The following is a 56908-nucleotide window of genomic DNA, read 5'->3' on the forward strand; positions in this document are numbered from 1 at the left end:
GCTTCAAGGGCAAGGTGTGTGACCGCTGCGGCGTGGAGGTCACCCGTGCCAAGGTGCGCCGTGAGCGCATGGGCCACATTGAGCTGGCCGCCCCCGTGTCCCACATCTGGTACTTTAAGGGCATCCCCTCCCGCATGGGTCTGCTGCTGGACATCAGCCCCCGCATCCTGGAGAAGGTGCTGTACTTCGCCTCTTATATCGTCACCGATCCCGGCCCCGACTACACCCATCTGACCAAGAATCAGATCCTGTCCGACGCCGAGTACCGCAAGCTGCGGGAGTACTACGAGGACGATTTCCAGGCCGGCATGGGCGCTGAGGCTGTGAAGAAGCTGCTGCAAGACCTGGATCTGGAGCAGCTGTCCGAGAGCCTGCGCGCCCAGCTCAAGGACGCCACCGGCCAGAAGAAGGCCAAGATCGTCAAGCGTCTGGAAGTGGTGGATGCCTTCCGTCTCTCCGGCAACAAGCCCGAGTGGATGATCATCGACGTGCTGCCCGTCATCCCCCCTGAGCTGCGCCCCATGGTGCAGCTGGACGGCGGCCGCTTCGCCACCTCCGATTTGAACGACCTCTACCGTCGTGTCATCAACCGTAACAACCGTCTCAAGCGCCTGATCCAGCTCAACGCCCCCGACATCATCGTGCGCAACGAAAAGCGCATGCTCCAGGAGGCTGTGGACGCCCTGATCGACAACGGCCGCCGCGGTCGTGCCGTCACCGGCGCCAACAACCGGGCTCTGAAGTCCCTGTCCGACCTGCTCAAGGGTAAGCAGGGCCGCTTCCGTCAGAACCTGCTGGGTAAGCGCGTGGACTACTCCGGCCGTTCCGTTATCGTGGTCGGCCCTGAGCTGAAGATCTATCAGTGCGGCGTGCCCAAGGAGATGGCCATTGAGCTGTTCCGCCCCTTTGTCATGAAGAAGCTGGTGGAGGACGGCCACGCCAATAACATCAAGTCCGCCAAGAAGATGGTGGATAAGGCCTCTCCCGCTGTGTGGGACGCTTTGGAGTTTGTCATCAAGGAGCACCCCGTCATGCTCAACCGTGCTCCTACCCTCCACCGTCTGGGCATCCAGGCCTTCGAGCCGGTGCTGGTGGAAGGCCGCGCCATGAAGCTCCACCCCCTGGTGTGTACCGCCTTTAACGCCGACTTCGACGGCGACCAGATGGCTATCCACGTGCCCCTGTCCGCCGAGGCTCAGGCTGAGGCCCGCATCCTGATGCTGGCTGCCAACAACCTGTTGAAGCCCTCCGACGGCGGCGCCGTGGCCGTGCCCACCCAGGATATGGTGTTGGGCTCCTACTACCTGACCTACGAGCGTGACCCCGAGCACGATCCCGACTGCGCTTACGAGACTACCGCCGACGCCGCTGCCGCTCTGGAGCGGGGCGAGGTGTCTCTCAACGACCGCATCTGGGTGCGGGACGAGGAGGCTAACCGCTGGTACCGCACCACTCCCGCTCTGTGCGCTGAGGCTGTGGACGGCAAGGCCCGTGAGGTCTACCAGAGCTTTGAGAGCGATCAGGCTGCCAAGCTGGCTTACGATGAGGGCGAGCTGGACCTGCACGAGCCCATTCTGGTGCGCCGCTCTGCCGAGCTGGACGGCGTGACCCAGGAGAAGATGGTGCTCACCACCGTGGGCCGCCTGATTTTCAACGAGGGCATTCCCCAGGACCTGGGCTTTGTGGATCGCACCGATCCCGATAAGGCATTTGATCCTGAGATCAACTTCGTCTGCGGCAAGAAACAGCTGGGCAAGATTGTGGACAAGTGCATTGAAAAGCACGGCTTCACTGTGTCCGCCACCGTGCTGGACACCATCAAGGCCCGTGGCTATAAGTTCTCCACCCGCGGCTCTCTGACCGTGGCCATCGCTGACATGACCGTGCCTCCCCAGAAGGCCGAACTGATCGCCAACACCGAGAAGGAAGTTGTGAAGATCGAGAACCAGTACAAGCGCGGCTTCCTCACCAACGAGGAGCGGTACCGCTTGGTGGTGTCCGCCTGGGAGAAGACCACTGCCGACGTGTCCGATGCTCTGCAAAAGGGCATGGACCGCTACAACCCCATCTTCATGATGGCCGACTCCGGCGCCCGTGGTTCTGCCGCTCAGATTCGTCAGCTGGCTGGTATGCGTGGTCTGATGGCCGATACCTCCGGTCGTACCATCGAGATCCCCATTAAGGCCAACTTCCGTGAAGGTCTGTCCGTGTTGGAATACTTCATCTCCTCCAGAGGCGCTCGAAAGGGCATGGCCGATACCGCTCTGCGTACCGCCGACTCTGGTTACCTGACCCGCCGTCTGGTGGACGTCTCCCAGGAGGTTATCATCCGGGAGGAGGACTGTGGTACCCACGACGGTATCACCGTGTTCGAGATCAGCGAGAACGGCCAGGTCATCGAGCCCCTGCACGAGCGTCTGCGTGGCCGCTATCTGTGCGAGGACTTCAAGGACTTCCGCACCGGCGAGGTTCTGGTGGGCCACCACGAGATGGTCAGTGCCGACCAGGCCAACCTCATCGAGGCCAAGCTGCGTGAGCAGGCTGAGGCCGAGGGCGATCCCGACCGCAAGGTGTCCATCAAGGTGCGCTCCGTGCTCACCTGTGAGGCCCGCAACGGCGTGTGCGCCAAGTGCTACGGCATGAACATGGCCTTCGGTGAACCCGTGGGTCAGGGCGAGGCCGTTGGTATCATTGCCGCTCAGTCCATCGGCGAGCCCGGTACTCAGCTGACCATGCGTACCTTCCACACCGGCGGCGTGGCCGGCGGCGATATCACTCAGGGTCTTCCCCGTGTTGAAGAGCTGTTCGAGGCCCGCAAGCCCAAGAAGATGGCCCAGCTGGCTGAAATCAGCGGTACCGTCTCCATGGAGGAGGCCAAGCGCGCCACCCTGTGCAATGTCACCATCACCGCCGATGACGGCGAGGTGGTCACCTACGCCATTCCATACAGCGCCGGTATCCGGGTCAAGGCCGGAGACAAGGTGGTCAAGGGTCAGGAGCTCACCGACGGTGCTCTGTCCCCCCACGACGTGCTGCGGGTACGTGGTGTGGACGCCGTTCACAACTACCTCATTCAGGAAGTTCAGAAGCCCTACCGTCAGCAGGGCGTAGATATCAACGACAAGCACATCGAGGTCATCGCCCGTCAGATGATGCGCAAGGTGCGTGTGGAGGACGCCGGGGATTCCACCCTGCTGTCTGGCTCCACCGTGGATATCATCGAGTACAAGGACGCCTACAAGGCTGTGGAAGCCCGCATTGCTGCTGGCGAGAAGCAGGAGACCGGCGAGGAGCTGCGTCTGCCCACCTGCACCCGTCTGCTGCTGGGTATCACCAAGGCCTCTCTGGCCACCGAGTCCTTCCTGTCTGCCGCCTCCTTCCAGGAGACCACCAAGGTGCTCACCGAAGCCGCCATCAAGGGTAAGGTGGACCACCTGCTGGGTCTGAAGGAGAACGTCATCATCGGTAAGCTGATCCCCGCCGGTTCCGGCCTGGCTGCCTACCGCAAGTATGACCAGATCGAGGACGAGATGCCCCAGGAGGGCCGCTTCGATGCCGTCAATGCCGCCGCTGAGGCCGCCCGTGAGGCCGAAGAGCCCCAGGTGGACGACGTGGAGGATACCCAGGAGGGTGTGGAGGAGGACGAGATCCTCTCCATCTCCATCGACGAGTAATTGGTCTTTTCCAAGAGATTCAAAACCCCAACCACCCAAATCGGGTGGTTGGGGTTTGTTAGTTTTGGCTAACCTTTCCGTTGACAGGGGAAAAGCCGGCGGATATAATGATACTCAATGTTTCTCAGATAGGAGGTGCAACCCATGAATCGAAATAAGCGCACACTGTCCGCCCTGATTTGCCTGGGCTTTGTGTTGCTGCTGGCCCTGACCCAAGTGTGGTCCATCCATGTGCTGCACCACCATCCGGTGGGGGAGAGCTGTGCGGTGTGCCATCAGGTGCAGGAAAACCAAAACCGCCTGAACCATACCGCCGCCCAAGGGGGCAGCGGCGTGGAGCAGCTACGGCCTTTCATGGAGCAGCTGACCGCCCACACCGGTGGGGAACAGGGGGAAGCCCAGGCTACCCTCATCTCGCTCAAGGTGAAACTCTCCAATTAAATAGAGGTAAAAACCAGACAGAAGGGGTGGTCTGCCACAAAATGTGGCAGGCTTATTTGGCGTGGCCTCCCTTCTGTATTTTTGCGCCCACAGATATGAAAAATTGGAGGTTATACCTGTGAAACGAATGATTGTACTGTGTTTGTCCCTGCTGCTTCTGGCAGGGTGTGCTCCCGTTGCCAGCCAGGACAAGGGGGAGGAGAAGAAGCTGTCGGTGGTTACCACTGTATTCCCCGCCTACGACTGGGTGCGGGAGATTGTGAGAGAGAACAGCGAGAACGTGGACATCACCTGGCTGATGAAAAGCGGAGTGGATGTCCACAGCTACCAGCCCACGGTGGATGATCTGGTGACCATCTCCAACTGCGACGTGCTGGTGTATGTGGGTGGCGAGTCGGAGAGCTGGATGGAGGAGGCCCTGGCCCAGGGCGGCAAGGAGGGCCGGGTGGTAGTCAACCTCATGGAAGAATTGGGGGATCGGGTAAAAGAGGAGGAGCCTCTGCCCGGGGTGGAGGAGGACCACGACCATGACCACGAGGAGGAACACGAACACGAGGCGGACGAGCACATTTGGCTGTCTTTGAAAAATGCCGTCACTCTCACCCAGACCCTGGCCCAGAAGCTGGGGCAGGTGGACCCGAATCATGCCCAGAGCTATTTGGAGGCCCAAAAGAGCTACCAGACCAAGCTGGAGCAGCTGGACCAGGATTACCAGACCATGGTCCAGGGGGCCAAGTACGATACCGTGCTGTTCTGTGATCGGTTCCCCTTCCGCTATCTGATGGACGACTACGGCATCCAGTATTACGCCGCTTTCGCCGGCTGCTCGGCGGAGACCGAGGCCAGCTTTGAGACGGTGGCCTTCCTGGCCACCACCCTGGAGGGGCTGAATCTGCCCTGTGTGCTCACCATCGAGGGCAGTGACGGCAGTTTGGCCCGGACAGTGTGGGAGAACACCAGCCAGAACAAGCAGACCATGGCTCAGCTCAACTCCCTCCAGGCGGTGACCCAGCAGCAGGTCCAGGAGGGGCTGACCTACCTCTCGGCCATGGAGGACAATTTGCAGGCTCTGGCCCAGGCGTTGCAAAGTGAGGGCTGAGACATGGCATTGGTGACCTGTAAAGATGTGGCCCTGGGCTACCAGAAAACCGTGCTGGTTCAGGGGTTGAACCTGGAGGTGAACCGGGGGGACTATTGGTGCATCATCGGGGACAACGGAGTGGGCAAGAGCACCTTTGTGCGCACCCTGTTGGGGTTGCAGCCCACGCTGGCGGGACGCATCACTCTGGGAGAGGGGCTCAGCAGCTGTGACTTGGGCTACCTGCCTCAGCAAACCCTGGTGCAGCGGGACTTTCCCGCCACAGTGGAGGAGATCGTGCGCTCGGGGTGTGTGTCCTCCATGGGGTGGCGGCCCCGGCTGTCCCGGAAGGAGTTGGCCCGGGTGGAAGAGAACCTGGAGCGCATGGGCATTGCCCATTTGGCTGGCCGCAGCTACCGCACTCTGTCCGGAGGCCAGCAGCAGCGGGTGCGGCTGGCCCGGGCTCTGTGCGGGGCCGACACCCTGCTTCTACTGGACGAGCCGGTGGCGGGGCTGGACCCGGAGGGCACCGCAGAGATGTATGCCCTGGTGGATCGGCTCAACCGGGATGGGATGACCATTCTGATGGTGTCCCACGACTTGGAGGGGGTGCAGGCCCATGCCACTCATGTGCTGCGCATGGCCCGGGAACCCAAAGTGTATTCCTTACGGGAAGGAGGGGCGCTGTCATGGAGAAACTGATCTTGTATTTGAACTACCCCTTTGTGCGCTACGCCCTCATTGTGGGGGTGCTCATTGCCCTGTGTTCCGCCCTGCTGGGGGTCACCCTGGTGTTGCGGCGCATGTCCTTTTTGGGGGATGGCCTGTCCCACGCCGCCTTCGGGGCCATGTCCCTGGCGGCGGTACTCAACCTGAGCAACGATATGCTGCTGGTGCTGCCCCTGACGGTGGTGTGCGCCGTGGTGCTGTTGTGCGGGGGAGAGAAGTGGAAGCTCCAGGGAGATGCCGCCATTGCAATGGTGTCGGTGAGCTCCCTGGCCATTGGCTATCTGCTGATGAATCTATTCTCCTCCTCGGTGAACCTGTCCGGGGATGTGTGCACCACCTTGTTTGGCTCCACCTCCATCCTCACCCTGCGCCCCTGGGAGGTATGGCTGTGCGTGGGACTTTCCGTGGCGGTGGTGGCCCTGTTTGTTCTGTGCTACCACAAGATATTCGCCGTCACCTTTGACGAGACCTTTGCCCAGGCCACGGGGGTAAATGTGAAGGGATACCGGCTGGTGCTGGCGGTGGTCATCGGCGTGGTCATTGTGCTGGCCATGCATCTGGTGGGCTCGCTGCTCATTTCCGCCCTCATTGTTTTTCCCGCCCTGTCCGCCATGCGGGTGATTCGCAGCTTCCGGGGCGTGGTGGTGGGCGCCGGAGTGATCTCTGTGGTGTGCGCCCTGGTGGGAATTTTGGTCTCGGTGATGGCGGGCACCCCCGTGGGCTCCACGGTGGTGGTGGCCAACCTGGTGGTGTTTGCTGGGATGAGCCTTGTGGGAGGTGTGAAGGGATGAAGAAATGGATCACGTTACTGCTGGCCCTATGTCTGGCCTTGACCATGGCCGCTTGTGGTGGGGATGACGCCCCCCAAGAGGGCCAGGGGGTGGCCGTGGATGTGGACTTGACCCAGCTCAGCTCCACCCTGGTCTACGCCGAGGTGTACAACATGGCCACCAACCCCCAGGACTATGTGGGCAAGACGGTGCGCATGCAGGGCAATCTGGTCTACCAGGTGGTAAACGGACAGCCCAACCCCGACTACTTGGCCTGCATGATTTCCGATGCCACCGCCTGCTGCGCCCAGGGCATTGAGTTTGTGCTGGCCCAGCCGCTGGAGGAATACCCCGCATTGGGGAGCATGGTGACGGTGACCGGGGTGCTCACCAGCTATGAATCCAGTGGAAATACCTTTCTCCGGCTGAAAGAGGCCACTTTGGAACAAACTGCATGAAAAAAGTGCCAGCGTTTCACGCTGGCACTTTTTTATCTGTCCCCCTTGACAAAATGGTTAGCGTATGCTAACCTATGTGCAGTTAGCAAGAACTAACCAGAAGGAGGCACACCATGCAGCATACCTTAGATCAACTCTTTGCCACCCACTGTGCCCCTGCGCTGGCGGGGGTGGCCCCCGCCAACCTCATCTCTCTCCGGCGTGGAGATTTTCCACATCTGGAGGAGGAGTTGCGGAAGTATCACCAGGCTTTTGCCCGCCGGGGTGTGTGTTTCCACACCCTGTGCTCCTGTCCCCGCCATGAACTCATTTTGGTCTATCGGCCCCAGATGATGGCCCAGGCCTTACAGCGGGAAGGAGTAGAGGAGATGCTCACCTCCTGTGGCTATAACCTGACCCAGTCGATGGAGGAGATTTTGGCCCACCTGGGCGAGAGGGTCCGGCAAGGCGGCTCCTTCCCCCATGAGATTGGTATCTTTCTGGGTTACCCCGTGGAGGACGTGGTGGGCTTTATGGAACACAAGGGCCAAAACTTCAAGCTGTGCGGACCGTGGAAGGTGTACGGCGATGTGGAGGCGGCCAAGGTGTGTTTTGCCCGGATCCAGAAGGTAAGCCAGAAGATACGGGAACGCATTGACCAGGGCAACACCTTGTTCCAGGTGTTTGCCGTAGCATAAAACATAAGCGTATTAGGAGGTACAAGACATGAGCAAAGTAGCTGTGATTTATTGGAGCCAGACGGGTAACACCCAGCAGATGGCCCAGGCCATCGCCGACGGCGTCACCCAGGCCGGGGCGGAATGCGACCTGATGGAGGTCTCCGCCGTCACCCCCCAGCAGGCCTTGGAGTATGAGAAGCTGGCCCTGGGTTGCCCCGCCATGGGGGCCGAGGTGCTGGAGGAATCCGAGTTTGAGCCCTTCTTCACCCAGCTGGAGGGACAGCTGGGTGGACGTAAAGTGGCTCTGTTCGGCTCCTACGGCTGGGGCGACGGCCAGTGGATGCGAGACTGGGTGGAGCGCACCCAGAACGCCGGGGCCAACCTGGTGGAGGAGGAGGGGCTGATGGTCAACGAAGCTCCTGACGCCGACGATTTGGAGGCCTGCAAGAAGCTGGGCGCAGCTCTGGCTACCTACTAAGACAAAAAGATGCCGCAGAAGGGTTTCTTCTGCGGCATCTTTTTTATTTCAGTTGGTACAGGCGGCAGGGGCGGCCTCCGGTGTCGTAGTTGACGGTGGAGCAGGCCTCCCCACGCTCCACCAGATAGTTGGCGTAGCGGCGCACGGTGACCACGGAGAGGTTGGTCTGCTTGGAGATGGCCTCGCTGGGCAGCCCCTGGGCGGGGGCGGCGTGGAGGCAGTCCCGAATGAGCTTCAACGTGCTCTCCTGCAGTCCCTTGGGAGCGGAGCGGTCTCCACTGTCTGGGGGTGCAAACAGCTTGTCCAGTTCCCCCTGGGTCACCGCTTCTCCGTTTACCGCCTCCCGGTGCCGGCAGAAGGTGTCCAGAGCCTGCTGGAACCGCTCATAGGTGAAAGGCTTGACCAGATAGTCCACCACCCCCATTTTCAGAAGGGTGTCCACCGAAGCGGCGTCGTTGGCGGCGGTGACCATGATGGCGTCAATGGGGATGGCCTGCTGCCGCAGGGCGCGCAGCAGCTCTACGCCGGTGAACAGGGGCATATACACGTCCAAAATTACCAGATCTGCCGGGTTTTGGCACAGCCAGTCTAGGGCAGAGCGGCCATCGGAAAAGGTCTGCACCACCCGGAAGCGGGAATCCTTCTCGGTGAAGGTGCGGTTTAACAGGGAGACCATGGGGTCATCTTCCACGATCACGACTCGATACATAGGCGTTACTCCTTGTCTGCGGGAAGCTCTTCCCGGCAAAAGCTGATGAAAAATGAGGTACCCACGCCGCTTTCCGACTCCACGCGGATCTCGCCGTGGTAGGCATCCACCACCCCTTGCACCAGGGACAGTCCGGTGCCCCGGTTGCGGCCCTTGGTGGAGGTCCCCCGCTGGAACATGGTGCGGCGCAGCACAGCGGGGATGCCAGGACCCGTGTCCTCCACGCACAAAAGCAGACTGTCCGCATTCTCTCGGATGCTGACAAAAATCTCTTTGTTGGTGCTGCGGGACTGGTTGAGCACCTCAATGGCGTTTTCGATGAGGTTGCCCAAAATGGTGACATAGGCATCTGGGGGCAGCCAGTCGCTGTCCTCCTGCAGGGAACTCTCCCGGTCCAGGGTCAGGCGAATGCCCAACTCGTTGGCCCGGCTGGTCTTACCCACCAGCAGAGCGGCCACCGACGGCTCATGGAGCTGGTTCATGATGCGATTGACCGCCTCCCGGTGGATTTGGGTGGTGTCCATGATGTACTGCTGAGCCTTTTCCGGCTCGCCGATTTGCAATAGGCCCAAAATGACGTGGAGTTTGTTCAAAAACTCGTGGGTGTAGGCCCGCATGGCGTCCACCATGTGGCGCACGCCGGTGAGGTCGTCGGCCATGCGGGTTAGCTCCGTGCGGTTACGAAAAATGCTAACCGCGCCGTTGAGCTTTCCGTCTTCGTACAAGGGCAGCCGGTCGGCCAGCACCCGCACATGTTTCAGTGAAGTGATGCTCACGTTGTACTCCGGCTTTCCGGTGCGCAGGATGCGGTCCAGGGTGGAGCGGGGGTAGAACTGGGACAAGGGCTGGCCCAGCACTTCCTCCCGGTTCAGGGAGAACATCTCTGCGGCCGCGGTGTTGAGAAAGATGAGCTTTTTGTCCCGGTCAATGGCCATGATGCCCTCTTCCAGGGCGTCCATGATGTCCTCCCGCTGATGAAAGCGGTGAACAAAGGCATCCGGCTCATAGCCCATTAGGGAGTGCTTGATGCGCCGGGACAGGCGCAGGGCCAGGGTGGAGCCCACCACCACCGCAGCCAGACCCACCACTGAGAGGGTCAGTACCGTGTGCAGGGTCAGCTTGGCCATGCTGCGGAAGTACACCCCCACAATGAGAAATCCGATGACTTCCCCCTGGTCGTTGCGGATGGGGGCATAGGCGGAGTGTTCCGAGCCCATGGGGCCAGTTTCATCCGAGGTATAGGGAGCCGCTCCCGCCAGAGCATCGTCCTGGGCATTTCCGGAATAGGCGGTGCCAACCAAGTCGTGACTGGGGGCGTAAAGCAGGTTGGATTGGAGATCTCCCACCAGGATGAGGTCAATGTCCCGGGTTTGATGGGTGGCAGCGTCCAAAAACTCCGCCAGCTCTTGGGTGGAAGCGGTACCCTCCAAGGTCTCCTGGAGCAGATCCATCCGGGAGAGAAGGGCGGCGGAATTGAGCAGGGTGTTGTCCAGAGATTCCTGGCTGCTTTTTAAGGTGAAATACAACGTCCCCGCCGTGGACAGGACAATGGAGACGATGACAACGATGAGATTCATGCGGGTGAGCTGAGAGCGAATGGAAGCTCCCGACGGTGTAGGCATGGATGCTCCCTCCTTTGTATTTTAGTATAGTAAAAAGGACAAGGACTGTCAAACCAAACCATACTCCAGTGCGGTAGAGAGAAAAAGAACGAAACCCAGGAGAAAACCGTCGTTTTTCTTACTTTTTTTACTTTCGTAAGGCTTACGGGAAGGAAAGCGGGGGAGTACAATGGCAGTCGCGAAAACGAGGTGATGTGTTTGGATGCATTCAAGGAAATGCTGCTGGAAGAGCTGGGAACCCCAACGGCATTCACCATCCCGCTGCTGGGCGGCATAGACGTGTCGCAATCGGTGGTGGTGTCGTGGATCGTCATGGCGGTGCTGATTGTGGCAGCCCTGTGCCTGACCCGAAATCTAAAAGTGGAACACCCGGGCAAGGTACAGATGGGGTTGGAGAGCGCGGTGCAGTTCCTCAACGGCTTTGTGGAGGCCAACATCGGGGAACACTGGAGGGCCTTTGCCCCCTGGCTGGGTACCGTGGCGCTGTACATCGGCTTTGCCAACATCATCGGCATATTCGGGTTTGCGCCCCCCACCAAGGACGTGAGCGTCACGGCGGGCTTGGCCATCCTCAGTATGCTGCTCATTTACGGCTCGCAGTTTCGGTACAATGGCCTGTTGGGCGGCCTGAAACGATTTGCCGAGCCTATGCCCCTGCTGCTGCCCATCAACCTGATGGAGGTGGCCATCCGGCCCCTGGCTCTTTGTATGCGACTGTTTGGTAACGTACTGGGCGCCTTCATCATCATGGAAATGCTGAAGTTTGTGGCCCCGATTTTGTTCCCGGCGGTGTTCAGCATCTACTTCGACCTGTTTGACGGGTTGATCCAAACCGTTGTCTTTGTGTTCCTGACCACCCAGTTTGTGGGTGAGGGCATCAAAGAGGAAGAGTAAGACCATCAACGAAACACATTGAAATTACAGGAGGAACTTAATTATGTCTATCGCTATCATTGCTGCGGCTCTGGCCGTGTTCACCGGAATTGGCGCTGGTATCGGCATCGGTGTTGCCACTGGCAAGGCCAGCGAGGCCATTGCCCGTCAGCCCGAGGCTTCCGGCAAGATCAACAGCGCTCTGCTGCTGGGCTGCGCCATGGCAGAAGGTACCGCCATCTTCGGCTTCATCACCGCTCTGCTGATTATCTTCATGGGTTAAGGGGGGAGCCTCCCATGCTGGAGTTCCATCTTTCCACCATTGTTTTTACCATCATCAACCTGCTGGTGTTGTACGCCATCCTGCGCAAGGTGCTCTTTGGTCGCGTCAACGACATCCTGGAGCAGCGTGCCAACCTGGTCCAGCAGGAGATTGAATCTGCCCAGCAGGGCAACCGCCAGGCCCAGGAGCTGAAGGCGGAGTATGAGGGCAAGCTCACCGATGCCCGGCAGGAGGCGGCCAAGATCGTCTCCGATGCCCAGATCCGCGCCCAGCGGGTGTACGAGGGCAAGGTGGCTGAGGCTCAGGGCGAAGCCCAGCGTCTGCGCCAGGAGGCTCAGGCTCAAATTGCCACCGAGCGGGAGACCATGCTGCAAGGGGCCCGCAAAGAGGTGGCCTCTCTGGCCCTGCTGGCTGCCGCCAAGGTAGCCGGGCGTTCCATGGACGCCGACGACAAGTCCTTTGTGGATGAATTTCTTTCGGAAGTGGGTGAACAGGGATGACGGAGTTAGCACGCCGCTATGCCCACGCCCTGTATGGCATTTTCCCCGATGAGGGCACCCTGGAGCGTACCGCCCGGGAACTGATGGGGGATCACGCACTGTGGGAGAGCCTGTGCTCCCCTGCGGTGCAGGCTCAGGAAAAAGAGCGTATTCTGGCCCGCCTGCCTGTGCTGGACGGGCACCGGATATTGCTCAGCTTTTACTCCCTGCTGGCAGACAAGGGCCGCATGGCCCTGTTGCCGGAGGTGGTAAAGGCCTTTCACGAGAAGGCTCTGGCGGAGCGGGGGGCGGCATGCTGCCGCATGACCTGCGTGCGTGAGCCGGAGGCGGAGGAGTTGGAGAAGCTCCGCAAGGTGCTCTGCCACCTTCACCGCAAGCAAGACGTGGTCTTTGATATCCAGATTCAGCCCGACCTCATTGGCGGATTTATGCTGGAAATCGAAGGTGTAACCTATGACAAGAGCGTCCGCGGGACGCTGTCCGGCATGTACCGGCAACTGGAAGAGAGGCGAATGGCATGAAAACCAATCCCGAAGAGATCGTCTCCATCCTGCGGGAGGAGATTCAAGGCTATGACACCCGCGTGCGCCGGGACGAGACCGGAACGGTCCTGGAAGTGGGCGACGGCATTGCCACCGTCTACGGCCTGGACAAGGCCGTGTACGGTGAGCTGGTCGAGCTGGACACCGGTGTCCAGGGCATGGTGATGAACCTGGCCCGGGACAGCGTGGGCGTGGTGCTGCTGGGCAGTGACGCCGGGGTCAAGGAAGGCACGGTGGTGCGCCGCACTGGCCGTGCTGCCGACGTGCCCGTGGGCGATAGCCTCATTGGCCGCGTGGTCAACGTGCTGGGTCAGCCCATTGACGGCCTGGGTCCTATTGAGACCACAGAGACACGGCCCATGGAGCATGAGGCCAGCGGCGTGGTCACCCGTGAGCCCGTCAACGTGCCTATGCAGACGGGCATTCTGGCCATTGACGCCATGGTACCCATCGGCCGTGGCCAGCGTGAGTTGATCATTGGCGACCGCCAGACCGGTAAGACGGCCATCGCCGTGGACACCATTCTGAACCAGAAGGGCCAGGATGTGATCTGCATTTACGTGGCCATCGGCCAGAAGGCCTCCACCGTGGCCCGCATTCAGGACACCTTGAAAAAGCACGGCGCCATGGACTACTCCATCATCGTCTCCTCCACCGCCAGCGAGTCCGCTCCCTTGCAGTACATCGCCCCCTACGCCGGTGCGGCCATGGGTGAGTACTTTATGAGCAAGGGCAAGGATGTGCTCATCGTCTACGATGACCTGTCCAAGCACGCGGTGGCCTACCGTACCCTGTCTCTGCTGCTCAAGCGGTCTCCTGGCCGTGAGGCTTACCCCGGCGACGTGTTCTATCTCCACTCCCGTCTGCTGGAGCGGGCCTGCCGCCTGACCAAGGAGTGCGGCGGCGGCTCCATGACCGCTCTGCCCATCATTGAGACCCAGGCCGGCGACGTGTCCGCCTACATCCCCACCAACGTCATCTCCATCACCGACGGCCAGATCTACCTGGAAAACGACCTGTTCTTTGCCGGTCAGCGTCCCGCCGTCAACGTGGGCTTGTCCGTGTCCCGTGTGGGCGGTTCCGCCCAGACCCGGGCCATCAAGAAGACCGCCGGTACCTTGCGTATCGACCTGGCTCGCTTCCGTGAGTTGGAAGTGTTTACCCAGTTCGCCTCGGACCTGGACCCTGCCACTCAGCAGGCTCTGGATCACGGTCGCCGCCTGCTGGAGCTGCTCAAGCAGCCTTTATACCAGCCTCTGCCGGTGAGCCGTCAGGCCGTCATCCTCTACGTGGCTACCAACGGTCTGGTGGACGACGTGCCTCTGGACAAGGTGCGCAGCTTCGTGCTGGACTTTGTCCAGGAGATGGAGCAGGATCACGCCGACGTGATGGATGAGATCCAGTCCACTGGAAACCTCAGCGGTCCCGCCATTGAGACCATCCGTGGGGCTATGGAGGAGTACAAAAAGCGGGTGAGCGCCACATGGCAAGCATAAAGGAAATCCGTACCCACATCAAAAGCGTGGAGCAGACACTGAAGATTACCAACGCGATGTTTCTCATCTCTTCTTCCAATCTTCAGAAGGCCCGCAAGCAGCTGACCGATGTGGAGCCCTACTTTCAGAAAATCGGCACCACCATTTCCGACATTCTCCACCACTCCCCGGAGATTAACCACGTTTTCTTTGATAAGCGTCCCCACATCCCGGCGGAGAAACGGAAAATTGGCTATATTGTCATCACCGGTGACAAGGGTCTGGCCGGTGCCTACAACCACAACATTCTCAAACTGGCCGAAGAGAAACTCAGCCAGTCCGCCCACACCAGCCTGTATGTGGTGGGCCAGGTGGGACGCTCCTACTTTATGGAGCACGGCATCCCCATTGATATGGAGTTTCTCTACACCGCCCAGAACCCCAACGTGGGCCGAGCCCGGGACATGTCTGAGACCATGCTGGAGCTGTTCCGCACTGAGCAGCTGGATGAGGTGTATGTGATCTTCACCCGCATGGTCAACTCCTTCCAGATGGAGCCCACCATTCACAAGCTCCTTCCCCTGGACCCGGACGCCTTCCCCGAGGAGGAGGAGGTCTCCTCTTACAACCGGGACGTGGACTATGTGCCTTCGGTGAAGGCGGTTATGGACCGCCTGGTCCCCGGCTATGTGAAGGGAGACCTGTTCGGCGCACTGGTGCAGTCCTACTGCTCGGAGCAAAACGCCCGCATGACTGCCATGAAGTCCTCCAGCGACAACGCCCGGGCCATGCTGCAAACCCTGAACCTGTCTTACAACCGGGCCCGTCAGACCGCCATCACCCAGGAGATCACCGAGGTGGTGGGCGGCGCTCAGGCGGCCCTGTAACCCCATGAAATCATGACACCCGAAAGGTGATACGATATGAAGGAACATAAAGGAACAATTGTACAGGTCATGGGACCTGTGGTAGACGTGGCCTTTGAAAGCGGCGTCCTGCCCGAGATCAAGGAAGCCCTTGAGGTGGAGCTGGACGGGAAGCGTCAGGTCATGGAGGTGGCCCAGCACATGGGCGGCGACACCGTGCGGTGCATCATGCTCTCCCCCAGCGAAGGTCTGGGCCGGGGCATGGAAGTGACCGCCACCGGCGCCCCCATTTCGGTGCCTGTGGGCAAGGGTGTGCTGGGACGTATGTTCAACGTCCTGGGCGATACCATCGACGAGAAGGGCCCTGTGGATACCCAGGAGACCTGGTCCATCCACCGTCAGCCCCCCGCCTTTGAGCAGCAGCGCCCCGTGGTGGAAGTGTTTGAGACCGGCATCAAGGTCATCGACCTGCTGGCCCCCTACGCCAAGGGCGGTAAGATCGGCCTGTTCGGCGGCGCCGGCGTGGGCAAGACCGTTCTGATCCAGGAGCTCATTCACAACATCGCCACCGAGCACGGCGGCTACTCCATCTTCACCGGTGTGGGTGAGCGTACCCGTGAGGGCAACGACCTGTGGCGGGACATGACCGACTCCGGCGTCATCGAGAAGACTGCCCTGGTCTTCGGTCAGATGAACGAGCCCCCCGGAGCCCGTATGCGCGTGGCCCTCACCGGCCTGACCATGGCCGAGTACTTCCGCGACCAGGAGAAGCAGAACGTGCTGCTGTTCATCGACAACATCTTCCGCTACATCCAGGCCGGTTCTGAGGTGTCCGCTCTGATGGGCCGTATGCCCTCCGCCGTGGGCTATCAGCCCACCCTGGCTAACGAACTGGGCGCCCTGCAAGAGCGCATTACTTCCACCAAAAACGGCTCCATCACCTCTGTACAGGCCGTCTACGTCCCCGCCGACGACCTCACAGACCCCGCCCCCGCCACCACCTTCGCCCACCTGGACGCCACCACCGTGCTGTCCCGTAAGATCGTGGAGCAGGGCATTTATCCCGCTGTGGATCCTCTGGAGTCCACCTCCCGCATCCTGGAGCCCGACGTGGTGGGCGAGCGCCACTACAAGATCGCCCGTGGCACCCAGGAGCTGCTGCAGCGCTACCGGGAGCTGCAGGACATCATCGCCATTCTGGGTATGGAAGAGCTCAGCGAGGACGACCGCCGCACCGTGGAGCGTGCCCGCCGCATTCAGCAGTTCTTCTCCCAGCCCTTCTCCGTGGCCGAGCAGTTCACCGGCCTGGAGGGCCGCTATGTGAAGCTGGAGGACACCCTGCGTTCCTTCGAGGTGATTTTGGGCGGCGAGCTGGATAAGTACCCCGAGGTTGCCTTCAGCAACGTGGGCAACGTGGATGAGGTTGTGGCCAAGGCCAAGAAGATGGGGGCGGTATAATGGCAGACGCCAATACCTTTTACCTGGAGATCATCACCCCCGAGCGGCAGTTTTACATTGGCCCCGCTCAGGCCCTGATCTTCCCCGCCGTGGACGGCCAGATGGGTGTGTATGCCGGTCACGCCCCCACCGTGACCGCCATTGAGCCGGGTGAACTGCGCTACAAGGTGGACGACGTGTGGGAGCCTGCCGCTGTGGGCGCAGGCTTTGCGGAGATTAAGCCCGACTACGTCATTTTGCTGGTGGGCTTTGCCGAGCACCCCGAGGAAATTGACCGCAAGCGTGCCGAGGCCGCCAAGTTGCGCGCCGAGGAGCGTCTGCGCCAGAAGCAGAGCATCCAGGAGTACTATCACTCCAAGGCCGCTCTGGCCCGCGCCATGGCCCGGTTGAAAACCCGGCGATAACGAAAGATACAAAAAAGCGCATGTCTCACTCTGAGACATGCGCTTTTTTGCGCGCTCAATGGCTTTCATAAGCTTGGCGCAGCTTTTCCAGGGCTTTTTTTTCGATGCGGGAGACGTAAGAGCGGCTGATGCCACACAAGGTGGCAATCTCCCGCTGGGTGAGAGGAGCTTTTTGGTTGAGACCATAGCGCAGCTTGATGATGTGGGCCTCCCGGGGGGTGAGGCAGGTGTCCACGCACTCCCGTACCCGCAGGCAGGAGTCCCGCAAGTCCAGATCGTCCAGCATGGTGTCGTCTACGCACACCACGTCCATGAGGGACAGGGAATTGCCCTCCGGGTCTCCGTCCAGGCTCTCGGACAGGGACAGCTCCCCCTGGGTTTTCCGCTGGGAGCGGAAGTACATGAGAATTTCGTTTTCGATGCACCGGCTGGCATAGGTGGCCAGGCGCACATTTTTGTCCCCCTTGAAGGTGGACACCCCTTTGATGAGGCCGATGGTGCCGATGGAGATCAAATCGTCCTGGTCGCCCGACTGTGTGTAGTATTTTTTTAACATGTACTCCAAAGGACAAAGCACTTTTCTCAGGAAATATCCGTTCTGACTCGTATAATCGACATTTAGACATCATTTATAATGCCAATTTTATGGTGCCCGCATAATGCCTAGAGACTTTTAAAGTTTCTGGGCATTTTTTATGCTAAAAATGTAACGAGGTGATTTAATGAACACAGAAGTCATAGCAGTGGTCAATCAGAAGGGCGGTGTGGGAAAGACAACGACCTGCGCCAACCTGGGGATTGGATTGGCACAGGCCGGGAAAGAGGTGCTCCTGGTGGACTGCGATCCGCAGGGGAGCCTGTCTGTCAGCTTGGGATATCACCAGCCGGACAAGCTGTCCTTTACGTTGACCGACGCCATGAGCCGAATCCTCATGGACGAACCACTGGGAGGCAGAGAAGGGGTATTAACCCATCCGGAGGGCGTAGATTTGATGCCCGCCGATATCAGATTATCCGGCATGGAGGTGTCTCTTGTCAACGCCATGAGCCGAGAGACCATATTGCGGCAGTACCTGGATACCATGAGGGGGAAGTATTCCCACATTCTCATAGATTGCCAGCCCTCCCTGGGGATGCTTACCATCAACGCTCTGGCCGCAGCGGACCGCATCATCATTCCGGTTCAGCCCGAGTACTTACCGGCCAAGGGTCTAGAGGAACTGCTCAAGACAGTGAATAAGGTCAAGCGGCAGATCAACCCAAAGTTGGGCATAGACGGTATTTTGCTCACCATGGTGGACAGCCGTACGAATTTAGCAAAGGAAGTATCGTCTCTGATCCGTGAGACATACGGGAGCAAGATAAAGGTTTTTGACAGTGTGATTCCATATTCAGTCCGTGCAAAGGAAAGCAGTAAAAAGGGCAAAAGCATATTTGCCCATGAGCCGGAGGGAAAGGTAGCTGAAGGGTATCGTAATCTGACTAAGGAGGTGTCTCGGCTTGAAAGACAACGAGAAAAAATTCGTTCTGGCCTCGTTCGATGAAATCTTCTCTACCCAGGAGAGCCGGGATGATGCCAAACGCGAAAAGGTGATGGAGATTCCACTCTCTGACCTTCACACCTTTAAGGGACATCCGTTCAAGGTACTGGATGACGAGAAAATGGCGGAGACAGTGGAGAGCGTCAAGCAGTATGGTGTCTTGGTTCCGGCGATTGCCCGACCGGACCCGGAGGGCGGCTATGAAATTGTGTCTGGACACCGACGGCACCGGGCCAGCCAGTTGGCTGGGATGGAGACCTTGCCAGTTATTGTCCGTGACCTGGATGATGATGAGGCTACCATTATCATGGTGGACTCCAATCTCCAGCGGGAGACGCTGTTGCCCAGTGAGAGAGCGTTTGCGTATAAGATGAAGCTGGAGGCTGTAAAGCATCAAGGGCAGAGAACGGACTTAACTTCCCGACGAGTTGTCGGGAAGTTGGAGATGGCTGATGTGGTAGGTGAACAAGCTGGTGATAGTGGTAGGCAGGTTCAACGCTATATCCGCTTGACCGAGCTAATCCCCCAGCTATTGGACATGGTGGACGAGAAGAAAATCGCCTTTAACCCGGCCTATGAGTTGTCCTTCCTCAAAACAGAGGAGCAGGAGCAGCTCCTGGACGCTATGACCAGCGAACAAGCTACCCCTTCCCTTTCCCAAGCACAGCGGTTGAAGAAGTTCAGCCAGGATGGACGCTGTACCCCGGAGGTCATGTGTGCCATTCTCAGTGAGGAGAAGAAAAGCGATATGGAAAAGGTGACGCTGGGCGCTGACACGCTGCGCAAGTATTTTCCCAAAAATTACACGCCAGCCAGAATTGAGGCAACCATCATTTCGCTGCTGGAGCAATGGCAGCGGAAACAACGAGACAAACAACAGCGGGACCAGGGGAGATAGGAGGTACAAATATGTCATTTGAGGTTTCGGAAAGAACAGTGGGCATCCAGATGAGTGATGAAGATGCCGAAAAATTATCGGCGATTGCAGCGAACCATGGGAAGACAGTAAGTGAACTATTGTCCGGTTTTGTCGGCGACTTGATTTGTGGCTCCCAAACCAATGGGTCGGACGAACGAGAATTCGCAGAGTTGTGGCTGAACCGCCGTTATGGATATTGGGAGGATGATAGCCTACTTGCTCATCTCGCAAACTCTGATCCTGATGTGAATGCGGCAGTAGGTGAATTCCTTACCCAATACGATGACTGGAAGCTGAGCTTGGAACATCCAGAAGAATTTGCGGATGAAATCGCAGATTGTCCCGGCGAGAAGCTGTACTGTCAAATGGTAGTGGAGGATTATCTGAGAGGCTGGAGTCATGCTGATGATATTCCTGAAGAGGAAATCAAAAGGTGTCGGAAATGGCTCACAGAGGCCAATCAGTTGAATGGTACGCTTCCGCCCACCACTGATGTGGAACCGTATAAGCAGTATTTTCCCCAAACCTATTCGGTAAGCCGGATGCGGGCGACCATCATCCACCTCCTGGAACAGTGGCAGCGTAAGCAACAGCATAAGCAGCAACGAGGCCCAGAGAAATAGGAGTGATAGGTAATGAGGGATCAAAGAGGGACACGAAGTGCAGAGATAGGAGCAATCATCCGGCAAGTGCGCCAAAGCAAGAAGATCTCCCTGGTCCAGGTAGCCGAAGCCCTTGGAAAGACCGTACGAACTTTGCAAAAATATGAGTTGGGCGAAATTGATTTGACGGTCTCCAGCCTGGAGCAAATTGCAGCTGTGCTTGATGTAAGGCCATGGGAGCTGCTGGGCTACCAAGTAGGGGAAAACCTACCCAATACTTTTGAGATATGGACCACAGGATTTGCGGAAGGGTTCAAAGGTGGTGTAGCCTTTGCCGAAAATCGCAAGGATGGGAATTGCTCTTGACGTATCCTTGACAGAGGAGGAGAGGTTATGGCTGTTTTTCGCATTGAGCGTACCAAAGATTATACCGTGATGAGTAATTATCACCTGAAGGACAAGCGATTGTCCCTAAAGGCCAAGGGGCTGCTGTCTCAGATGCTATCCCTGCCTGACAACTGGGACTATACCTTGGCGGGTCTATGCCACATCAACCGAGAGAGCAAAGATGCCATTCGCACGGCGCTCCAGGAGCTGGAGAAGTATGGCTATCTGCACCGCCGACAAACGACGGATGCCAGCGGCAGATTTAGCTCCAACGAGTACATCATCCGTGAGACGCCCACAGACTTTCCAGTGGGGCCGTCGTCGGGGTGTCCGTTGTCGGAAAATCCGACAACGGAAAAGACGTTGACGGGAAATCCAACGCAATTAAATACTAATATATTAAATACTAATCTATCAAATACTTACTCTAATCCTTCTCTTCCTTCTCCTCCTCCACCTGGCGGTAGGATGGAAACGAAGGGAAGCGAAGGGATGAGCCAGATGGACATAGAGAATGCTCGTGCGTTGATCCAAGATCGCATCGGATATTCGGTGCTACCGGATTACGGCTTTTCCCAGGACCTGCTGGATGAAATCGTGGAGCTATTGGCCGAGGTGGTGGCCATCCCACGAGCTACGGTGCGAATCTCCGGCACAGACTTTCCCTACCGTATGGTGCGGGATCGTCTGCTGGGCCTGAACATGTCTCATATCCAGTATGTGCTGGATTGCATGAGCCAGAACACAACCCAGGTGCGAAATGCCAAGCAGTACTTGCTGACAGTCTTGTTTAATGCTCCCACAACGATGGAGGCCCATCTGATGAGCCAAGTACAGCACGATAGATGCAGTTGACCATAATCTGGTCAGTTGATATAATTTCGACAAAGAAAAACGAGAGGTGAGATGAATGAAAAAAACAGTATTGGTAGCCGCTCTGACGTTGGCCATGCTGCTTACGGCATGTAGCGCAGGGCATGTGGCAGACACCCCTGACCCCTCCTCCAGTGTTGGAGTCGTGGACGCAGACGGCAAGCCATCCTCCAACGTAAAAGAGTCCGAAAAACCGGACAAGGATGCAGATCCAACCAGCAGCGTCTCCGGCAGCAACTCTTCCAGCAAGCCCTCCTCGGGTAGCAACGGTAGCTCTTCCAGCAAGCCCTCCACCGGCAGTAGCGGCAGCTCATCCAGTAAGCCCTCCACGGGCAGCAGCGGCAGCAGCTCCTCCAGCAAGCCCTCCACGGGCAGTAGCGGCGGCAGCTCCTCCAGCAAGCCCTCCACGGGCAGCAGCGGCAGCAGCTCCTCCAGCAAGCCCTCCACGGGTGGTAGCTCTTCTGGTGGTAGTAGTGGTTCTTCGGGCGGCAGCTCTTCCAAGCCGGTGGCAACTCCAAAGCCCACTACAAAGCCAAAACCTACTCCCAAGCCCACTCCGGTCCCCACGCCAAAACCTACTCCCAAGCCCACTCCGGCTCCTACGCCCAAGCCCACGCCCACCCCGCAAAAATCCATTTGGCAGTGGCCCATCAGTAAGTCGGATCGAGATGCCATCTATGCCGAGCTGGTGGCATACGGGCAGAGTTTGGGACTGCGCCACTTGGCGGTGGATGATGGTGTTGTCAAAACGCCCGACAATTCTTCCTGGGCTACCCCAACAACGATTACGTCCTCCAGTAATCCGAATTTTCTGGAAATTGGACTGAAAAACCAAATCTCTTATTTGCCCCAATACGTTGAAGATACTGGAGGTGGGAAGATTGATTATTTCATCATCTATATCCAAGACCTCGGCGGTGGAAACTGTAAGGTTTACATCATGTACTGACAACTTAATAGCTTTTACAAAGCTCTCTGTTTCACGACAGAGAGCTTTTTTATATATAAAAATCTTAAGAAAGGAATTGAGACGAGATGAAATTCATCAAACGAGTGCTAGCTGCGCTACTGAGCGGATGTCTATGCCTGGTGGTTTTGCTGGGGGCAGCTGTTCCCAACAGCTCGGCTGCTGAAGATGAAACAGTTGCCGAAATCAGTGGGCTTTCCGATGCGGCGGTCCTGGCAGACTTTTCTCCTGGGCAAACAGTGAATACCAAAGAGGGAGGCCCATACACCTCGGTAACCGGTCACAAATATGCCATGATGCAGTATCGCTTCATGCGGTATTACAGTGACGGTACCAAGAAGATCATCAACAACATCAAACCCGAAGGCCGTACAGAAGTGAAATACTATGTGGGGAATATGTTTGCCTACTGTATAGAGTCTGGACAGGCATTTAATGGCGGGAATTATGTGTCAAGTCTCCCGGGAGTGTCAGATTATATTGCTTTGCTTCAAATGCATGTTCCGGCTGCCCCGAACAACATTATGTTGGCGATGCTGTATGGATATAACCAATCTGCTGCGCTTCCAACCACATCGCAAATAGGTTGTAATTTCAATGCGGATGATTTTGCGTTTGCAACACAGATAATCATTTGGGAGTTTCAAAGTGGAATCCGCACAAGTCCCACTAAAATTCAGAATCTCAGCTATGGTGGGCAGACCATCTATGCGGACAACTATGTCAAGTGGATCAACGGATATCCTGCCAAGAACTGCTATAACTGGATTTTGAGTCAGATGCAAAAGCACAATACCAGACCTAGCTTTTCTGGGGGCACCACTAGCGCTGCTCCTGTGCAGACCATGAAATACAACCCGCAAACAGGAAAGTATTCCGTCACACTCACAGACACCAACAACACCGGATGCGATCTGAAATTTCCGGCTACCAGCGGTATCACAGTCAGCCGCAATGGCAATCAGTACACGTTTTCTACCAGTCAAGTCATTACTAATCCGGTAACACTGACAGTGCAGAAACAAGTGCCGAGAGGAACGGGTAACTTCCTGATCTGGTCTAACGGTAAGGATCAGACTCTGGCCACGGGCGTAGAAGACCCTGTGAAATTTTTTGTGAAACTTAAAACGGAACCTATGGGTGAGGTAAAGGTGGTCAAACAGACTACAGATCACACCGGAAAGGTGGTCAAGCTGTCCGGCGCTGTCTTTGACCTTATGGTGAAGGACGGAAACAGCTGGACCAAGGCCACCACCCTGGTTGAGAGCAAAACGGGCGAATACACCTTGCCCACCAACGACCAGGGCTACTACTCCTACACGTTGCAAGTGGGGAAAACCTACAAGGTGGTGGAGACAGCTGCGCCCAGTGGTGTCGTCAACACAGGTTGGGAGTCGCAGGAGTTCACTTATGCATCTGGTGGCAAGTATTCCTACACCTGCAGCAATGAAATTCCCACCGGCGGTATCAAACTGGAAAAGACGGATGATCTGGCTGGCTTTCCTCTGGAGGGGGCCGTATTTGAGGTAACAGCCGCCCAGGACATCACCTACACCCTCAACGGAACTACCTACACACGATGCCACAAGGGGGATGTGGTGGGGCAGATGACCACGGACGCCAGTGGTATGGCCTCCATGAGCGGTCTCTATTACGGTACTTACACCGTCACAGAAATCCAGGCTCCGGACGGGTATCACATTCTGATTCCGGCCTTTACGGTAAATGTGGCGGCTCCGGCAGATTACAAGTCCACCACCGTCTACCCCTCCGCTGCTATTGGCGTGTCCACCTATGACGGCGTGACCAGCACCCCGGATGGGGGCGCACAGCTTACCAATCGCCCGATGCTGGCCAACTTGACCATCCACAAATCTGGCCAGGGAGATAAGGACCTGTCCGGCGTGGAGCTCCAGCTGGTGGATACCCAGGGAAACGTAGTGACCTGGAGCCAGCAGGAAGATGGCAGCTATGCTGCCATGCTGGTACAGGACGGCCAGTGGGTCCCGGCCCAGGGTGTGGACACGGTGATCACAGACGCCCAGGGCCGAGTGGAGCTGGTGAACATTCCCTACGGCACCTACACACTGCGTGAAATTCAAACAGAAGCTGGCTATCAGCTTTTGCCCAATCCCGTCACTATCACCTTGCCCTATGAGGTGGCTGGAGAGAAGGACTCCGGTGGCGGTGAGGTCTACTACAGCAATGGGACCAACTACTACTACCATCTCACTTATGACCTGCGAAACACCCTGGTGTATCGCCTGCCCGCCACCGGAGGCTATGCCGTTTGGCTGATTGGAGCCGGACTGGCATTGGCTGCACTGTGTGTGACTGGGCTGGCTGTGCATAAAAAACAAAAGAAAAACGAGGAGGACAACAAATGAAACGCAACAAGATGAAGCAAATCGCCAGTATGGGCCTCGCCCTGTCCCTGTGTGCAGCTTTCGGACTGTCTGGTACGGCTCTGGCCTATACCACGGAGGATGCCACCATCGACTACAACAAGACCGCCAGTCTCACCATCACCAAGTATGATCTCACCGCTGCCACCCAGGCGGGGGTGAGCACCAGCGGTCTGGTTTCCACTGGCAAGGAAAACACCGAGGCTGAGACCATGCTCCAGGACTACACCCTGGGCGGTGTGGAATTTACCTATCTGCGCCTGGGCGGTATTGACATGTACTCCGACCAGGATGCCACCAATGCCACCATCCAGGTTATCTACGGCGTGGACAATGAGGCGGTGCGGGACACCCTGGGCCTCACGGAGGAGGACGTGGTAAAAACCGAGGATGGTATCCCCTGGTATACCTCTGACACCCTGATCGACGCCCTGGAGGAACAGCTCACCGCCAACCGCCGAGCCACCAAGGATGCTCTGGAGGCGGAGGCCAACCAGAGCGGCACTGCCATGGCCCTCACCGATGACATCACCGGCACCACTTCTGTGGACGGCCTGGACCTGGGCCTGTACCTGGTGGTGGAGACAGAGGTGCCGGAGAACGTCACTTCCACCGTCAATCCCTGGCTGGTCTCCCTGCCCATGACGGACACGGAGACCGGGGATGGATGGTTCTATGATGTCACGGTCTACCCCAAGAACGAGACCGGAAATCCCACCCTGGAGAAAGAGGTGTCCGATCTGGCTCACGGTGTCAGCTTCTCTGGTGACATTGACGCCCTGGGCTATCGGGATGTGGCCACTGGCAGCACCGGAGATGTGATGGGTTACCGCTACCTGTCCACCCTGCCCACCATCACCTCCAATGCCACCCAGCTCATCCAGTACCGCTTCGAAGACATCCTCTCCCCTGGTCTGGAGTACGACCAGAACGATGTGATCGTGTGCTGGTATGAGAGCTACGAGGAGGCTCAGAAGGACTACACCATCGCTATGCCGGACACTCCCGCCACCCAGGGTGCCAACGCTGCGGAGATCTGGGAGTGCAATGAGTACGGCATCGGGACCTATTTCGACGTTACATACGGAACCCTGGACGATGGCTCCACCACCATGACCCTCCAGTTCAACGAGGCGGGCCTGGAGCGCATTAACACCCCCGTGGACAACAGCCAGCAGGTAGGTCGGTACTCCGACTGGACCTGTGTGGTGTACTATACCGCCAAAATCAACAGCACCGAGGACATGATCCTGGGCGACGAGGGCAACCCCAACACCGTCACCCTCACCTGGGAGCGTACCAGCAAGGGCTATATCGACACTCTCAGTGATGAGGCAACGGTGTACAGCTATGGCATTCACCTCACCAAGAAGTTCACCGCTGGCGGTACCAACTATGATGCCGTCCAATTCATCGCCCAGAACGTGACCAACGCCACCGGGACCTACTATGTAGTGGCAGATGCCACTCCCAAGGCTGGCGTGTACTACGCCACCGGCACCACCACCAACGTTGACGAGGCCACCCGCATGACCCCGGATGAGACAGGCCACCTGTACCTGTGCGGCCTGGAGGAGGACACCTACCAGCTCACCGAGACCCAGACGGACCCCAACTACAATCTGTTGGAGGATGTCATCACCGTGGATATTGACACCAAGTACACCCCCGGTGTGCAGGTAGGTTCCCTCACCGCTACCGCCAAGGTAGACGGTTATGCCGCCACTATGGAGGCTATGGGAGACAGCGGCAATGCCCTGGTGCCCCTGACCGTCCTCAACACCCGTGGCTTTGATATGCCTGAGACGGGCGGTACTGGCACTATGGTGACTACGGTGCTGGGCATTGTGCTGGCTGGCGGGATGCTCACCGTGAGCATTATCCTCTTGTTCAAGCGCAAGCATGAGATGCAAAAATAAAGCGCCCCTGCTATTGGGGCTGGGCTGCGTGCTGGCCATGGGAATGATTTTCTATCCCATGGCCAGCAACTGGCTTTCGGGGCAAACGCGCTCTCAGGTCATCACGGAGTATGAGGCAGCTGCGGAAGCGCTGGACAACCAGGACACCCAGGTGGCCCTGGAGCTGGCCCGAGACTACAACCGAGAGCTGCTGGAGCAGAGTTGCTCGGTTGCGGGATTCTCAGTCTCTGGTGCGCCAACCCCAGACAAGGACATTCTCACCGCCCTGGACCCTACCGGCGGTGGGATGCTGGCCACGTTGGAGATTCCCGCCATCGACGTGATTCTCCCCGTGTACTACGGAACTCAGTCCACCACCCTCACCGCTGGTGTGGGGGTGGTGGAGGGCAGTTCCCTGCCGGTGGGAGGAGAAGGCAGCCATGCAGTTCTGGCTGGTCACAGCGGGCTGGCCTCATCCCGGCTCCTCTCCGACCTGGATCAGCTCACACAAGGAGATGTGTTCTTCCTGCGTGTGCTGGACGAAACTCTGGCCTATGAGGTGGATCAGATTTCCGTGGTGCTCCCCGATGACGTGAGCCAGATCGGGATTGCCCCCAACGGGGACTATGTGACCTTGCTTACCTGTACTCCCTACGGGATAAACTCCCATCGCCTCCTGGTCCGTGGTGCCCGAACAGAGTTAGCGGAGGAAGATACAGCAGCTTCTGCTGGCGAGCAGAAAAGCCATGGGAGCAGCTGGTGGGGCGAATACCGTACCGCCATCTTCATTGGCGTTGGAATCTACCTTGCCATCCTGGTGGTGGCGGTCCCGGTGGGAATGTGGTGGATTAAGAGAGGTGGCAAAAATGGCTAAGAGGCTGGTGTTGCTGCTTGCACTGGTTGCAGACCTGGTTCTGTTGGTGATTCTGTGCCAGCCCATCGCTGCCCCCATCGTGTATGAGCAGACGGTGAAAGAAGAGATTGCCGTAGTGGAGCAGGAGCAGGAGGTGCCGGAAGCCCACCAAGACCTGAAGGATGCCATGGCGGAGTACAACCTCCAGCTGGCCCAGGATCAGTCTGGACTGGACAGTGTGGACAGCTATGAAGAGCCTGGGCTGAATTTGGAGGACTACGGCCTGGAAGCGGATGATGTGGTGGGATATGTAGAAATCCCAGCCATGGAAGTGGCCATCCCTCTTTATCTGGGTGCATCCAAGTCCAACATGAACAACGGTGCAGTTGTTCTGGGACAGACCAGTATGCCCATCGGTGGCAGCTCCACCAACTGCGTGATTGCTGCGCACCGGGGGTGGAACAACATGGCCCTGTTCCGGGATATTGAGGTGCTCCAGGAGGGGGACCTGGTGTACCTGGTCAACCTCTGGGAGACGCTGACTTATCGGGTAACGAAGATCTCCATCATCTGGCCCGATGAGGTGGAGGCCGTGACCATTCAGCCCGGGAAGGACATGGTGACCTTGCTCACCTGCCATCCCTATCTCACAAGCAAACGGCGGTATTTGGTGTACTGCCAGCGAGTAGAGGAGCCGGAGAAACAGGGAGTAGTGCCAGGTCAGACGGTGACTACTACCAGGGTAGTAGAATCAAAAATCCAGGCAGAGCAGGAGCGTGGCCTTCAGATTATGTCCGTTGTGATGTGTGGTGTGGCTGGCGTTTTCTTTGTTGTAGGGATATGTGGAGGGAGGAAAAAACGTGGCAAACACAAGGTCGGTGGCTAAGCGTATTTGCTTATTACGGAGATTCCGCAATATGTCCCTGACTGGGTTGGGACGGAAGATCGGATTGCCTCATCCATATACCCGTATGTCGCAGTACGAGGCATCCGAACGCACTCCCAAGGAACCAACGCTTATGGCTATGGCGCAGGCACTGGAGGTCAGCTCTGCTACGCTGACCAGTTGCGTGGGAACCACTGTGGTTGATCTGATGGAGAGTATCTTATGGATGGAAGAGTTTGAGGGCGTCGAAGTGGTACGAGCCTGTATCCAGGAGTGGGTGCAAATGAGGGCCATGTACGACAGCGGATTAATGGATAAGGAGGCATATCTCGAATGGAAATACCAATGGTCGGGACTGGGGCAGGGAGAAACCCCACGAGGGGACGGGAGACGAGAGACGGGGGACGGGGGCCTCGGCGACAATGATGGCATTGTCGCCGCAAGCAACGAATCGTGTCCCCACGATTCAAGTTTTTTGGGGGCGCACCCACAAAAATACTTTAGGGGCAATGCCCCTAAGACCCCTGATAGAAAGGAGGGCGTCACATGAAGCGGAGCCAAAAGCGCATTTGTGAAATCAAAATCAGATTTTTGGATGATGAGCTTGAGGAGCTGAACAGGAAGGTCCGAAAGACGGGGATGTCACGTGAGGCGTATTGCCGGGAAGTCCTAAACGGCTCGGAGGTAAAGGAAGGCCCTTCGGCGGATGTTCCTCTCCTGTTGCGTGAGGTGCGCCAGAACAATGTATTGTTAGACCAACTGGTGCAGGCAAGAGGAGAACTAGAGGGCGTGCGGCTAGCACAGCTACTGGATCAGATACAAGAGGTGGAGCAAATGATTGTAGAAGCATATTCGCTTAGGCACTAAAGATGGCAGTGACAGCTATGTGGGCCATCAAAGGGCGGCTAAGCCAGGTCATCGATTATGTGATGAACCCAGAAAAAACTACTGAAGAATTCCTTCCAGACTTGATTGCCCTTCATGCGGTCAACGGTGTCGTGGAGTACGCAGCAGATGAGGTGAAAACAGAGAAGCGCTCATATGTAAGTTGTCTTAACTGTACAGAGAGAAATGCTGCCCAACAATTTCTGAGTACAAAGCGGTTCTGGAGAAAGGTAGAAGACAAGCGCGTCTGCTATCACGGCTATCAGTCCTTTCAGGAGGGAGAGGTGACGGCAGAGCAGGCCCATGCGCTGGGGGTCGCTTTGGCAAAGGAATTGTGGGGAGATCGTTTTGAAGTGGTGGTAGCTACCCACTGTAACACCAATCATTATCACAACCACTTTGTGGTTAATTCGGTGTCCTTTGCAGACGGGAAAAAGTTCTACAACTCCAAGGCAGATTACAGGCGGATGCGAGAGGTGTCAGACCGCCTATGTCGGGAAGCTGGCTTGTCCGTGGTGGAGCGGCCTGGAGGGCGAAAGAAAAGCTACAGCGAGTGGAAGGCGGAACAAGATGGAGTGCCCACCCAGCGCAGCACCATCCGGGCAGACATTGACCGGGCCGTTGCATCCGCCACCACCGAGCAGGGTTTCATCCGAACCATGCAGGAGATGGGCTACCAATTCAAGACCCGCAGGGCAGACGGAGAACGTCTGAAGTACCCAGCTTTGAAGCCACCGGGAGCCAAGGGCTTTTTTCGATTCCACCGTCTGGGAGATGGCTATGACCTGGACGAGATCATAGACCGGGTCTATGAAAATATGCGAAAACGAGTGCCTTTCCCAGAGGCGGAGCAAGAGGCTGCATCTCGGCTCCGACAGGAAATGTGGAGCCACCCGACTATGAAGTGCAAGGGGCTGCGGGCACTGTACTTTCGTTACTGCTATGAACTTCACATCATTGTTAAACATCCGGCATCCGTTAAACGGGTGTCTTTTTTGTTGCGTGAGGATGTGAAGAAGATGGAGCGATATATTGCCCAGACCCGTCTGCTGGGCCGAGAGGGCATTGACACGGAGCAACAGCTGGAAGTCTACCAAAACGGCCTGGAGGGCAAGGTGGAGCAGCTGATCCAGCAGCGCCGGGCATTGCGCAATCGTCTGAAGGCGGCAACCAGGGCCGGAAACGGGGAGACCGTTGATGGGTTGAAATCCCAGATTGCTGAGTTGTCGGTTCAGATAAAAGCTGCACGGGATGAGATCGGACTGTGTAGCGAAATCAAAGAACGGTCTAAACAGGTGGAAAGAAACCTGATAGACATAAACAACCAGATTCAGGAAGGAGAGAAAACAAATGAATCCAGCCGGAGATGCAGCAGACCAGGTCGTGAAAATGTCCTTCAATGGCCTTGAGTTTGGCTTGAGAATTACAGGTGCTGCTGCAAAGCAATTGGCAATTCTGATCTATGCCATTCTGAAGGAGCAGAAAAAGACAAGGGGAAAGGCCAGAATGAACACCATGCTGCGCAGTGGCAAGGAACTTCGGGTCTTTGCGGTAAAGCCGGAGGACCTGAAGACTTTCTGCCAGGAGGCCAAGCGGTATGGTGTGCTGTATTGTGTCTTGAAGTCCAAAAACTCCAAGGACAGTGTGGTGGATGTCATGGTCCGAGCAGAGGATGCCTCCAAGATCAATCGAATTTTCGAAAAATTCGAGATGGCCACGGTGGACATGGGGACCATCGAGCAGGACCTGGAACGAGGATTGGAGAAGGCGGGAGAGGGAGAAATCCAGACCCATCAACAGGAAGAACGAGGGCAGAGCACAAACCCCACCAAAGGCCGGGAGGCAAAGTCCAGTCCGTCCGAGCCTACCTACGAAGCCAGACGAGCCGCAGGGGGCACCTCTAAACCCAATGCCAAGCCTTCTGTAAAGCAGGAGCTGCGGAACATTCGGGAGCAACAGGGGAAGAATGCGGCAAGAGGCCCTCAGCAGGCCAAGACTCCAACCAACCGGACGCCGAAGCCCAAAGTACCCAAGGGAAAGGGGAGATAAGTTGTGGAGAAAGAGGTCGTTGTAACCCTGACGGATTATGAACAGCGGATTCTGGTGCGAGGAATGAACGAGTACCGAAATCAGTTGCTGAAGGAGAAGAAACCCACGGAGGACGTGGCCCGTGCGATGCTGAAGGTGATACAGGCCAAGCCGAAAAAGAAAGGACTGCTGTCCCGTGAGACAAGATAAGTTTTCTAAGCCAAGGCTGATCCTCTATGTGTGTGGGATGATTCCGGTAGCCTGGTGTGGGTTGCTGCTGGCTCCTTACCTGGAAGGTGGACTGCCGGGGATCGTTGCCAATGCAGCAGCTGCATTTGAAAGCCCGTTTCGGGTGCAATGGTGCCAGAACAGTGTGAAGTCAGTCCTTATTTTTTGGCTGCTATATGGGTGCATTTTGGGTATCTACTTATCCACAAACCGCAATTACAGACGCAGAGAAGAACACGGTTCCGCTAGATGGGGATCGCCCAGTGCTGTGAATAAGAAATATGCCAGCAAGGTGAAAACCGAAAACAAGATTCTGACCCAGAACGTGGCCATTGGCCTGGACGGGCGGAAACATCAGCGAAACCTCAATATCCTCTGTTGTGGTGGCTCTGGTGCAGGTAAAACCAGATTCTTTGCCAAGGATAATATCATGAACTGCAATACCAGCTTCGTGGTATTGGACCCAAAGGGTGAGCTGCTGCGAGATACTGGAAATCTCTTGGAGTCGAATGGCTATGTGATTAAGGTCGTTGATCTTGTCAACATGGACCGGAGCCATTGTTACAATCCCTTTGTGTACCTGCGCAGTGATAATGACATCCAGCGTCTGGTAACAAATCTCTTCAAGAATACCACGCCCAAAGGAACACAGACCCAGGACCCGTTCTGGGACCAGGCAGCTACTATGCTGTTACTGGCTCTGGTGTTTTACCTCTATTATGAGGCACCACCAGAGGAGCAGAATTTCCCCATGGTCATGGAAATGATTCGAGCCGGAGAGGTGCGAGAGGATGACGATGAATACCAGTCTCCCCTCGATGAGCTGTTCGATCGGCTGGAGCGGCGTAACCCGGAGCACATTGCCCTGAAGTATTATCGAAGCTACCACTCTGGTTCTGCCAAGACGTTGAAGTCCATTCAAATCACCCTGATTTCTCGCTTGGAGAAGTTTAATTTGACTTCCTTGGCCAGTATCACGCAGCATGACGAGATGGAACTGTGGAGCCTCGGAGAACAGAAGACGGCTGTGTTCGCTGTCATCCCAGATAACGACAGCTCCTTTAACTTCATCGTCGGTATGCTGTATACCCAGCTCTTTCAGCAGCTCTATTACCAGGCCGATGTGGTACACGTAGGACGGCTCCCCATCCACGTTCACTTTGTCATGGACGAGTTCGCCAACGTGGCACTGCCCGATGAATTCGACAAGCTGCTGGCCACCATGAGAAGTCGTGAGATCTCTGTATCCATCATCATCCAGAACCTGGCGCAGCTGAAGGCTCTGTTTGAAAAGCAGTGGGAAAGCATCGTAGGCAACTGCGATGAATTTCTCTACCTGGGCGGCAATGAGCAGTCTACCCACAAGTATGTGTCCGAGCTGCTGGGGAAGGAAACCATTGACATGAATACCTATGGGCAGTCCAAGGGACGGAATGGAAGTTACTCCACCAACTGGCAGCTGGCAGGCCGAGAGCTGATGACCCCCGATGAAGTGCGTATGATGGATAACCGCTACGCACTTTTATTTATCCGGGGAGAGCGCCCCATTATGGACCTCAAATATGACATCATGAAGCATCCAAACCTGGCTCTTACCACCGATGGTGGTGCCCCGGCCTATGTGCATGGAGAGGATACCCGCAGCTTTGCCAGTATCATCGTTGATGAACAACTGTTAGAACAGGCCGTAGCCTATGAGGGTGCGGCCTCCAATTATGAGCTTCTTTCAGAACAGGAGCTGGAAGAATATTTGAATTATATGGAGGAACAACAATATGAAAATCAATAAGAAGCATGAAGCCAACATCCAGCGCAAATTGACCGCCCCGAATAAGGAAAAGAATTGGTTTCGTCGCTATGCCATGACTGTGTTGGCCATGGCGATTCTGGTGGGCCTGACTGCTCCGGCGCACGCAGAAGGAAGTGACCCTGTTACTGTGGTCAATAACCTGTCTGATCTCATTTTCGCCCTCATCAAAGCTGTGGGTGGAATTATCGTTGGCTGGGGTATTGTCCAGGTTGGCTTGTCCATTCAGTCGCATGATCCCTCTCAGCGGTCCAACGGGATTCTCGCGGCCCTGGGTGGACTTATCATCTTTTTCGCCAAGGAAATCCTCACACTCATCTCTGGCTGATAAAAATACGTGGGGGCGGGTGACTTTCCCGCCCCTCACTTGAAAGGAGGCTTTTGAATGTCGGACAACTGGGTGGTTCAGAACCTTCAGGACATATTGAATCGCTGGAATTCCACCCTGAGTGATATTTGGACACTGATAACGATGTCGCCAGAAAACTTCCAGGGAGGAGCGATTTGGCGCATCGTACTCAATATCCATGGTGCATTACAAGCAATAGGCTATTCGCTGCTTGTGCTGTTTTTCTTGGTTGGTGTTGTAAAAACCTGTGGCACATTCGTAGAGATGAAAAGACCGGAACAGGTATTTAGAATTTTTATCCGCTTTGCAATTGCCAAAGGGGTTATAACCTACGGGATGGAGCTGATGTTGGCACTGCTCAGTATCGTGCAGGGTGTCATCTCAACCATTATGAATTCCGCAGGCTTTGGAACACCACAAGATACCGTGCTTCCCCAGGAAATCATTGATGCCGTGGAGGATTGCGGGTTTGTAGAATCCATACCTCTCTGGGCCATTACGATGATTGGTGGACTGCTGGTGACGGTGCTGTGCTTCATCATGATATTTAGCGTATATGGCCGCTTTTTTCGCCTGTATATGTACACAGCCATTGCTCCCATTCCACTGTCCAGCTTTGCGGGATCGCCCACCCAGAGCGTGGGAATCAGCTTTTTGAAGAGCTATGCTGCGGTCTGTTTGGAAGGAGCGATCATTGTCCTGGCTTGTGTAATTTTTTCCGTGTTTGCCTCATCGCCACCCACCGTCAATCCGGATGCCGCAGCCGCCACGATGGTTTGGAACTACATCGCAGAGTTGGCATTTAATATGCTGATCCTGGTAGGGACGGTAAAAATGGCTGATCGTGTTGTCAAGGAAATGATGGGCCTGTAAAGGAGGACGAATTTTGGAGGTTAAAATCAATCGAGAAATTCGAGAATTCACAGAAGCAATCTTTTTTGGACTGTCTTTAAGACAGACTGTGTGTTCTGTTTTAGCTGCTGCATCAGCTGTTGGCACCTATTTTCTTTTTGAACCTCATTTGGGGAACGAGATTGTCAGCTGGCTGTGTATTGTGGCTGCGGTACCATTTGGAGCCATGGGGTTTGTCCGCTATCACGGAATGACGGCGGAGCAGTTTTTCTGGGCTTGGATTCGTTCTGAGTTTCTGACGCCAAAGCATCTCGTATTCCGGGCCAACAACATCTACCACGAAGCTATGCGGGTAAAGCCTGCTAAGAAGGATAAAAAGAAGGTGAAAGCAAAGCATGAATAGAATCATTCGGAAGTTAAAACAACGGGAAAAAGAGCCATTCCACATTCCCGGCAAGGTGCAGGATATTCTTCCTATCCGACGTGCGTGGGAAGATGGCGTGTTTCAGGTAGGGAAGAAGTTTTCCAGGACCTATCGGTTCACCGATGTGAACTATCAGGTGGCATCCAAGGCAGACCAGGAGAGTATGTTTTTGCAGTACTCGGATTTGCTGAATGCCCTGGACAGCGAAGCCACTGCCAAAATCACGATTTCCAACCACCCCATCAATCGCAAAAGCTATGAGGAGGCCATTCTTCTGTCCCTGTGTGGGGACAGCCTGGACGAGTATCGACAGGAGGTCAACCAACTGCTCATGGACAAGGCCATGGGTAGTCATGGGCTGGTGCAGGAGAAATTCATCACATCTTCCGTGGTAAAAAAGAATATCGAGGAAGCCAGAAACTATTTCTCCCGTGTGGGGACAGAATATACCACCTACTATGGACGCCTGGGGTCTCGTTGTACTGAATTGGATGCAGTGGAACGGCTGCGGATTTTCCACGATTTTTTCTGGCCGGAACATGCTTCCAGTTACCACATGGATTTCAAAGAAATGATGAAGAAAGGGCATGATTTTCGAGACTACATTTGCCCGGATTCTGTGGAGAAGCACAGCGATTACCTTCGCTTGGGGAAACGGTATGCCCGTGTGCTTTATCTGAAGGATTACGCCTCCTTCATCAAGGACTCCATGGTGACCGAGCTGACCAATTTGAATCGCCAGCTCATGCTCTCCATTGATATTTGCCCCGTCTCCACCGATGAGTCTATGCGGATCATTGAGAATATTGTGATGGGCGTGGAAAAGAACATCAACGATTGGCAGAGGCGTCAAAATGCCAATAATAATTTTTCTGCCATTATTCCCTATGATATGGAATTGCAGAGAAAAGAGGCCAGAGAGTACATCAATGATGTTAACACACGGGATCAACGCATGATGTTTGCTGTTCTCACCATGGTACATGTGGCAGACACCAAGGAAGAGCTGGATCGGGATACGGAGACTATTTTGGCCATTGCCCGCAGTCACATGTGCCAGATGGCGGTGCTGCGATACCAGCAGCTGGATGGCCTCCAGACGGTATTGCCCTTTGGAATCCGAAAAATTGACGCCTTTCGCACTCTGACCACCGAGTCTGTGGCTGTGTTTATGCCCTTCAAGGTCCAGGAAATCATGGACCGGGGCGGAATCTACTTCGGAGAGAATGCCATCTCTCACAACCTCATCATGTGTAATCTGGAAAATCTTATGAATCAGTCCACCTTTATTTTGGGTGTGCCCGGGTCGGGTAAATCCTTTACGGCAAAACTACAGATTTTCCTCATGCTTCTGAGTACAGGTGACGATATCCTGATTTGTGACCCAGAAGGCGAGTATGCGAGCATGTTGCGAGGGATCGATAATGTCACCATAGCCAATATTTCCGCCAGTGGTGGAGACAGACTCAACGCTATGTACATGGAGGAGGGATACGGTGGGGAAGACCCGCTGGTGGAAAAATCCCAGTTTATCATGTCTCTGCTGGAGCGCATTGACAAAACGGCTGTTGGGGCAAAGCAGCATTCCATCATCGACCGCTGTGTGGAGTATGTGTATGAGGATGCAAAGAAATCCGGTCATGTGGCTACACTTTGCCACTTGAGAGAAAAGCTGCTGGAGCAGCCAAACCCGGAAGCCCAGGATCTGGCCCTGGCCCTGGAGCTGTACACCAGAGGCTCCCTCAACATCTTTGGGCGGGAGAGCACGGTGGATTTGAACAAACGTGTGGTGGTCTTTGACATTCATGGACTAGGAGAGCAGCTAAAACCTGCAGGACTACTGGTCATCACCGACACTATGCTCAACCGTGTGGCTCAGAACTGGAAGAAGGGGAGGCGGACCCATGTCATCATTGATGAGTTTCATGTGGTATTTGAAAATGAATTCTCCGCTGCCTTTTTCAATTCTGCTTGGCGTCAGTTCCGCAAGCGCAATGCCTACCCCACGGCCATTACCCAGAATGTTGAGTATCTTCTGGACTCAGTGCAGGCCAGTACCATGCTTTCCAACAGTGAATTTATCGTGATGCTCAACCAGGCAGCCAAGGATCGGGAGAAGCTGGGAGAACTGCTGAATATTTCAGATGAACAGATGAGCTATGTCACCAATGCGGAGCCTGGCTGTGGACTAATCCGCTATGGAGGCGCAGTGGTGCCCTTTGTCAACCGTTTCCCTAAGAATACAAAAATGTATCAACGCATGACAACTCGCCCCGGCGAGGGCGATTTTGCAGGAGGACAGGCATAGGCCTGTCCTCCCGTTTTTAGTGTTACAGAAGGGGGTTATGCCATTTGAGGGACATTAAAGTGAAAGAAACCATCAAAGACATCAAACTGCTGAATAAAGCGGTGACGGTGGGCAGCCATACCCTTGATGCGGGGAACCGAGTGAAGACACGCGCCACTAGTTTTGCCAGTGGCAAGGAAGGGTCGGCCCATGAATATGCCCAGGAGAATTTGCAGGGGGCCATAAAGGACGGTGTCTCGGATGCCAGGAGAGATCTCACCGCTGGTGTAAAAGCCGGAGTTAAGGCCGGATGGCGGAGAGGGAAAAAGGAGTATCAAAAATATAAAGAACGCCATGCAGCACAAGAGTGCGATGCTCCGGTGCAAGGTGGGCGAGGAAGTGAAACATCCTCTCAGGCATATCAAAAAGGCAAGACATACGCTCAGGAGAAAGTGCAGCGATCTTACCGCATCAAAAGCAGCTCTAAAGGAGTTTCTGCATCATCCAAGGCAAAACGCCCGATTGAGATGACAGGGAAAGACGCCCTGAATACAGCCAAAGGGTCCATGCGAAAGGCTGGTAAGACCGTAAAGACCGCACAGAGATCCTCCCAGGTGGCAGTACAAGGCGCCAGCAAGACTGCTGCCGCTGCCAGGCAATCCGCGATTGCTGTTGCCAGAACATCCAGGGCGACGGCACAACTTAGTCAGGCTACTGCTCGAATCTCATCTTCTATGGCCAGAAGAGCAGCACATGTGGCGATTTCTGTGGTAAAAGGCGTCTTTGTAGGAATGAAAGTATTGTTGTCTGCCCTGGTTGCAGGAGGCACTGTTGCCGTGATGACTGTGGTAGTCCTGTGTGTGGTTGGTCTGATTGCTGGCTCGTTTTTTGGAATCTTCTTCTCCAATGCTGATGCCGGAGATGCTATGACGCTGCAACAGGTGGTTCGAGAGATCAACCAGGAGTACCAGGATGAATTAGATCACATCAAGACATCGGTGGCCCACGATGTGTTGGAAATGTCCGGCTCACGAGCCGTATGGCCGGAGGTGCTGTCTGTCTATTCGGTGAAAACTACTACAGATCCAGAACATCCACAGGAAGTGGCTACGATGACAGAGGATAAGAAGCGGCTGCTGGAGGATATATTTTGGGAAATGAATCAGATCGACCATCGAACAGAATCGAAAACGGAGACCGAAGTGGTGGAAACTGACGATGGGAATGGAAACATCCTAGAGGAAGAAGTCTCTGTAACCAACATCTATCTGTACATTACCGTAAGCCACAAGACAGCCGAGGAAATGGTACAAGCATACCATTTTGACCAAGAGCAGAAAGAAATGATGGTAGAGTTGCTGGACGAGGAAAATGCTTCCTTGTGGACATCTGTGCTATACGGCATTGGAGCCTCTGATGAACAAATCGTTGCAGTAGCACTTTCCCAGGTTGGAAATGTGGGGGGAGAGCCGTACTGGTCCTGGTATGGCTTCAGCTCTCATGTGGAGTGGTGTGCGTGCTTTGTCTCCTGGTGCGCCAACGAGTGTGGTTACATCGAAAACGGAATCATCCCTAAATTTGCTGGATGTGTCGGCGGCATCAACTGGTTCAAGGAACGTGGTCAATGGGCTGACAACAGCATAGAGCCAACACCTGGTATGCTGATCTTCTTTGACTGGGATGACCCAGATGGCCTATCTGGTCCCCAGGATGGATTATCGGATCATGTGGGTATTGTGGAGAAGGTGGAAGGTGGGCGTGTCTACACCATCGAAGGAAATTCTGGGGACGCATGCCGGCAGAGAAGTTACCCTGTTGGGTATTATGAAATTATGGGATATGGCATGCCGGCATACTAACAACAGGGAGGGAGACAAGAGTTGACAAGGAGAAAACGAGCGGTTTTGAGTGGAATTATGCTGATTTTGGTACTAGCTGTGGGTGGAACTGCTGGACAGAGCAAGGAAGCGTCTATTTCCAACGAGGAAAGAGAATCGGCGTCTTCCGTTACCAGTCCGATACCCACATCTCCAGCTCCAGAGGCGAAACCTACGCCCACTGCGGGTCCCACACCTGTACCTACGCCTGAACTGTCTTCGACTCCAGTGGCACCGACAACGTCCACGCCAGAGCCAACCCCAGAACCTATCAAGAACCCTGAGCCTACACCCAGGCCGACCCAATCTCCAGATGGGGTGGTGGAGGAAATGGCCAGCCGTCCGGGGATGATCGGACGGCTGACCATTGCGGATGTTGGGATCAATGTGGCTCTCTTTGGGCGTGATCTCCGTGAGGATAACCAGGCGATTGTTGATGCAGTTGATAGTGCAGCCTATATCTACACTGATGTACTTGGAGACGTTCGAGACATCATATCTGACCATGACAATCAAGGCTTTGACGGAATCAAACGGGCTGTAGTAGGTCAGACAGTTGCCACTATTGATTTTGGAACGCAGCAAGAAAAGTATGTGTGCATAGAAAAATACAACCATGGACAGAACGTGTTGACAGATCTCCTGGCGGACGATGGCACTTCTGTGCTGTATCAACACAGTCCTGGCTTAATAATGTACACGTGCAATGCAGATGGAAGCGTCACGATTACTTGCTGGACGCCAATGTAAAACAGAGGAGGTGAAGAAATTCATGACCAGGGATGAGAAAAATTTAATTTGTCTTTATAATCCTGGCGACCGAAATGGTTTGATAGCGAATCTGACGGAAATGTGTAAACAGCTAACCCTAGAGGAGACAGAGCTATTAGAACTGACAAACAGTACCCTGGGCAAACTTCGGGACATGACTGATGCCGAGTTTGAACGGCTGGATTTGTACCTGGATTTTGGTGAAGAATAGCATATGAGCAGCGGGAAGCCCGATTGGGCTTCCCACTTTTTGTTGAGAGGAGAAAAAGAAATGTCATCGAAATTGGAGTACTACAGGGAGATGGCTTTTTATGAAGGCTGTAAACTGGCTACCAGTAGAACTGAATGGATCAGTTTTTTGACCACGGTATCTCAGCTCTACAAATATCCATATCATGAGCAGCTGTTGATTCATGCGCAGCGACCGGATGCCACAGCCTGTGCCTCCTATGATGTGTGGAATAAGAAGATGGGACGGTATATCCGGCGTGGAGCAAAAGGGATTGCTTTGCTGGATGACTCGGGAGGAAAGCCTCGTATACGCTATGTGTTTGACCTCTCAGATACAGTTGCGGTGAGTGAACAGTCCCGGACACCGTGGCTATGGGAACTGGAAGATAAACATGTGGTTCCTGTGACGGCTATGCTGGAGCGTACCTATGGGGTAGGGGGTAATAGCATTGAACGACAAATCATGGACATAGCCCGAAAACTATCCGATGAATATTGGAAAGATCATCAAAAGGACATTCTTCGTATCCTTGACGACTCTTTCTTGGAGGAGTATGATGAGTTCAACGTAGGGGTTAGATTCAAGACTGCTGCGACAGTAAGCATTGCATATTCCATCATGCTCCGCTGTGGGTTGAAGCCGGAGTTCTACTTTGACTATCAGGACTTTGTGGCAATCTTCGACTTTGACACTCCGGCTACCATTGAGGCGTTGGGGTCAGCAGTCAGCCAAATCAACCAGCAGGTTTTGCGGCAAATTGGTGAAACAATTCGCAGAGCGGATCGTGAAGCGGTTCAGGAAAGGAGAAAACTGAATGAAAGACACCGTGAAGAGCAGCTTGGAAGACAAGCTGGAGTACGTCCAGAGCGGGGAGTGCTTGATTCCGAAGTTAAAATTGAGCGACCAGGAGGACACGCCTCTGGGCAAGTACGGCAGGATGCGGAAAGCATACCTGAAGGAACATCGGCCCATCATCTACAACCACATGCTGCTCCGAGAGACCCTGTACCCCCATCTGAGGGAGATCGACCAGACGGCCAGAGAGAGACTGGAGCAGATGATGCCGGAGCTGGCGAAGGAAGCGGGAGCGACAGAGCAGCTGAAGGCCAGCGACCCGATGAAGTGGGTGGGGCTAATGAACAACTGCAAGGCGCAAGCCGAGGAGATTCTGAAGGCGGAGCTGATTTACAATTAAATAAGGAAACTGAGGGCGCAGGTAGTGAAGAGCTACCTGCGCATTTGCATGTTCAGCAAGAAGAGAAGTCACAAATTTCTGTTCAGGTTAACGGCAAGTGGCAGGCATTCTCCAATGTCAAAGCTGCCGAGGAAGCCTCTTTTGAGGAATACAAGACCAATCTGCACCGCAACGCCGAGAATTTCCGTATCACTGACGATCACTTGGGTGAAGGCGGTCCCAAGGCTAAGTTCCAGGCCAATGTCGAGGCAATCAAGTTGCTGAAATACCTGGAGGAAACCACCGGACAGGCAACGCCGGAGCAGCAGCAGATCCTGTCCCGGTATGTGGGCTGGGGTGGCCTTGCCGATGCCTTTGACCCGCACAAGGAAAGTTGGAGCACGGAGTATGAGCAACTGAAAGAGCTGCTGACGCCAGAGGAGTACGCCGCTGCCAGAGGCTCCACCCTGAATGCCCACTATACCAGCCCCGTTGTCATCCGGGCCATGTACGATGCGGTGGGGCGCATGGGGTTTGAGACGGGAAATATTCTGGAGCCGTCCTGCGGTGTGGGCAACTTCTTTGGAATGCTGCCGGAACGTATGACCGGAAGTAAGCTGTACGGCGTGGAGCTGGACAGCATCAGCGGACGCATTGCCCAGCAGCTTTATCCCAGGGCGGAGATTACGGTGGCAGGCTTTGAGACCACCGATCGGCGGGACTTCTATGACCTGGCCATTGGTAATGTGCCTTTTGGGCAGTACCAGGTCAACGACAAAGCCTACAACAAGCTGCACTTTAACATCCACAACTACTTCTTTGCAAAAGCATTGGACCAGGTGCGCCCTGGGGGCGTGGTGGCCTTCGTCACCTCACGCTATACCATGGACGCCAAGGATTCTACGGTGCGCCGATACCTGGCCCAACGGGCCGAGCTGTTGGGAGCCATTCGACTGCCCAACAACGCCTTTAAGGCCAACGCCGGGACTGAGGTGGTTTCTGACATTATCTTTTTGCAGAAACGGGAGCGGCCTGTGGAGCTTGCGCCAGAGTGGACCCAAGTAGGGCAAAACCAGTATGGCCACACCATCAACCAATATTTTGTGGACCATCCCAATATGGTGCTGGGCCGGGAGGAACTGCAAAGCTCGGCTCACGGCATGGCCTATACGGTCTCGCCTCTGGAGGGGGCAGACCTTGCCCAGCAGCTCCAGGAGGCCGTGCAGCATATTGGAGGCACCTACCAGCCAATGGTGACAAACAGAACGGAAGTGCAGTTGCCGGCAGATGTGATCCCTGCAGACCCGTCTGTGAAGCCCTACTCCTATACTATGGTCAAGGGTGTCCTGTATTATCGTGAGGACAGCTACATGGTGCGACCTAACCTCAATGCCACAGCCGAGGCACGTGCAAAGGGTATGGTGGAGCTGCGAAATTGTGTCCAGCAGCTGATTGATCTGCAAATGGACGCCACCACGTCGGACCGTGACATCCAGGAGAAACAGGCGGAGCTGAACCGGCTCTATGATGATTTTTCTGCCCAATACGGGCAAATCACCAGCCGAGCAAATCGGCTGGCCTTTGAGGATGACTCCGCCTACTATCTCCTGTCTGCCCTGGAGGAAGTGGATGAGGATGGAAAGCTACTCCGGAAGGCGGATATTTTCACAAAACGTACCATTAAGCCCCATCAAGTTGTCACCTCGGTGGACACGGCCAGTGAGGCCTTGGCGGTCTCCATTGCAGAAAAAGCTGGGGTGGACATGCCCTATATGGCACAGCTGACGGGGAAGACGGAACAGGAACTGGCCAAAGAGCTGGAAGGGGTTATTTTCCGCTTGCCAGGAGCTACAGCGCAAAACCAGCGGGCACGCTATGAGACAGCAGATGCATACCTGTCTGGCAATGTGCGTGTGAAGCTGCGACAAGCACAACGGGCAGCGGAGTCAAATCCCATCTTCCATATCAATGTAGAGGCCTTGGAGAAGGCTCAGCCCAAGGATTTGGATGCATCGGAAATCGAGGTGCGCCTGGGTGCAACCTGGATTGATAAAGAGTACATCCAACAATTCATGTATGAGACTTTTGACACGCCCTATTATTTGCAGCACAGTGTTCAGGTCAATTATAGTCCCTTCACCGCAGAGTGGCAGATCACGCACAAGAGCCATATTTCCTGCAATGACATTGCTGCTCACACCACCTACGGCACCGACCGGGCCAGCGCTTATAAAATCCTGGAGGAATCTCTCAACCTTCGAGACATTCGCATTTACGACAAGGTAGAGGACCCGGATGGAAAGGAACGGCGTGTGCTCAACTCCAGGGAGACCACCTTGGCGCAGCAAAAGCAGCAGGCCATCCGGGATGCCTTCCGGGATTGGATTTGGAAGGACCCGCAACGGCGGCAGAAGTTGGTGGCTCAGTACAATGAGGAGATGAATGCCACGAGGCCACGGGAATACGATGGCAGCCATATCACCTTTGGAGGAATGAACCCGGAGATTACCTTGCGGGAACATCAGAGGAATGCCATTGCCCACGTGTTGTACGGCGGTAATACCCTCCTGGCCCACGAGGTAGGGGCAGGGAAGACCTTTGAGATGGTGGCCGCTGCCATGGAGAGTAAACGCCTGGGCTTGTGCCAAAAATCTCTCTTTGTGGTGCCAAATCACCTGACAGGGCAGTGGGGGAGCGAATTTTTACGGCTTTATCCTTCCGCCAACATTCTGGTGACCAGCAAAAAGGATTTTGAGCCGGGAAACCGGAAACGCTTCTGTGCCCGCATTGCTACGGGTGACTACGATGCGGTGATTATTGGTCATTCCCAGTTTGAGAAAATCCCCATCAGCCAGGAGCGGCAGGAGCGGCTCTTGCAGGAGCAGATCGACGAAGTTACTGAGGGCATCGCCCAGGTCAAGCAGAATGGCGGGGAGTCGTTTACCATCAAACAGCTGGAGCGCACCCGAAAGAGTCTGGAGAGCAAACTGGAGAAGCTCAGGGCAGATGAGCGCAAGGACGATGTTGTGACGTTTGAGCAGTTGGGCGTGGATCGCCTGTTTGTGGACGAGGCACACCTGTTCAAAAACTTGTTCCTCTTTACAAAAATGCGCAACGTGGCGGGGCTATCCACCACAGAGGCGCAGAAATCCAGCGATATGTTTGCCAAGTGCCGCTATATGGATGAAATCACCGGGAGCCGGGGCATCGTTTTTGCCACGGGTACTCCGGTATCAAACTCCATGACGGAGCTGTATACCATGCAGCGGTATCTCCAGTATGAGCGGCTGAAGGAGACCCAAATGGCCCACTTTGATTGTTGGGCCAGTCGGTTTGGCGAAACGGTGTCGGCCATGGAGCTGGCTCCCGAGGGGACTGGCTACCGGGTACGCACTCGATTCTCCAAGTTCTATAACCTCCCGGAGTTGATGAATCTGTTCAAAGAGGTGGCAGACATCAAAACTGCTGACCAGCTGCACCTGCCCACCCCGGAGGTGGAGTATCACAATGTGGTGGCTCAGCCTACTGAGCATCAGAAGCACATGGTCAAGGAGTTATCTGACCGGGCTGCAAAAGTTCACAGTGGGAGCGTGGATTCCAGCATAGATAATATGCTGAAAATCACCAGCGATGGGCGCAAGTTGGGACTGGATCAGCGTATTATCAATCCCTTGTTACCGGATGATCCGGGCAGCAAGGTGAATCTGTGCGTGAATAACATCTTCCAAATCTGGGAGGACAGTCAGACCGAGCGGCTGACCCAGCTGGTATTTTGTGATATATCTACGCCGAAAAGCAAAGGGGCGGACGGAGAGGCGGAATTTTCTGTCTATGAGGACATCCGGCAAAAGCTGATGGCGCGAGGTGTGCCGGAAAAGGAGATCGCCTTCATTCACGACGCCAATACCGACGCCAAGAAGAAAGAACTATTTGGGAAAGTGCGCAGCGGCCAGGTGCGGGTGTTGATGGGCAGTACCTCCAAGATGGGAGCTGGCACTAATGTTCAGGATCGGCTGATTGCGCTTCATGACCTGGACTGCCCATGGCGTCCAGGAGACCTGGAGCAGCGCAAGGGGCGTATTGTCCGCCAGGGGAATCAAAATCAAACCGTACATGTCTACCGTTATGTGACAGAGGGCACGTTTGATGCCTATCTCTGGCAAACGGTGGAGAACAAACAGCGGTTCATTTCCCAGATTATGACCAGCAAATCCCCGGTTCGCTCCTGCGATGATGTGGATGAAACGGCCTTGTCCTTTGCTGAAATCAAGGCGCTGTGTGCCGGAGACCCCCGCATCAAGGAGCGGATGGACCTGGATGTGGATGTGGCTCGGCTTCGGCTGATGAAAGCCGACCACCAGAGTCAGCAGTATCGCTTGGAGGATCGGGTGTTGACGTATTTTCCCCGGGCCATAGAGGAGAACAAGGGCTATATCCGGGGCTTCCAAGCGGATATGCAGGTGTTGGAGCAACACCCGCACCCCAAGGATGGGTTTGCAGGCATGGAGGTTATGGGACAGTTGTGGACGGACAAAGAGAAGGCAGGAGAGGCTCTGCTGGATGCCTGTCGGGTGGCCCCAGGTGGAGAGGCGATTAAGGTGGGGCGCTACCGTGGATTTGAAATGAGTGTATCCTTCAATGGCTTTGGAGAATGTCAGTTGACGATGCACAACCACATGAGCCACCTTGTTACCCTGGGGCAAGATGTACGGGGGAATATCCTGCGCATGGACAATGCCTTGGGGCAGATGGAGAAACGGCTGAACCAGGTGGAGGCCAAGCTGGATAATCTGTACCGTCAACAGGCAGCGGCTCAGGAAGAACTGGGCAAGCCCTTCCCCCAGGAACAGGAGCTGAGAACCAAGAGTGACCGTCTGCTGGAGCTGGATATGGAATTGAATATGGAGCAGAGCCAGCCGGAAGATCAAGAGGTGACAGGCAATGCCTCGGAGAAGAAAGCGCCTAAGATTAGGGAGGAACGATGATGGAAGAATCGAGTAAAACTGCACCGCTGATCGTGGGCCGAATAACGTATGCCTATGACACGCCGGAAGAATTTACAGATGCTGAAAAATATCTCCAGACTATCCGGGATGAGCTGCCTTATATGGCTACTACGGGGATGAGATTTGAGACTCTGACCAAGGACCCGGAGGTAAGAAAAGCAGTAGACGACATCGTTTATGATTTCAACGGGGAGAAGAACCCCCACCCCCTGGCATATTATCAGGCAGATGGTCAAAAGACACCCGTGAAGGAGGGAAAAGCAAAAGAGAGATGAAAGAAGCCTGGGGCGGATTTTTGCGATCCGCCCCAGGCTTCTTTTGTTTCAGTGCAGTCTCTCAGTGTTGGTAGACGTCTCTTCGATGTCCTACAGAGAGAGCAAGTATGACGAGCTTATCATCCTCAATTTCACAAATGAGGCGATAGTCTCCGATTCGGTATCGCCACTGACCACTTCTATTCGCGGTTAAGCCCTTCCCATGCAACCGAGGGTCTGCACAATCCACTAGGTTTTTTTCAATCCAGGCTTTCAGCATTCGCTGTGTATAACGGTCTAGTTTCTTGAATTCTCGGTCAAAACGAGAGGTTGTTCGGACGGAATATTTCACAAGTCCAGCTCCTCCCACAGAGCAGAGATGGGCCTGCTTTGCATCCCTCCCTCAACGTACTCACGGTGTGCAGCATCGGCAACTGCTATGTCGTACTCCTCTTGGATTTTTTCAAAAAGAGCGCTTTTGAACGCTTCGCCAAGGGACATGGAGTGAAGTTTTGCATAGCTTTCTGCCAAAGATTTTTCTTCCGCTGTCAGTCTGATGGAAAAACTCATAGGCTCAACTCCTTTCGTAATACATTGTACTACAATTATGCGGTTCCGTCAACTTAGGAGAAGCTACCGACATACGATGGACAAAAGAGAGTGACTTTGGTAAAATGTCAAAAACAGAGAGAGGAGAGAAGTTATGTATATTGCTGTGTTAGTGGGTTTGGTATGTCTGTCAATTGGGTTGCAAGTGCTTGCTGGGGTGGTTGGCCTGTGGTTCTCACAAATCATCTTTTTTGACAGTGCTCTCACTGGAGTGGCTGCCGGAATGGCGTGTAATCACTTTGCGCATATCCACCCGGCGATATGTATTGTGATCGGACTGGCGGCGTTTTTTCTTATCTTCATGTTGCAGACAACAACCATTGGCTTCTGGGTGATTGGTGGTCTTTTTACATTGGCCTACGCATCTGCCTTTGGTCTGATAGCGTACAGTGAAGGGGACATGATTTGGGGAGTAGTGGTATTTGCTCTGAGCCTTTTAATCGTTGGAGGATTGCATCTGAATGCAAGAAACCAACTGAGAGAATAAATATAAGCCGCTGTCGGGCGTGATGTGTCCGACAGCGGCTTATATTTATTGTTGTAAGGTCCTTTTTCCTGTTATCGTTCCGGGGTAGGTTTCTTTCGAGTTGGGAGCTTAATGTGGAACATCCTGCAATAGTCCCTTTGAGCCTCTAACTCGCACTCGCAGATCAGATTGACAAAAGAAGCATCACTGGGGTTCTGACGCCTTTGAGCCTGCTGGAGCGATGTGATATAGCTGTGGCGCAGAATTGGAGGGATGGACACTAGGCAGTACCCCTTGTTCACTAGAATGAGATTCATAAGCAGCCGGGCGGTACGTCCATTCCCGTCCTGGAAGGGATGAATATCTACCAGTCGCCGATGTGCATAGGCGGCCAGCAGTACCGGGTGCATGGTATCTTTTCTCTTATTCAGATCATCTACCAAGCTGGCCATCTGGGCGGGGACTTCTTCGGCAGATGGAGGAACGTACTCTGTTCCTGAGATGAAGACTTGGCCGCTACGGTATCTCCCAGCGTGGTCTGGATCAATGCTACCGTAGAACAGGCCATGCAAATGAAGAATATCTGTCTCATGGAATTGCAGAGGTCCACCTCTGGCAATCTCCAGCATGTAGTCGTAGGCCCTAGCGTGGCCGGTGGCCTCATAGCAGTCCCGGATGGGCTTGCCTCCCACAGTAATGCCGTCTTCCAGAAGTACCTTTGTCTCAGATAATGTCAGAGAATTTCCTTCCAGCGCATTCGATGAGTAGGTAGTACCGATCCGAAAGTAGGCATCCAGCTCTTTCACTTCATCTGGAGACAGGGGCCGATGCTCCCTAATTGATTTTGCGTATAGGTCAATTTTATCCAAAAGGGCTTTGTTTGCCACGGAATCACCCGCCTTCACTTTTGTTTTTATAATTGTAACATACTCTCTAGATATGGACAACGGGCTACCTAACTTCATTGATTACCGAAGGAGCGCCATCCCTGATGGGGGTGGCACTCCTTTTTTGCGCTTTGACTATCCCTCAGATGTCATTGCGCTGCTGGAGTCGTCGCTGGTGATATTGGAAGCAGATGACCCCTTTCTGGGTGCAAAACCTAAGAGCATTTTTTTATATGCCTCCTCCAACTCTTCGGTAGTTGGTTCGGAGGAAGTGGTCTGAGCTTTTGCACCTATAATGGCATAAGCGAAGCCTTGCATGACGTCACGTTGTTCTGCCGTAAGATTGAGGAAGGCGGTCATAAATCGGACTCCAAAATCATTCAGGTCATATCGGATGCGGAGTTGCTCCAGGAGGGTGTCATCACTTTCGTGGAACATCTCACCCTCGCCAGTTCGAAGCCAAACCTCCCTTACGTTGAATTTTTCGCATATCAGAAGAATTGTGCGGTCTGTGGCATTACGAGTTGAACTCTCGATCTGACCCAGTGAGGATTGTTTAAGACCGATTTTTTCACCAAATTCAGCTTGCGTTAGCTTGGATTTTTTTCTGACCAAACGGATACGTTCGCCAATTGTCATTCTATCACCTCTTTCTTATTTCTTAGACCATAATATCACACAAAATATCGCAATGCAATATTTTTGGTGAAAACCATTGACAATAAAAGTGCAATGAGATATTATGATAGTGCAAAGAAATAAAATATAAAATGCAAAGGGGTGAATCTCGTGAGTATGGATGAAAAGCGTATTTCGGCTGAAAAAATGGCAGCTGCGTTCAAGGCTCTTTCTCCGACAGAGCAGCAAAGGCTTTACTACATGATGCAAGGAGCAGCGCTCGTATCCGATCCCATACAGCATAAAGAGCCATTACATACTACTTCTGATGAGAAATAATAGGTATTCATGAAAAAGTTAACTGTTTATATGGAAATTGCAGGAGCTGCCCATGATGAACAAGGGAATCCCCAGCCTGCGGTAATTCGTATGACGATTGGAGATCCAGACGGTGATGAGATTACCGGAGATGAGTACCAGGCGTTCCTGGAGCGTATCACGGCTGAAGACGTACTGGAGGCAGCTTGCCTGACCGATATTTACCCGGTCTCGGCTTGTCGCATTATTATGCCCCAAGAGTATCAAGAAAAGTACGGAGATGAGGGTTAACACCTAAGTAGAAGGAGAGAAGAATCCATGAAGCTTTACGAAGTGAGAACATCATCCGGGCTACCTGTATTTGAAGGTAATCACAAGGGATGTGAGGAATACATCACACAGGCGCTCCAGAAAGGTTCTCAGCCTGGATTCCTCTCCATCCATCCCAGGTATACCCACTACACAGACATGCCTGATGAGCTACGCAGTTGCCTTTTTACAGAGCGGCAATGGGCCCAGAAGGGATATTTCCCAAATGACTCTGACTGTGGAGTGATCATCTGGACGAATCACAGTCATAGGGAGAAAAAACGATACCTCTCTGGAGAGGACGTACACCCTGGCACAGAAGAAGAACTGGAGAACTATGCCGCTGCCAACACCATGCGGTTGGAGGCAAAGCAACGTTTGGTTGTGCAGGGGCTGAAAGCTCAGATTGCTCGTCTGGAGCAAGAAGTAGATGAGATGGGCCAGCGGGAGGCCAAGGCGAACAAACGGCTGGACAGCCTGATAGATGCTTATAAGTGTCTGCTTTGCGAACAATGCAAAAGAGAAGGTCCAATCCGTGGCATCGACCTCCCGGCCAGGATTGTCCTGGACACGGAGACCACTGGACTTGATCCAAGACGGGACGAGCTGCTCCAAATCTCCGTCCTGGATGCCGACACAGGGGCGACCGTATTAAACACCTATGTGCGACCTATTTGGACACTTGAGTGGCCACAAGCGCAGAATATCCATGGCATTACCCCTGAGATGGTTGCGGAGGCACCTACGCTGGCAGAATTGCATCTGGAGCTTCGGGCGATTTTCGGCACGGCTCGGGAGATTATTGGGTACAACACATTCTTTGATCTTGCATTCTTGGAGCCTTATGGGATTAGCTCCTATAGGGAAATTGTAGATGTCATGATGGATTTTGCCCCCATCTACGGCGAGTGGAGCGAGTATCATGACGACTATAAGTGGCAGAGCCTGAGTACCTGCGCTGCTTACTTCGGATATGACTGGGGTGAGGACAAGGTTCACGACAGCTTAGCGGACTGCAAGGCCACGCTCTTTTGTTATCACAAGCTTAAAGGGAGTTGGGAAAATGGCGTGGAGTGATTTTGGTTTTAGTAGTCATGGGGGGCGTGGCAATGAAAGACTATATAAAAATTGCAAAAGATGCAAGAAAAATGAAAAAAACAGCAGAGCAGGAAGGAGTCCAGAAACGAATTAAAGAAGTTTTGCCTGAAATATGCAACAAGGCAATACAAGAAGCAGAGCGTACTGCGCAAAATGGGGAAACTCATTTTCATTTAGAGGTATACAAGTTCACTGACGACCTTTGTGGTTCATATCGTGAAAAAGTCTTCCTTGCCATTTATAAAGCTACCCAGAAAGAGTTGAGACAGTATAGGCTGTACTTAATCGGGGGAAATGTTTACTTCCGGCGCTGTACTTACTTTATCCCGTTGTTTTTCATTATGCTTTTCGATTTGCTCACTTTGGCTGGTTTTTTTTATTTATATCACATCGGCTTTCACACATATAGTTGGTCGAGCCTGGGAATTTTCTGTTTATTATGTATGGCCTTATGGATGAACTTCTGGCTATTGGAGCGAGGATGACTGTGAAAAAGTTGATAACTTGCGAACTTATATTGGCAGGTGGTGTGTTGATAGCTAAATATGTATCACCGTGGCTGGCATTTAAGCTGGCCGAGTGGATTTGTTCAATATACGCCTACTTTGGAATTTAAGAGAGGAGATTAACAATGAAAGCAACAGGAATTGTCCGAAATCTCGATCCGCTGGGGCGAATTGTTCTTCCCAAAGAACTCCGGCGTACCCTCAATCTTGAGGATGGGACCCCGTTGGAAATATTCATGTCCGAAGATGGGGCGATCGTCCTCCGCAAGCATGCTCCTGGTTGCAGCTGTTGCGGCCGCACGGACAACCTTAAGGAGTATAAAGGCATATCGCTGTGCCAGAGGTGTATTGATGCATTCAATTCCGTGTCTGTGCAGGAAATGGGGGAAAAATGAAAGACTATGCAAAGATTGCCAAAGAGGCATTGAAGCAGCATAAAAAAGAACATATACAGACATTGCTGCCCGATTTGCGTGCTAGAGTTCTGGCGGATGCCGAGCGTCATGCACGGGAGGGAGATAGTTATTTCTTTTTGGAAAGTGAAAGCTACCCAGAGCTAAATCGTTTCAGAGGCGAGTACAAACAGGAGATGTATGTCGCACTGGAACGTGCACTAAGGAAAGATTTAAAAAAGCATAGGCTATACATGGATGACCGCCGCTGTGTTTATATCAAGCGGGACTATGGAGAGGCGTTATTCTGCATAGGTTTAGTTGCTTTGGTCCTAATGATGGTAGGAATGACGATAGCGTTTATCATATGCGGGGCCTAGCAACAGAAGGAGAAACCCAGGTCAGGCTCTGCCACCTGGGCACTTCCTCCAGCAAGCCATAACTTGACTTGTTGGAGGAAGTGTTGAGAAACACTCGTGTACCTTGAAAATGGAATACAGGCATGACTGGTACATAACTCATGCACGAGCGAATCAGGATCGCCGCCGTAACGGAGCAGCGAGAGCAGCTCCCAGCGATCAACGTCAACCTGAGACCCGGAGAGGGCACTCCGGGCGCAACGACTGTATGGGGGATAATGATACTTCCTCACGGCCTCCCGAAGATAGGGGGGAGCCCGGCAGCACCCGGCAACAGGGCCGATGCTTGCGGAGCTATGGCGCCAAGCCAATGGCGGCCAGTCATGTCATACTTGGCGTATATTATCGAATCCGTGTGAATGATATGTGATGGTTCATGTGGGTTTGGTAATATGCATACACACTCGCAGTTACGAATAACTTTCTTCAAAGGGGGGGATCAGGATGAATGAGGTTGAGCGAGATGTAGGTCTTGCGCTGTTGATGCGTTTACGGCAGCGAAAGCTGCTGTCCGAAGAACACTATCGTGCAGCATGTTGCTCTCAATTTTTTGACAGAAGAAGCTTCACTCAGTATGCTAGAGATACCCCCAATGAAGTGATGGAGGTTGATCAGCATGATGACCATTAGGAAGCTGCGAGAACAGTTGCGGATGGGCAGGTCCATCTATGATCTTTCACTGCGAGTTACATATTATGCACGTGTATCCACGGAAAAAGTGGAGCAACAAGGGAGCCTGGAGAACCAGGTTCAATACTATACGGAATTCATTCAGAAGAACCCCAACTGGACTTTTGTGCAAGGCTATGTGGACGAAGGTATCTCGGGCACCAGCACCTACAAGCGGGAGAACTTCCTACGTATGATTGACGATGCCCACAGGGGTCTGTTTGACTTCATTATCACCAAAGAGATTTCCCGGTTTTCCAGAAGCACTCTAGACAGCATCCAGTATACTCAGGAGCTACTGGATGCAAACGTGGGTGTTCTCTTTCAGAACGACAACATCAATACTCTGGACACCGACAGCGAGTTCCGTTTGGTGGTCATGGCAGGCGTGGCCCAGGATGAGGTGCGGAAGCTGTCTGAACGCCTGAAGTTCGGTTTTCGGCAGTCTATCAAGAACGGTCATGTGCTGGGTAATAACCGACTGTGGGGCTATGACAAGAAGGACTGTAAATTAACCATTATCCCAGAGCAAGCTGAAGCAGTTCGATTGATTTTTGAACTTTATGCCACGGGAAAGTATGGCATTCGCAAACTCTCCCAAGAACTGACCCGAAGAGGTCATACCAGCTTGCTTGGGAATGACTTTAATACCGCAACTATCAAGCATATACTCACAAATCCCAAGTATAAAGGGTGGTATTGTGGGAACAAAACGCAGAAGCTAGATTACCGTTCAAAGAAAACAATCTTTTTGGATGAGAGTGAATGGGTTATGTATCCAGACCCTAATATCCCAGCAATAGTATCAGAAGAATTGTGGGACAGGGCAAATGAGATATTCAAACAGCGCAGTCGAGAGGTTAAGGGAAAGGCTACAAGCTATCACAACCGTTATGCTTATAGCGGTAAGATTGTTTGCGGCACCCATGGGACACACTTTCAGAGACAGTACTTCAAAACCGCCGCTGGAAAAACAGAATTCTGGAAATGCCGGATTTATCGCCAACAAGGAAAGAAAGCTTGCGCCCTACCGGGGATTCGCACTTATGAAATTGACAGAATTTTGGCTGATTTATTTGAGAAGCTGGTTGGAAATAAGGACGAGATTGTACGTCTTGTCCTAAATAGTGTTATTGAGACAACACAAAAAAAAGACCATTCGGTCGCCATTGGGAGACTCGAAGGTCAAATCAAACAAATAGAAGATAAGAAAGACAAATTGCTGGAACTAAGTATAGCAAATGCTGTTACTCTCCAGGAATTTAAGGAGCGAAACCAGAGATTTAACAGTCAGATTTCTGAACTGGAGGATCAACTGGCTGCGCTGAGACAACAGGAACAGCAGGCAGGAGAAAACCTTCTTGATCCTAATCTGCTGGAAAAGGCATTATGGGAAGAACTCAATTTCACAAATGGCATTAGTTCTGATGTTGTAGCTGCGATTCTTGACCACATCGTTGTGAGAGAAGAGAGCGACAATACAAGAATTTATCTAGATGTTTTTCTACGGCTGGGGCAAACTGCTTCAGTCAATTTTAAGAGAGACGGATTCGTCCTTTGTAACACCTCTTCTTGACAATGTGCGCCACCAGACGCAAATTGTGCTCGATGAGTTTGTCCCGGGCGTCGCTGTCCCCCTCCGCCATGCGTTTCAGACAGTCCTGTTCCTCCTCCCGGGTCAGGGCCCGGGGAAAGGAGCCGGTGTTGTTGGCCAGCCGCAGGGTGAAAAACAGCCCGTTGAGCATCAGTATAAGCCATGCCGTCCACATGGTCACCACCTCCATGGGGAAGTGTATGCGTGGGCGGCGTGTCCCTATGGCTGGGAAGGAGAAATCTTCCGGCTCTATTTGACCAGGGCGAACTGATAGGCCTCTTCCACCCAGTCCAAAATGGTCTGGTCCACCTGGTTGGGGTGGGTGAGGAGCACGTGGTGGGTCCAGCGGTTGGGGTAGGGCTCCACCGCCTGGACGATGCGAGGATGTTCCCGATGATGGGACAGGCCGAAGGTGAGCAGCAGGTATTCTGTGGGCCACCCCTTGACCTTCCGCCAGGGCAGGGACACTGCGGCAAACACGTAGCGGTTGCGCAGAGAAATTTGGGTTTTGCTCACCTTGACGGTGATGTCCGGATGGCGCCGGGTCAGTTGCTCCAACAGTGTGGTATAGATGGGCAGCATCTGGGGCATTCCTTGAAAAAACATCAGTTCCTCGATGGACATGAAAAAACCTCCTCTCCTGGGTTTGGGTGCCTACCTGGAGTATACCAGAGGTGGGGTGGAAAGGCCACCCGCCCAAAGGGCTTTTACAGGGGGAAAGATTGACAAACATCCCCAGGTATGCTATCATACCAAACAGCACACAAAGTGCGGAAAACGGATTGAAATCCGTGGTTGTACCTGGGTTTGGTGCCCATGAGTGAATTTGAATGAATGTTTGCGGTTATGTAGGCTGCATGGTCTGTCAGGAGTACAGACTGTGCAGCCTTTTTTATATGCCCACAGGAAGGGGACAAAGACGTGGAAGAGATCAAACAGCGTATGACCAGCTACTGGACCCAGCGGGTGGAGCAATTTTCCGCCCTGCGGTACAAAGAGTTGCAGGGGGAGAAGCATAGGCAGTGGCTGGAGGAACTTCAAACTCGGCTACCGGCATCCACGGGGCTGGAGATTTTGGACATTGGCACGGGCACCGGCTTTTTTGCCCTGCTGCTGGGGGGACAAGGACACCGGGTCACCGGCATTGACCTGACCCCGAATATGGTCTCGGAGGCCCGACGGGTGGCGGAACAGCTGGGGGTGGAGGCGGAGTTTTTGGTCATGGACGCAGAGCAGCCCAACTTCCCGCCCCACCGCTTTGACGCCATCGTTACCCGCAACCTGACTTGGACCTTGCCCCATTTGCCCCGCGCCTATGAGGCGTGGCACACCTTACTCAAGCCTGGTGGGGTGTTGGTAAACTTCGATGGGGACTACTGCCGGGAGGCTCCCTACGATGCGCCCGCCCACCACGCCCACCAGGGAATGGGGGAGGGGATTCTGGCGGAATACCAGCAGATGAAGCAGGCGCTGCGTCCCACCCAGCAGGCCCGGCCCCAATGGGATGTGGAGCTGCTGCGTCAGGCGGGCTTTCAAGAGGTGCAGGTGGACACCGGGGTGTGGAAGCGCATCTACGACAAGGTGGACGAGTTTTATAACCCCACCCCCATCTTTGCCATCACCGCCAGAGAATAACCGGGGAGGAGAAGGAGTATGGAGAACTACGCCAAGGAAAATCAGCGGTACTGGACCCAGCGGGCCCCCAGCTACTCCCAGGTCAACCGGGAGGAACTGGCTACAGCCCAGCGCCAGGTGTGGAGCCAGACCCTGGATGAGCGGATTCGGGGGCGCTTTCCCCACCGCAGCCGGGAGGGAATTCGGGTGCTGGACGTGGGGACAGGGCCGGGCTTTTTTGCCATCCTTTTGACGGAATTGGGGTATGATGTGACGGCGGTGGACTACACCCCTGCCATGCTGGCTCAGGCCCGGGGAAATGCCGGTGACCTGGGGGAACGTATGAAATTTTACACCATGGACGCCCAGGACCTCACCTTTCCAGACCACAGCTTTGATGTGGTGGTCTCTCGCAACCTCACTTGGAACCTGCCCCAGCCCCAGCGGGCCTATGCCCAATGGGCCCGGGTGCTGCGCCCCGGGGGACTGCTGCTGAACTTTGACGCCAACTGGTATCGCTACCTCTTTGACCCCCAGGCCCAGCAGGGACACCTGCAAGACCGGGCCAACGTGCAGCGGCTCCACGCCGCCGACGACACGGTGGGCACCGATGTGGCGGCCATGGAGGCCATTGCCCGTCAGGCGCCATTGTCCGCCCAGCGCCGCCCCGCCTGGGATCTGGAGACCTTGACAGCTCTGGGATTGGAGGCGGAGGCTGACCCACAGGTGTGGCGGCAGGTGTGGACCCGGGATGAGTGGCTGAACAACGCCTCCACCCCCATGTTTTTGGTGTGTGCCGCCAAGTCTACCCAGGGAGAGGTGGGGGCATGAGGGGATATGTGTGTGGGCGTTTGGCTCGGCTCATCCCCATACTGTTGGTGATCA

General features: G+C 54.6%; 63 protein-coding genes (2 of these 63 only partly in view). 54 read left to right on the top strand and 9 right to left on the bottom strand.

What is annotated here, in order from left to right:
* The 8 genes from rpoC to B5G37_RS03325 form a co-directional block, all read left to right on the top strand.
* Positions 1–3674, top strand: the 3' portion of a protein-coding gene (gene rpoC / locus B5G37_RS03290; protein ID WP_087253844.1) for a DNA-directed RNA polymerase subunit beta'. 202 nt of this gene lie to the left of the window's left edge; only the last 3674 of its 3876 coding nucleotides appear in the window; its start codon lies beyond the left edge, outside the window; the stop codon is at positions 3672–3674.
* A gap of 144 nt (positions 3675–3818) precedes the next feature.
* Positions 3819–4115, top strand: a complete 297-nt coding sequence (locus tag B5G37_RS03295; protein WP_087253846.1) for a hypothetical protein — start codon at positions 3819–3821, stop codon at positions 4113–4115.
* Positions 4116–4242: 127 nt separating this feature from the next.
* A complete protein-coding gene (locus B5G37_RS03300; RefSeq protein ID WP_242962745.1) occupies positions 4243–5214 on the top strand; it encodes a metal ABC transporter substrate-binding protein in 972 nt (323 codons plus the stop codon).
* Between the two features lie 3 nt (positions 5215–5217).
* Positions 5218–5895: an ABC transporter ATP-binding protein gene (locus B5G37_RS03305; protein ID WP_087253852.1), complete on the top strand. Its 678-nt coding sequence runs from the start codon at positions 5218–5220 to the stop codon at positions 5893–5895.
* Positions 5883–6713, top strand: a complete 831-nt coding sequence (locus B5G37_RS03310; protein WP_087253854.1) for a metal ABC transporter permease — start codon at positions 5883–5885, stop codon at positions 6711–6713. The genes B5G37_RS03305 and B5G37_RS03310 overlap by 13 nt, the downstream gene beginning before the upstream one ends.
* The gene (locus B5G37_RS03315) at positions 6710–7150 is read left to right on the top strand and encodes a hypothetical protein (protein WP_087253856.1); all 441 of its coding nucleotides are present in this window, start codon (positions 6710–6712) and stop codon (positions 7148–7150) included. Before B5G37_RS03310 ends, B5G37_RS03315 begins: the two co-directional genes overlap by 4 nt.
* A gap of 113 nt (positions 7151–7263) precedes the next feature.
* Positions 7264–7827, top strand: a complete 564-nt coding sequence (locus B5G37_RS03320; RefSeq protein ID WP_087253858.1) for a DUF3793 family protein — start codon at positions 7264–7266, stop codon at positions 7825–7827.
* A gap of 28 nt (positions 7828–7855) precedes the next feature.
* On the top strand, positions 7856–8287 hold the full coding sequence (locus B5G37_RS03325; protein ID WP_087253861.1) for a flavodoxin: 432 nt from the start codon (positions 7856–7858) through the stop codon (positions 8285–8287).
* Between the two features lie 43 nt (positions 8288–8330).
* On the opposite strand, the gene B5G37_RS03330 is transcribed toward B5G37_RS03325, so the two are convergent.
* Entirely contained in the window at positions 8331–8996 is a 666-nt protein-coding gene (locus B5G37_RS03330) for a response regulator (protein WP_087253864.1), read from the bottom strand.
* A gap of 5 nt (positions 8997–9001) precedes the next feature.
* Positions 9002–10618, bottom strand: a complete 1617-nt coding sequence (locus B5G37_RS03335; RefSeq protein WP_087253867.1) for a sensor histidine kinase — start codon at positions 10616–10618, stop codon at positions 9002–9004.
* Positions 10619–10810: 192 nt separating this feature from the next.
* Here B5G37_RS03335 and B5G37_RS03340 point away from each other — a divergent pair, with 192 nt between their 5' ends.
* Genes B5G37_RS03340 through atpC form a run of 8 tightly spaced genes read left to right on the top strand, consistent with a single transcriptional unit; the run spans position 10811 to position 17019 of the window.
* A complete protein-coding gene (locus tag B5G37_RS03340) occupies positions 10811–11512 on the top strand; it encodes a F0F1 ATP synthase subunit A (protein ID WP_087253870.1) in 702 nt (233 codons plus the stop codon).
* A 43-nt stretch (positions 11513–11555) separates the two neighbouring features.
* Positions 11556–11774 (top strand): ATP synthase F0 subunit C, encoded by a 219-nt coding sequence (gene atpE, locus B5G37_RS03345; protein ID WP_087253872.1) that lies wholly within the window; start codon positions 11556–11558, stop codon positions 11772–11774.
* Positions 11775–11788: 14 nt separating this feature from the next.
* Complete coding sequence (atpF, locus tag B5G37_RS03350; protein ID WP_087253875.1) at positions 11789–12274, top strand: F0F1 ATP synthase subunit B; 486 nt, start codon at positions 11789–11791, stop codon at positions 12272–12274.
* A complete protein-coding gene (gene atpH / locus B5G37_RS03355; protein ID WP_087253878.1) occupies positions 12271–12795 on the top strand; it encodes an ATP synthase F1 subunit delta in 525 nt (174 codons plus the stop codon). Before atpF ends, atpH begins: the two co-directional genes overlap by 4 nt.
* Positions 12792–14312 carry a F0F1 ATP synthase subunit alpha gene (gene atpA, locus B5G37_RS03360; protein ID WP_087253881.1) on the top strand — a complete coding sequence of 507 codons (1521 nt, stop codon included), beginning with the start codon at positions 12792–12794 and terminating at the stop codon, positions 14310–14312. Before atpH ends, atpA begins: the two co-directional genes overlap by 4 nt.
* On the top strand, positions 14300–15178 hold the full coding sequence (gene atpG, locus B5G37_RS03365) for an ATP synthase F1 subunit gamma (protein ID WP_087253884.1): 879 nt from the start codon (positions 14300–14302) through the stop codon (positions 15176–15178). The genes atpA and atpG overlap by 13 nt, the downstream gene beginning before the upstream one ends.
* Before the next feature lie 36 nt (positions 15179–15214).
* Positions 15215–16615 (top strand): F0F1 ATP synthase subunit beta, encoded by a 1401-nt coding sequence (gene atpD, locus B5G37_RS03370; protein WP_087253886.1) that lies wholly within the window; start codon positions 15215–15217, stop codon positions 16613–16615.
* Entirely contained in the window at positions 16615–17019 is a 405-nt protein-coding gene (atpC, locus tag B5G37_RS03375) for an ATP synthase F1 subunit epsilon (RefSeq protein WP_087253890.1), read from the top strand. The genes atpD and atpC overlap by 1 nt, the downstream gene beginning before the upstream one ends.
* Positions 17020–17074: 55 nt before the next feature.
* On the opposite strand, the gene B5G37_RS03380 is transcribed toward atpC, so the two are convergent.
* Positions 17075–17575: a sigma-70 family RNA polymerase sigma factor gene (locus B5G37_RS03380; RefSeq protein ID WP_087253893.1), complete on the bottom strand. Its 501-nt coding sequence runs from the start codon at positions 17573–17575 to the stop codon at positions 17075–17077.
* A gap of 166 nt (positions 17576–17741) precedes the next feature.
* On the opposite strand from B5G37_RS03380, the gene B5G37_RS03385 reads away from it, so the two are divergent.
* The 26 genes from B5G37_RS03385 to B5G37_RS03505 all read left to right on the top strand — a co-directional run bounded on the left by B5G37_RS03385 (position 17742) and on the right by B5G37_RS03505 (position 46545).
* Positions 17742–18563 carry a ParA family protein gene (locus B5G37_RS03385; protein WP_087253896.1) on the top strand — a complete coding sequence of 274 codons (822 nt, stop codon included), beginning with the start codon at positions 17742–17744 and terminating at the stop codon, positions 18561–18563.
* Positions 18520–19458, top strand: coding sequence for a ParB/RepB/Spo0J family partition protein (locus B5G37_RS03390; protein ID WP_087253899.1), 939 nt, complete (start codon positions 18520–18522; stop codon positions 19456–19458). The genes B5G37_RS03385 and B5G37_RS03390 overlap by 44 nt, the downstream gene beginning before the upstream one ends.
* A gap of 11 nt (positions 19459–19469) precedes the next feature.
* Positions 19470–20102 carry a hypothetical protein gene (locus tag B5G37_RS03395; RefSeq protein WP_087253902.1) on the top strand — a complete coding sequence of 211 codons (633 nt, stop codon included), beginning with the start codon at positions 19470–19472 and terminating at the stop codon, positions 20100–20102.
* Positions 20103–20114: 12 nt separating this feature from the next.
* Complete coding sequence (locus B5G37_RS03400) at positions 20115–20447, top strand: helix-turn-helix transcriptional regulator (protein WP_087253905.1); 333 nt, start codon at positions 20115–20117, stop codon at positions 20445–20447.
* Between the two features lie 27 nt (positions 20448–20474).
* Entirely contained in the window at positions 20475–21323 is an 849-nt protein-coding gene (locus B5G37_RS03405) for a DUF6017 domain-containing protein (protein ID WP_087253908.1), read from the top strand.
* A gap of 55 nt (positions 21324–21378) precedes the next feature.
* Entirely contained in the window at positions 21379–22290 is a 912-nt protein-coding gene (locus B5G37_RS15515; protein WP_087253911.1) for a hypothetical protein, read from the top strand.
* 863 nt (positions 22291–23153) lie between these two features.
* Positions 23154–24695 (top strand): SpaA isopeptide-forming pilin-related protein, encoded by a 1542-nt coding sequence (locus tag B5G37_RS03415; RefSeq protein WP_143482864.1) that lies wholly within the window; start codon positions 23154–23156, stop codon positions 24693–24695.
* Positions 24692–26632, top strand: a complete 1941-nt coding sequence (locus B5G37_RS03420) for a SpaH/EbpB family LPXTG-anchored major pilin (protein WP_087253916.1) — start codon at positions 24692–24694, stop codon at positions 26630–26632. Before B5G37_RS03415 ends, B5G37_RS03420 begins: the two co-directional genes overlap by 4 nt.
* Positions 26616–27485 carry a class C sortase gene (locus B5G37_RS03425; protein ID WP_087253920.1) on the top strand — a complete coding sequence of 290 codons (870 nt, stop codon included), beginning with the start codon at positions 26616–26618 and terminating at the stop codon, positions 27483–27485. Before B5G37_RS03420 ends, B5G37_RS03425 begins: the two co-directional genes overlap by 17 nt.
* Positions 27478–28350 carry a class C sortase gene (locus tag B5G37_RS03430; RefSeq protein WP_158099338.1) on the top strand — a complete coding sequence of 291 codons (873 nt, stop codon included), beginning with the start codon at positions 27478–27480 and terminating at the stop codon, positions 28348–28350. The genes B5G37_RS03425 and B5G37_RS03430 overlap by 8 nt, the downstream gene beginning before the upstream one ends.
* Positions 28351–28483: 133 nt before the next feature.
* Positions 28484–28900 carry a hypothetical protein gene (locus B5G37_RS03435; protein ID WP_143482865.1) on the top strand — a complete coding sequence of 139 codons (417 nt, stop codon included), beginning with the start codon at positions 28484–28486 and terminating at the stop codon, positions 28898–28900.
* Positions 28897–29217, top strand: a complete 321-nt coding sequence (locus B5G37_RS03440; RefSeq protein ID WP_087253930.1) for a hypothetical protein — start codon at positions 28897–28899, stop codon at positions 29215–29217. Before B5G37_RS03435 ends, B5G37_RS03440 begins: the two co-directional genes overlap by 4 nt.
* A gap of 62 nt (positions 29218–29279) precedes the next feature.
* Positions 29280–30644 (top strand): relaxase/mobilization nuclease domain-containing protein, encoded by a 1365-nt coding sequence (locus B5G37_RS03445; RefSeq protein WP_242962746.1) that lies wholly within the window; start codon positions 29280–29282, stop codon positions 30642–30644.
* The gene (locus tag B5G37_RS03450) at positions 30625–31284 is read left to right on the top strand and encodes a PcfB family protein (RefSeq protein ID WP_242962747.1); all 660 of its coding nucleotides are present in this window, start codon (positions 30625–30627) and stop codon (positions 31282–31284) included. Before B5G37_RS03445 ends, B5G37_RS03450 begins: the two co-directional genes overlap by 20 nt.
* Before the next feature lie 3 nt (positions 31285–31287).
* Positions 31288–31473, top strand: coding sequence for a hypothetical protein (locus tag B5G37_RS03455; protein WP_087253937.1), 186 nt, complete (start codon positions 31288–31290; stop codon positions 31471–31473).
* Positions 31474–31510: 37 nt separating this feature from the next.
* The gene (locus B5G37_RS03460; protein ID WP_087253940.1) at positions 31511–33280 is read left to right on the top strand and encodes a type IV secretory system conjugative DNA transfer family protein; all 1770 of its coding nucleotides are present in this window, start codon (positions 31511–31513) and stop codon (positions 33278–33280) included.
* Positions 33267–33626, top strand: a complete 360-nt coding sequence (locus B5G37_RS03465) for a TrbC/VirB2 family protein (protein ID WP_087253943.1) — start codon at positions 33267–33269, stop codon at positions 33624–33626. Before B5G37_RS03460 ends, B5G37_RS03465 begins: the two co-directional genes overlap by 14 nt.
* A 57-nt stretch (positions 33627–33683) precedes the next feature.
* Positions 33684–34520, top strand: coding sequence for a hypothetical protein (locus B5G37_RS03470; protein WP_087253946.1), 837 nt, complete (start codon positions 33684–33686; stop codon positions 34518–34520).
* A gap of 13 nt (positions 34521–34533) precedes the next feature.
* The gene (locus B5G37_RS03475) at positions 34534–34902 is read left to right on the top strand and encodes a PrgI family protein (protein WP_087253949.1); all 369 of its coding nucleotides are present in this window, start codon (positions 34534–34536) and stop codon (positions 34900–34902) included.
* Complete coding sequence (locus B5G37_RS03480; RefSeq protein WP_087253952.1) at positions 34895–37231, top strand: DUF87 domain-containing protein; 2337 nt, start codon at positions 34895–34897, stop codon at positions 37229–37231. The genes B5G37_RS03475 and B5G37_RS03480 overlap by 8 nt, the downstream gene beginning before the upstream one ends.
* A 44-nt stretch (positions 37232–37275) precedes the next feature.
* Entirely contained in the window at positions 37276–39069 is a 1794-nt protein-coding gene (locus B5G37_RS03485) for a CHAP domain-containing protein (protein ID WP_242962740.1), read from the top strand.
* Between the two features lie 348 nt (positions 39070–39417).
* Positions 39418–39837, top strand: a complete 420-nt coding sequence (locus tag B5G37_RS03490; protein WP_087253955.1) for a hypothetical protein — start codon at positions 39418–39420, stop codon at positions 39835–39837.
* Positions 39838–39859: 22 nt separating this feature from the next.
* Positions 39860–40069 carry a transposon-transfer assisting family protein gene (locus B5G37_RS03495; protein ID WP_087253958.1) on the top strand — a complete coding sequence of 70 codons (210 nt, stop codon included), beginning with the start codon at positions 39860–39862 and terminating at the stop codon, positions 40067–40069.
* An 835-nt stretch (positions 40070–40904) separates the two neighbouring features.
* The gene (locus B5G37_RS15685) at positions 40905–41285 is read left to right on the top strand and encodes a TnpV protein (RefSeq protein ID WP_242962741.1); all 381 of its coding nucleotides are present in this window, start codon (positions 40905–40907) and stop codon (positions 41283–41285) included.
* A 44-nt stretch (positions 41286–41329) separates the two neighbouring features.
* On the top strand, positions 41330–46249 hold the full coding sequence (locus B5G37_RS03500; RefSeq protein WP_242962742.1) for an SNF2-related protein: 4920 nt from the start codon (positions 41330–41332) through the stop codon (positions 46247–46249).
* Positions 46246–46545, top strand: a complete 300-nt coding sequence (locus B5G37_RS03505; protein WP_143482866.1) for a hypothetical protein — start codon at positions 46246–46248, stop codon at positions 46543–46545. The genes B5G37_RS03500 and B5G37_RS03505 overlap by 4 nt, the downstream gene beginning before the upstream one ends.
* Before the next feature lie 61 nt (positions 46546–46606).
* On the opposite strand, the gene B5G37_RS03510 is transcribed toward B5G37_RS03505, so the two are convergent.
* Both B5G37_RS03510 and B5G37_RS03515 read right to left on the bottom strand, forming a co-directional pair.
* On the bottom strand, positions 46607–46876 hold the full coding sequence (locus B5G37_RS03510) for a type II toxin-antitoxin system RelE/ParE family toxin (RefSeq protein ID WP_087253967.1): 270 nt from the start codon (positions 46874–46876) through the stop codon (positions 46607–46609).
* Complete coding sequence (locus B5G37_RS03515) at positions 46873–47094, bottom strand: DUF6290 family protein (RefSeq protein ID WP_087253971.1); 222 nt, start codon at positions 47092–47094, stop codon at positions 46873–46875. Before B5G37_RS03515 ends, B5G37_RS03510 begins: the two co-directional genes overlap by 4 nt.
* A 133-nt stretch (positions 47095–47227) precedes the next feature.
* On the opposite strand from B5G37_RS03515, the gene B5G37_RS03520 reads away from it, so the two are divergent.
* Positions 47228–47620: a hypothetical protein gene (locus B5G37_RS03520; RefSeq protein WP_087253974.1), complete on the top strand. Its 393-nt coding sequence runs from the start codon at positions 47228–47230 to the stop codon at positions 47618–47620.
* Between the two features lie 71 nt (positions 47621–47691).
* On the opposite strand, the gene B5G37_RS03525 is transcribed toward B5G37_RS03520, so the two are convergent.
* Both B5G37_RS03525 and B5G37_RS03530 read right to left on the bottom strand, forming a co-directional pair.
* On the bottom strand, positions 47692–48486 hold the full coding sequence (locus tag B5G37_RS03525) for a Fic family protein (RefSeq protein ID WP_087253976.1): 795 nt from the start codon (positions 48484–48486) through the stop codon (positions 47692–47694).
* A 135-nt stretch (positions 48487–48621) separates the two neighbouring features.
* The gene (locus tag B5G37_RS03530) at positions 48622–49125 is read right to left on the bottom strand and encodes a helix-turn-helix transcriptional regulator (RefSeq protein WP_087253979.1); all 504 of its coding nucleotides are present in this window, start codon (positions 49123–49125) and stop codon (positions 48622–48624) included.
* 150 nt (positions 49126–49275) lie between these two features.
* On the opposite strand from B5G37_RS03530, the gene B5G37_RS15160 reads away from it, so the two are divergent.
* The 8 genes from B5G37_RS15160 to B5G37_RS03570 all read left to right on the top strand — a co-directional run bounded on the left by B5G37_RS15160 (position 49276) and on the right by B5G37_RS03570 (position 54391).
* On the top strand, positions 49276–49443 hold the full coding sequence (locus B5G37_RS15160) for a hypothetical protein (protein ID WP_158099339.1): 168 nt from the start codon (positions 49276–49278) through the stop codon (positions 49441–49443).
* Positions 49444–49452: 9 nt separating this feature from the next.
* Positions 49453–49713 (top strand): hypothetical protein, encoded by a 261-nt coding sequence (locus tag B5G37_RS03535; RefSeq protein WP_087253982.1) that lies wholly within the window; start codon positions 49453–49455, stop codon positions 49711–49713.
* Positions 49714–49740: 27 nt separating this feature from the next.
* Positions 49741–50808 carry a 3'-5' exonuclease gene (locus B5G37_RS03540; RefSeq protein WP_087253985.1) on the top strand — a complete coding sequence of 356 codons (1068 nt, stop codon included), beginning with the start codon at positions 49741–49743 and terminating at the stop codon, positions 50806–50808.
* A gap of 32 nt (positions 50809–50840) precedes the next feature.
* A complete protein-coding gene (locus tag B5G37_RS03545) occupies positions 50841–51314 on the top strand; it encodes a hypothetical protein (RefSeq protein WP_087253986.1) in 474 nt (157 codons plus the stop codon).
* A gap of 146 nt (positions 51315–51460) precedes the next feature.
* Positions 51461–51730, top strand: a complete 270-nt coding sequence (locus tag B5G37_RS03550) for an AbrB/MazE/SpoVT family DNA-binding domain-containing protein (protein WP_087253990.1) — start codon at positions 51461–51463, stop codon at positions 51728–51730.
* Positions 51727–52107: a hypothetical protein gene (locus tag B5G37_RS03555; RefSeq protein ID WP_087253993.1), complete on the top strand. Its 381-nt coding sequence runs from the start codon at positions 51727–51729 to the stop codon at positions 52105–52107. The genes B5G37_RS03550 and B5G37_RS03555 overlap by 4 nt, the downstream gene beginning before the upstream one ends.
* A 483-nt stretch (positions 52108–52590) precedes the next feature.
* Positions 52591–52776, top strand: coding sequence for a hypothetical protein (locus tag B5G37_RS03565; protein WP_087253999.1), 186 nt, complete (start codon positions 52591–52593; stop codon positions 52774–52776).
* Positions 52763–54391 (top strand): recombinase family protein, encoded by a 1629-nt coding sequence (locus B5G37_RS03570; RefSeq protein ID WP_087254001.1) that lies wholly within the window; start codon positions 52763–52765, stop codon positions 54389–54391. The genes B5G37_RS03565 and B5G37_RS03570 overlap by 14 nt, the downstream gene beginning before the upstream one ends.
* On the opposite strand, the gene B5G37_RS15520 is transcribed toward B5G37_RS03570, so the two are convergent.
* Both B5G37_RS15520 and B5G37_RS03580 read right to left on the bottom strand, forming a co-directional pair.
* Positions 54351–54584, bottom strand: a complete 234-nt coding sequence (locus tag B5G37_RS15520) for a sporulation sigma factor SigK (protein ID WP_204217848.1) — start codon at positions 54582–54584, stop codon at positions 54351–54353. The two genes, B5G37_RS03570 and B5G37_RS15520, sit on opposite strands and share 41 nt — an antisense overlap.
* Positions 54585–54658: 74 nt before the next feature.
* Complete coding sequence (locus tag B5G37_RS03580; protein ID WP_087254004.1) at positions 54659–55033, bottom strand: DUF5655 domain-containing protein; 375 nt, start codon at positions 55031–55033, stop codon at positions 54659–54661.
* Positions 55034–55330: 297 nt separating this feature from the next.
* On the opposite strand from B5G37_RS03580, the gene B5G37_RS03585 reads away from it, so the two are divergent.
* The 3 genes in view from B5G37_RS03585 to B5G37_RS03595 are tightly spaced (at most 18 nt apart) and all read left to right on the top strand, a layout consistent with a single transcriptional unit that may run on beyond the window.
* Positions 55331–56044, top strand: coding sequence for a class I SAM-dependent methyltransferase (locus tag B5G37_RS03585; protein ID WP_087254005.1), 714 nt, complete (start codon positions 55331–55333; stop codon positions 56042–56044).
* 18 nt (positions 56045–56062) lie between these two features.
* Positions 56063–56854 (top strand): class I SAM-dependent methyltransferase, encoded by a 792-nt coding sequence (locus tag B5G37_RS03590; protein ID WP_087254008.1) that lies wholly within the window; start codon positions 56063–56065, stop codon positions 56852–56854.
* Positions 56851–56908, top strand: the beginning of a protein-coding gene (locus B5G37_RS03595; protein ID WP_087254011.1) for an ABC transporter permease. The gene runs 887 nt beyond the window's last position; only the first 58 of its 945 coding nucleotides appear in the window; it begins with the start codon at positions 56851–56853; its stop codon lies off the right edge, out of view. The genes B5G37_RS03590 and B5G37_RS03595 overlap by 4 nt, the downstream gene beginning before the upstream one ends.

The organism is Pseudoflavonifractor sp. An85 (assembly GCF_002161235.1).
Taxonomy (GTDB): Bacteria; Bacillota; Clostridia; order Oscillospirales; family Oscillospiraceae; genus Enterenecus.

Coding starts and splice junctions, on each gene's coding strand:
- atpG (WP_087253884.1), top strand. CDS start 14,300: ATGGCAAGCATAAAGGAAATCCGTACCCACATCAAAAGCGTGGAGCAG.
- B5G37_RS03340 (WP_087253870.1), top strand. CDS start 10,811: ATGTGTTTGGATGCATTCAAGGAAATGCTGCTGGAAGAGCTGGGAACC.
- B5G37_RS03490 (WP_087253955.1), top strand. CDS start 39,418: ATGGCCAGCCGTCCGGGGATGATCGGACGGCTGACCATTGCGGATGTT.
- B5G37_RS03435 (WP_143482865.1), top strand. CDS start 28,484: ATGGCTATGGCGCAGGCACTGGAGGTCAGCTCTGCTACGCTGACCAGT.
- B5G37_RS03415 (WP_143482864.1), top strand. CDS start 23,154: ATGAAATACAACCCGCAAACAGGAAAGTATTCCGTCACACTCACAGAC.
- B5G37_RS03535 (WP_087253982.1), top strand. CDS start 49,453: ATGAAAAAGTTAACTGTTTATATGGAAATTGCAGGAGCTGCCCATGAT.
- atpD (WP_087253886.1), top strand. CDS start 15,215: ATGAAGGAACATAAAGGAACAATTGTACAGGTCATGGGACCTGTGGTA.
- B5G37_RS03530 (WP_087253979.1), bottom strand. CDS start 49,125: ATGACAATTGGCGAACGTATCCGTTTGGTCAGAAAAAAATCCAAGCTA.
- B5G37_RS03450 (WP_242962747.1), top strand. CDS start 30,625: ATGTCCTTCAATGGCCTTGAGTTTGGCTTGAGAATTACAGGTGCTGCT.
- B5G37_RS15520 (WP_204217848.1), bottom strand. CDS start 54,584: ATGTGGACGGCATGGCTTATACTGATGCTCAACGGGCTGTTTTTCACC.
- B5G37_RS03430 (WP_158099338.1), top strand. CDS start 27,478: ATGGCTAAGAGGCTGGTGTTGCTGCTTGCACTGGTTGCAGACCTGGTT.
- B5G37_RS03295 (WP_087253846.1), top strand. CDS start 3,819: ATGAATCGAAATAAGCGCACACTGTCCGCCCTGATTTGCCTGGGCTTT.
- B5G37_RS03465 (WP_087253943.1), top strand. CDS start 33,267: ATGAAAATCAATAAGAAGCATGAAGCCAACATCCAGCGCAAATTGACC.
- B5G37_RS03425 (WP_087253920.1), top strand. CDS start 26,616: ATGAGATGCAAAAATAAAGCGCCCCTGCTATTGGGGCTGGGCTGCGTG.
- B5G37_RS03545 (WP_087253986.1), top strand. CDS start 50,841: ATGAAAGACTATATAAAAATTGCAAAAGATGCAAGAAAAATGAAAAAA.
- B5G37_RS03505 (WP_143482866.1), top strand. CDS start 46,246: ATGATGGAAGAATCGAGTAAAACTGCACCGCTGATCGTGGGCCGAATA.
- B5G37_RS03565 (WP_087253999.1), top strand. CDS start 52,591: ATGAATGAGGTTGAGCGAGATGTAGGTCTTGCGCTGTTGATGCGTTTA.
- B5G37_RS03580 (WP_087254004.1), bottom strand. CDS start 55,033: ATGTCCATCGAGGAACTGATGTTTTTTCAAGGAATGCCCCAGATGCTG.
- B5G37_RS03515 (WP_087253971.1), bottom strand. CDS start 47,094: ATGAGTTTTTCCATCAGACTGACAGCGGAAGAAAAATCTTTGGCAGAA.
- B5G37_RS03520 (WP_087253974.1), top strand. CDS start 47,228: ATGTATATTGCTGTGTTAGTGGGTTTGGTATGTCTGTCAATTGGGTTG.
- atpH (WP_087253878.1), top strand. CDS start 12,271: ATGACGGAGTTAGCACGCCGCTATGCCCACGCCCTGTATGGCATTTTC.
- B5G37_RS03395 (WP_087253902.1), top strand. CDS start 19,470: ATGTCATTTGAGGTTTCGGAAAGAACAGTGGGCATCCAGATGAGTGAT.
- B5G37_RS03380 (WP_087253893.1), bottom strand. CDS start 17,575: ATGTTAAAAAAATACTACACACAGTCGGGCGACCAGGACGATTTGATC.
- atpF (WP_087253875.1), top strand. CDS start 11,789: ATGCTGGAGTTCCATCTTTCCACCATTGTTTTTACCATCATCAACCTG.
- B5G37_RS03420 (WP_087253916.1), top strand. CDS start 24,692: ATGAAACGCAACAAGATGAAGCAAATCGCCAGTATGGGCCTCGCCCTG.
- B5G37_RS03335 (WP_087253867.1), bottom strand. CDS start 10,618: ATGCCTACACCGTCGGGAGCTTCCATTCGCTCTCAGCTCACCCGCATG.
- B5G37_RS03555 (WP_087253993.1), top strand. CDS start 51,727: ATGAAAGACTATGCAAAGATTGCCAAAGAGGCATTGAAGCAGCATAAA.
- B5G37_RS03460 (WP_087253940.1), top strand. CDS start 31,511: ATGATTCCGGTAGCCTGGTGTGGGTTGCTGCTGGCTCCTTACCTGGAA.
- B5G37_RS03495 (WP_087253958.1), top strand. CDS start 39,860: ATGACCAGGGATGAGAAAAATTTAATTTGTCTTTATAATCCTGGCGAC.
- B5G37_RS03305 (WP_087253852.1), top strand. CDS start 5,218: ATGGCATTGGTGACCTGTAAAGATGTGGCCCTGGGCTACCAGAAAACC.
- B5G37_RS03550 (WP_087253990.1), top strand. CDS start 51,461: ATGAAAGCAACAGGAATTGTCCGAAATCTCGATCCGCTGGGGCGAATT.
- B5G37_RS03590 (WP_087254008.1), top strand. CDS start 56,063: ATGGAGAACTACGCCAAGGAAAATCAGCGGTACTGGACCCAGCGGGCC.
- atpC (WP_087253890.1), top strand. CDS start 16,615: ATGGCAGACGCCAATACCTTTTACCTGGAGATCATCACCCCCGAGCGG.
- B5G37_RS03315 (WP_087253856.1), top strand. CDS start 6,710: ATGAAGAAATGGATCACGTTACTGCTGGCCCTATGTCTGGCCTTGACC.
- B5G37_RS03310 (WP_087253854.1), top strand. CDS start 5,883: ATGGAGAAACTGATCTTGTATTTGAACTACCCCTTTGTGCGCTACGCC.
- B5G37_RS03300 (WP_242962745.1), top strand. CDS start 4,243: ATGATTGTACTGTGTTTGTCCCTGCTGCTTCTGGCAGGGTGTGCTCCC.
- B5G37_RS03400 (WP_087253905.1), top strand. CDS start 20,115: ATGAGGGATCAAAGAGGGACACGAAGTGCAGAGATAGGAGCAATCATC.
- B5G37_RS03570 (WP_087254001.1), top strand. CDS start 52,763: ATGATGACCATTAGGAAGCTGCGAGAACAGTTGCGGATGGGCAGGTCC.
- B5G37_RS03320 (WP_087253858.1), top strand. CDS start 7,264: ATGCAGCATACCTTAGATCAACTCTTTGCCACCCACTGTGCCCCTGCG.
- atpA (WP_087253881.1), top strand. CDS start 12,792: ATGAAAACCAATCCCGAAGAGATCGTCTCCATCCTGCGGGAGGAGATT.
- B5G37_RS03540 (WP_087253985.1), top strand. CDS start 49,741: ATGAAGCTTTACGAAGTGAGAACATCATCCGGGCTACCTGTATTTGAA.
- B5G37_RS03440 (WP_087253930.1), top strand. CDS start 28,897: ATGAAGCGGAGCCAAAAGCGCATTTGTGAAATCAAAATCAGATTTTTG.
- B5G37_RS03445 (WP_242962746.1), top strand. CDS start 29,280: ATGAACCCAGAAAAAACTACTGAAGAATTCCTTCCAGACTTGATTGCC.
- B5G37_RS03330 (WP_087253864.1), bottom strand. CDS start 8,996: ATGTATCGAGTCGTGATCGTGGAAGATGACCCCATGGTCTCCCTGTTA.
- B5G37_RS03405 (WP_087253908.1), top strand. CDS start 20,475: ATGGCTGTTTTTCGCATTGAGCGTACCAAAGATTATACCGTGATGAGT.
- B5G37_RS03480 (WP_087253952.1), top strand. CDS start 34,895: ATGAATAGAATCATTCGGAAGTTAAAACAACGGGAAAAAGAGCCATTC.
- atpE (WP_087253872.1), top strand. CDS start 11,556: ATGTCTATCGCTATCATTGCTGCGGCTCTGGCCGTGTTCACCGGAATT.
- B5G37_RS03325 (WP_087253861.1), top strand. CDS start 7,856: ATGAGCAAAGTAGCTGTGATTTATTGGAGCCAGACGGGTAACACCCAG.
- B5G37_RS03385 (WP_087253896.1), top strand. CDS start 17,742: ATGAACACAGAAGTCATAGCAGTGGTCAATCAGAAGGGCGGTGTGGGA.
- B5G37_RS15515 (WP_087253911.1), top strand. CDS start 21,379: ATGAAAAAAACAGTATTGGTAGCCGCTCTGACGTTGGCCATGCTGCTT.
- B5G37_RS03470 (WP_087253946.1), top strand. CDS start 33,684: ATGTCGGACAACTGGGTGGTTCAGAACCTTCAGGACATATTGAATCGC.
- B5G37_RS15685 (WP_242962741.1), top strand. CDS start 40,905: ATGAAAGACACCGTGAAGAGCAGCTTGGAAGACAAGCTGGAGTACGTC.